The sequence below is a fragment of the Providencia sp. AGC89 genome (assembly GCF_053543535.1).
This window is the reverse complement of the sequence record NZ_JBIXLP010000007.1, coordinates 1-57,671: the sequence shown is the minus strand read 5'-3', so window position 1 is coordinate 57,671 and position 57,671 is coordinate 1. Positions and strand designations below refer to the sequence as shown.

The window sequence follows — 57,671 nt, the reverse complement described above, 5'->3', positions numbered from 1 at the left end:
GTATAGAAATTGAAATTGATACGGTGATGAAGTTGGCAGAAATTGACAACATTGTCGCTATCAAAGAGAGCAGCGGTAGTTTTAGCCGCGCACTTCATTTACTCCAAACGCCATTTAAAAACTTTGAAGTGATCTGCGGTTGTGATGACCAGCCTGTGGACTTTTTCTTCTGGGGCTCTAAAAGTTGGATTGCTGGAGCAGGTAATGTATTCCCATCTGAACAGGTGGCAATTTATGAGGCTGCTCAATTAGGGGATTGGGATAAAGCCAAGCAAATTATGAAGACCATATACCCAGCAATTTATTCTATGGAATCAGGTGATTATAACCAAAAAGCTAAAGCTGGCTGCTTAAATGGCTCATTTAATGCGGGGCCTGTTCGCTTGCCATTATCAAATTTAGCAACTGCAGCACGTAATGAATTTATCAAATTAGTCAAATCGTAGCTGGGGGATCACAGAATGAAAATCACTCAAGAACAGGTATTCGAACGCGCTAATCAAGGGAAATTATGGGCGGGCAATTTGATTGAAGGGTATGCAAATCATAATAATAAGTTAGAAAACCGTACGCCGATTGATAATAGCCTCATTGGGTATATCGCAGATGGGGATGCCCAAGATATTGAAGCTGCGGTAAGAGTGGCTCGCAACACGTTTGAAAAGGGAATTTGGCGTGACCTATCCCCTCAAGAACGTAAAGCTGTAATGCTTAAATGGGCTGATCTTATTAGCCTGCACAGCGAGGAGTTAGCTGCGTTGGATTGTGTTGATGCAGGTAAACCAATAACTGAATGTTTAAATACGGATTTACCCGCCACCATTGAAACTTTCTATTGGTATGCTGAAACTCTCGACAAGCTGTTTGGTAAAATTGCACCAACTAGTCAGCAAGAGCTAGGGCTGATTGTTAATGAGCCTATTGGCGTGGTTGGGGCAGTACTTCCGTGGAATTTCCCAGCACAAATGTTTGCATGGAAGGTTGCGCCAGCTCTTGCTGTGGGTAATTCTGTGGTGGTCAAACCGGCGGAGCTAACATCGTTAAGTGCTTATCGTTTGGTCGAGCTTGCCTATGAAGCGGGTGTTCCTAAAGGGGCACTAAGCCTTGTATGCGGCTTAGGGGAAAAAGTCGGTGAGGCACTTGGGCGGCACAATGATGTTGATGTTGTTTCCTTTACTGGTTCAACTGAGGTAGGGCGCCTGTTTCTAAAGTATTCGGCTGAAAGTAACTTAAAAGAAATTATTCTTGAGTGTGGTGGTAAAAGCCCGCAACTTGTGTTCGAAGATGCAGATATAGAGGCTGCAATTCCGCATATCTTGGCCGCTGCATTTTGGAATATGAGTGAAAACTGTAGCTGTGGTTCTCGTCTGATAGTACATGAAAGTATTAAACAGCCACTATTAGCAAAGCTAACGATGGCACTGAAAGAATGGAAATTGGGTGATCCACGACAGGCTGAGGTGTCAATAGGGCCTATGATTGAACAAGCGCATTTTGAGAAGGTTCAATCGTTTTTAGACATAACAATAAAAGAAGGAGGTCAACTCGTTACAGGTGGAAAAGTCCATCATGAGATAGGTTCAGGCTGGTATCTCGAGCCGACAATTTTTGATGAAGTTACTCCCCAAATGTCACTGTTTAAACATGAGGTGTTCGGGCCCATTTTAGCAGTCACTTCATTTAAAAATGATGATGAAGCAATTGCTTTAGCGAATGATACGCACTACGGCTTAGCGGCCTCGTTTTATAGTCAGAATATTCATCGAGTTATGCATGTTGCCCGTCGTATTAATGCAGGAACGGTTTCGGTAAACGGATTCAGTGAGGGTAGTATCGCTACGCCGTTTGGAGGTTTCCGGCAATCAGGCTTTGGCGGTAAAGATAATGGGTTAGAGGCTTTCGAACAATATACACAAAAGAAAGTTATCTGGTTTATTCACCAATAAATAACGTTGACCTGAGCTCTAAGGGCTCAGGTTTTTTTTCCCCTGCAAACACACAATAAACAATTACAATAACGAAGGAGTACAAAATGGAAGCCATCGTTAATACAATCGTTGGTTACATCTGGGGTAATGCATTAGTCATATTATCGCTAGGTGTGGGGCTTTACTTTACTTTAGCGACACGTGGAGTACAGTTTCGCTATATCATCAAAATGGTTTGTTTATTAAAGGAAAATAAAGCATCAAAGGATGGGATTTCTTCATTCCAAGCATTTTGCTTAGCTTTATCTGGTCGCGTTGGTGTTGGTAATATTGCTGGGGTCGCAACCGCCGTTGCCGCGGGTGGTCCCGGTGCTATTTTTTGGATGGTAGTCATGGGGCTATTAGGAGGGGCTAGTGCTTTTATTGAGTCAACATTAGCTCAGATTTATAAGCAACGTTCTGATGGCCAATATCGAGGCGGCTCCCCTTACTACATTGAAAAAGGTTTAAAGTTAAAACCGTTTGCAATCGTGGTGGCTGCTGTCATTTGTTTATCTTATGGGATATTAGTTCCTGGTATTCAAGCCAATACCATCGCAGATGCTTTCCAAACATCTTTCAATCTCCCTCCGATTGTGACAGGTGTAATCGTCACTGTGCTAATGGCGTGGTTAATCTTTGGTGGCGTCAAGCGTATTGCGAGTGCTGCGGATAAAATTGTGCCGATTATGGCTCTTGCTTATATCGTGATGATGGTGATTATTTTAGGTAGCCATTATGAGAAAGTCCCAGCAATGTTTAGCTTGATATTCCGTAGTGCAATGGGGATGGATGCTGTTTTTGGTGGAATTATCGGTACTGCGGTTTCATGGGGGGTACGCCGAGCTGTTTTTTCTAATGTTGCTGGTGCAGGTGAGGCAACATTCAGTTCTGCGGCGGCTGAAGTGAGCCATCCGGTTAAACAAGGTTTGATCCAAGCCTTTTCAATCTATATTGATACAGTTGTGGTATGCACGGCTTCAGGGTTGATGATCCTCGTGACCAATATGTACAATGTGTTCCCTGACGGTTCTGCAACAGCATTAGTTGAATATGTCCCAGGAGTGGCCGCAGGAACGGCGTGGACACAAATGGCGGTATCCACAGTATTTACTTCAGCCGGGTCAGGGTTTGTTTCAATTGCCGTATTCCTTTTCGCTTTCACAACACTGATGGCTTACTATTATATTGCAGAAACAACCATCGTTTACCTTGATAGGAAGCTGTCTTATCCAGTACTCAAATTGATCCTTAAGTTTGTATTTTTAATTATCGTCTTTATGGGAAGTGTGGAGTCAGTTAGCCTAATGTGGAGTTTAGGCGATATTGGCTTTGGTAGTATGAGTTATCTCAATTTAATCGCGATAGTCTTTCTTTCGAAACCTGCATTGCGTGCTTTACGGGATTATGAACGACAAGAAAAACTGGGAATTGACCCTGTTTTCGACCCAAAAGTAGCAGGGGTGGAAAATGCTGAACTTTGGGAAGACATTAGCCGCGAGTACCATGAAAGAGGTATCGGTATTGGCCCTAAAAATGGGCAAGAAAAGGAAGTCTTGTATAAAGAAGAAAGGGAAAACTAGAAGAAAAATGGCGGTGAGGGAGGGATTCGAACCCTCGATACGTTGCCGTATACACACTTTCCAGGCGTGCTCCTTCAGCCTCTCGGACACCTCACCGTTTTTCTAAATCTGTACTGCTATATCCGTTGTGGAGTAGGTAATAAAAACCTGCTCTGCAACGGGGCGCTACTATAGGGAAAATAGCGTCTTGCGTCAACTATCTATTTATTCTTTTTCCCACATTTATGGTTGTTTAGCTAAATAAAAATCAATTTGATTATTATCTAATCTTAATTGTTATATTTTAGGGTGACTGATATTTGTTATGTTAATTTTGAACTGCAAGAAGGGAGAGTGAAAACCGTTAGCTAGTTAACAAAATTCTTATAGAGTGAGCTGTATAAGGTTGATTAACTTGAAAAGAAAAGCCATTCGGCACACTCTGTTAGAAACCGAAGAGGAGTCGCCATGAATATTTTATTTTACCATCCATTTTTTGATTCAAAACAGTGGATTGAAGGCATGCGTGCTAGATTACCACAAGCTAATATTCGTCAATGGGAAAAAGGGGATAATCAAGCAGCTGATTATGCCATGGTTTGGTTACCCCCTTATGAGTGTTTAGCTGGGCGCAGTGATTTAAAAGGGATTTTTGCATTAGGTGCAGGTGTCGACGCTATTTTAAAACAGGAGCACGATAACCCTGGGACATTACCGGCTGGGGTGCCTGTTATGCGGTTAGAAGATACGGGGATGGCGATTCAAATGGAAGAATATGCCTGTGCGAAAGTCTTATCTTACTTCCGTCGTATGGATGAATACCGGCAGTTACAATCACAGCGCCAATGGAAACAATTGCCAGCGTATCAACATGACGAATTTGTTATTGGTGTGATGGGGGCTGGTGCTCTAGGGCAAGCGGTGGCTAAGCGCCTAGTTAGCTTTGGTTTCCACGTCAAAACATGGAGCCGCTCTGAAAAACACCTTGATAAAGTGAAGAGTTATTATGGCCATGACCAGCTTGCAAGCTTCCTTGCAGGAACTCGTGTGGTGATCAACCTATTACCAAGTACTCCTGAAACGGTTGGCATTCTCAACCAGCAATTATTTAGCCAGCTACAAAAAGGCGCATATGTGATTAACTTAGCACGTGGCGCACATTTAATTGAACAAGATTTACTCTCAGCGCTTGATTCAGGGCAAATTGCTGGTGCGGCGCTAGATGTGTTTGCTAGCGAGCCATTATCGCAAATGCACCCATTTTGGACACATCCACGGATTGCCATTACGCCACATGTCGCGGCGTTTACGCTACCTAATGAAGCGATGGATATGATTACCAGTAATATTCAGCGTATCGAAGCGGGTGAAGCCCCAGTTGGTGTTGTTGATATGCAGCGCGGTTATTAATTACTGTTCTGTTATTGCGAGTGGGGCGGTGTATACCAAGAGCCACTCGCTATTATCTTGTTTCTATTTATTCACCTGTCGAGGTTATTCCTCTTTTTCTTACCTAATATATTTCCTATTTTTTCGATATACTAAAAGATCATTGCGTTGGTCACGACGATGTGGCTATTGATTTGTAAAATAGGAAAATGTATATGAACGAATTTTCAATCGTTTGCCGTATTTTAGGCACACTATTTCAACGTAGCCCTGATGACAGCCTAGTTAAACCGCTGATTGACCTGATCGCACAAGATAAACTGAAAGCATCATGGCCATTAGAGCAAGATGAACTTTGGTCTCGTATGTCAACAGGGTTAGATGTCAAAGCCATTAGTGCGGATTATCATGCGTTATTTACGGGTGAAGTGCCGGCAGTATCAATGCTAGCGAATGATTACGACTCCGAAATCACTGAGGCAGAGGTCCGTGAGTTTTTAACGGTGAGAGGCATGTCTTTAACCGATGCACCAACAGACGCATTTGGGGCTTTATTACTGGCAGCATCGTGGTTGGAAGACCAAGCAGCGGAAGATGAAATAGCCGCACAAGAAGAGCTATTCGATAGTTATATCCTAAGTTGGTATGGTACTTTTTTAGGTAAAGTTGAAGCTCACGCCAAAACGGCATTTTATCGTACGCTGGCACAAATTACTCGTGACGCTGTTATTGCTTTACGTGATGAGTTGGATTCAGAAATAGAGTGATTGTGACAGGGTCACATCAGGAGAGGCCGGTTTTAGCCTAGTATTCTCATGCATTGATTAATATTTTTGATTGAACTAGAAAGGCAACAGATTTCTCTGTTGCCTTAAATGCGTTTCTCAATCGAAATAATTTATGGTGATAACTAATCAACTAATGGAATGACCAGTTTACCGGGTTTTATTTCTAAGCCTTTCGCTAATTTTTTAGCGGTTGCCTCAGCTGCACCGTTATCTGGGTTTAATACATAAACAGGCTGAGTTTCGAAAAATGTTTCAAGGGAGCTATTCAAATAAGGGATAACGGCTGACATTGCGGTGTCCATTTTTTCTGGCATCACCGTATATTGGCTAATATTTAATTCTTTTAGGTAAATAGAGCCTGTTTGTGCGTCAAAGTATGGGCGGGCGGTCAGCGTGAGGTTAATTTGCGCTTCCGCTTTACCAATCAGGGAGTCTAATTTAACGGTTGCATCCCCAGTTAGTGCTATCTTCCCCGGTTCACTGCGGCCAATTTCTGATTTTAAATTCGCCAGTTGAATATCCGCATCTGCAAAGCCGGTTACCCCAACCTTGTGGTCGTATTTTACTTTGTTCGCCAGATAGTTATTAATTTGTGATTCACTAATACTGAATTCAGATAATTGACTACAGCCAGTCAACAAAGTGAGAAAGCCAATCATTGTCGCCAATAAAAATTTTTTCATAATGACTCCTTTTACAATAATACTGCTAGTTTAGCGTATTACTGCCCACTCAACATGACTGTTTCTATTTTTTTACGATTAAATTGCTTGTGGAGTGCCCATAAAGTAATAAAGCCGATAATGCCTAATAAAAACCACGGTAGTTGCGGCATATTCCATTGATGGCCAATATCATACATCCAGCCGCCTCCGGTATAACCGACGGCTCCTCCTAATGCTAAGCCTAAGCGGCTAAACCCCATATAGCTGCCACGAGCACGAGGATCTGCGAGAGAAGCACTGAGAGTTTCTCTAGCGGGGTCAGCGGTAACGGTTCCAAGATAAAACAGGCAAATAAGTGCAAATAATGTATTGAGCGAAGTTGTCATTCCAATTGGGAACATGCTGATGCTCATCAAAAATAAACCGGCCATCAGGCGTTGTTCAAGGCGGAAATGTTTTTCACTCCAGCGCGCAATCGGGTAGAGCAATGTTAAAGATATCGCGGCTTCGATAGCGTACATCCATTTGACCGCGGTTGGTGTCCCTGCCAATTCATTAACAACGATAGGAAACATTAACATAACTTGCACAGATAACATGAAGTAACCCGCTAGAGTTACAACATAAGTGACAAAACGTTTATCTTTTAATACCCGAGCCATACCTTCTTTTATTGGGGTTCTAACGGTTGAAATGCGGTAAGCAGGTAATAACCAAGCGTTACAAATAGCCGCAATAACAAAGACAGCGGCTCCTACCCAGCAAACATAGTGGAAGTCGTATTGTAAAAGCCAGCTCCCAATTAAGGCACCAATTACTGCCCCAGCGCTGTCTTGCATTAACAGCAAAGAATAGAAGCGCCCACGTTCGTAAGGACGAGTTAATTTGATCACAAGCGCAGTTCTGGGTGGGTCAAACAGGGTGCCGCCAAGAGCTGAAAGTACACAGGATAGCCATAAAACCCACGGGTCATGGGCAACTGCCATGACGGCGAACCCGCTAGCACGCAACAGCATTCCAATTACAATCATGGGCTTGGCGCCAAAACGGTCAGCGATAGCTCCCCCAAAAATACCTAAACCTTGCTGTACAAATTGCCTAAGGCCTAAGGCAAAACCAACGATTACGGCTGCCCAACCTAGCTGGTCAACAAATCGAATTGAAATAAGGGGAAAAACGACAAAAAACCCGAGAACAACTAACATGTTGTCGAATAAAAGGAAATACTTACCAAGGCTTCTTGCCCGTGACACCTGCGCCATGACACACCATTAGAAAAATAGCCAAGAGGGATGGAACCTTAATGTTACTTGTCAATAATATCAGTATAATATGAGGCAATAGATGATATTTTTTTATCGTGGGTAAAGGTGGTTATTGATGATTTATTTTTATCGATAAATAGCCGCCATATTTTGCATCGCAGTGTTATTGGTTGCGTTAAACAAGTCTAGTCACATATTTATGTATGCTCCTAGTTCTTTAAATTACAATCTAGAACAGTTGTCAGGGTTTATTATTAATTAAGGGTTAACGATGTTTGGTTATCGTTCAAATGTACCTAAAGTACGTCTTATTACTGATAGAATGATTATTCGTTTGACTTATGAACGTGATAATTATCGACTTGCTGATTATTATAGTTTGAATAAAGATTTTTTGATGCCGTGGGAACCAACGCGGGATAATTCACATTATCAACCCGCAGGTTGGCAAAACCGGTTACAAGTGATGAATGAAATGCACCGTGAAGGAAGTGCTTATCATTTTCTTTTACTAGATAAAGAAGAAAATGAAGTGATGGGGGTTGCTAACTTTAGTAATGTCCTACGAGGTTCATTTCATGCATGTTATTTAGGGTATTCCTTAGGTGAGAAATGGCAAGGTCATGGCTTGATGTATGAGGCATTAACGCAAGTGACGCGTTATATGCAAAAGCATCAAAAAATGCACCGTATTATGGCTAATTATATGCCTCATAATATGCGTAGTGGTAACCTTCTGGCGAGGTTGGGCTTTGAACGTGAAGGTTATGCAAGGCAGTACTTACAAATCAATGGTGAATGGCGAGATCATGTCTTGACGGCATTAACCGATGATGCGTGGGGACGCCATAAAGTTTAAATACCTAAACTCCTAATTTACCTTTCAATCGTAGTCAGTAGCAGCGGGCGCTGTTAAACTGATACGATTGTATTCTTTTAGTTTATCAATCATGAATTTATTAAAATCGCTAGCAGCTGTAAGCTCAATGACCATGATGTCTCGTGTGCTTGGGTTTATTCGTGATGCTATCATTGCTCGGGTTTTTGGCGCTGGGGCTGCAGCTGACGCCTTTTTTGTCGCGTTTAAATTACCAAATTTATTGCGTCGGATTTTTGCAGAAGGCGCGTTTTCTCAAGCTTTCGTTCCTATATTAGCTGAATATAAAAATCAGCAAGGCGAAGAGGCAACTCGTACATTTGTTGCTTATATTGCAGGGATGCTAACACTGGCACTGGCAATTGTGACGGTGGCTGGTATGGTGGCAGCACCTTGGATTATTTATGTAACTGCTCCAGGGTTTACCGATGATGCGGGTAAATTTGCCCTAACAACGGATTTACTTCGTGTCACTTTTCCGTATATCTTTTTGATTTCACTCGCCTCATTAGCGGGAGCAATCCTGAATACTTGGAACCGTTTTTCTGTTCCAGCCTTTGCCCCAACCTTGCTCAATGTCAGCATGATCATTTTTGCTGCTTTTGCTGCCCCTTATTTTGATCCACCGATTATGTCACTTGCATGGGCAGTACTTGTGGGTGGGGTTTTACAGTTAGTCTATCAGCTACCTTATTTAAAAAAGGTTGGTATGTTAGTTCTGCCACGTCTTTCATTTCGAGATAGCGGCGTTTGGCGTGTAATGAAAATGATGGGGCCCGCTATTATTGGGGTATCTGTCGCGCAAATCTCATTAATTATTAATACTATTTTTGCTTCATTTTTGCAGTCAGGCTCGGTTTCTTGGATGTACTATGCAGACCGCCTGATGGAGTTACCGTCTGGTGTACTCGGGGTCGCCTTAGGGACTATTCTGCTGCCGTCGTTGGCGAAAAGTTTTACAAGCGGTAACCAGAATGAATATCGTCAGTTAATGGATTGGGGGTTGCGTCTTTGTCTACTATTGGCGCTACCTTGTGCTCTTGGGTTAGCAATATTATCTGAAGCGTTAACGGTTTCTCTTTTCCAATATGGCAATTTTACGGCTCATGATTCTTTGATGACACAATATGCTTTAGTGGCTTATTGTGTGGGTTTGACAGGGATGATTTTAGTAAAAATTTTAGCGCCGGGGTTTTATTCACGCCAAGATATTCGCACACCAGTTAAAATTGCTATCGTGACTTTAATATTAACTCAATTGATGAACTTGGCTTTTATTGGGCCACTCCAGCATGCTGGCTTAGCCTTGTCTATTGGCTTAGCAGCGTGCTTCAATGCCGGTGTTCTGTATTGGCAATTACGTAAACAAGATATTTTCCAACCTCTAGCTGGCTGGAAAGGTTTTCTATTTAAATTATTAGTTGCTTTAGTGGTAATGGGGCTTGTGTTATTTGGTGTATTGCACTTTATGCCATCATGGCAAGAAGGGAATATGCTAATGCGCATGCTACGTTTAATTATGGTGGTGGTTATTGGTGCGGCTAGTTATTTTATTGCCTTGTTCGCCCTCGGTTTTCGGCCACGTGATTTTATGAAACGCAGTATCGCTTAAGCTGTATATCGGACTAATGTTGAAAGGCCCAATCAATGTATTGGGCTTTTTTGTTGTTTTTTTCGCGAGCCTTATCATTTGTTTTTATGATGAGGTTGGTAATTCCATCAATGAAATCTAGAAAAGTGACAAAGAGTTTAGTCTCTAAGCATAAAAAAACAGCCCACATAGTGGGCTGTTTTTTGGGCTTGATAGCTACAATTACATTCTTTCAACGGTTTCTATACCAAGTGTATCTAAACCAGTTTTCAGTGTTTTTTGTGTTAATGCTGCAAGTTTCAGGCGGCTTTGACGTTGATTTTCATTTTCCGCTGACAGAATAGGGCAATGCTCGTAGAAACTTGAGAATAACCCAGCCAATTCGTATAAATAGGCACACATAACATGAGGAGTTCCTTCCCTTGCTACTGTCAGGATGGTTTCTTCAAACTGTAATAACCGTGTTGCTAGTGCAATTTCACGTGGATCTTGTAATGAAATCGGTAAAGTGAGGTCAGTGTGGCTTAAGTTAGCCTTTTTGAAGATAGAGGCCACACGCGTATAAGCATATTGCATGTAAGGAGCTGTATTTCCTTCGAAGGCTAGCATGTTATCCCAATCAAAAATGTAATCTGTCGTTCTATTTTTTGACAGGTCAGCATACTTAACCGCACCAATGCCCACAACATTTGCAACATTGACCAGCTCGTCCTCTGGCATTTCAGGGTTTTTCTCGCGGATCAGGTTTTGTGCGCGTTCAATAGCCTCATCAAGTAAGTCAGATAAACGTACCGTTCCGCCTGTGCGAGTCTTAAATGGTTTACCATCTTTACCCAACATCATACCAAACATATGATGTTCCAAAGACATGGATTCAGGGATGTAACCGGCTTTGCGCACGATAGTCCATGCTTGCATTAAATGTTGATGTTGGCGTGAGTCAATATAATACAGCGAACGGTCAGCATGTAGGGTTTCATAGCGGTATTTGGCACAAGCAATATCTGTGGTGGTGTATAAGAAGCCGCCGTCTTTCTTCTGAACTATTACCCCCATAGGCTCGCCTTCCTTGTTTTTAAACTCGTCAAGAAAGACAACCGTCGCACCTTCGCTTTCAACCGCAAGGCCTTTTGCTTTTAAGTCCGCGACAATATTGGGTAACATGCTGTTATATAAGCTTTCACCCATCACGTCATCTTCAGTTAATGTGACGTTTAAACGGCGGTAAGTTTGTTGATTTTGTTGCATGGTGATATCAACCAATTTACGCCACATTTGGCGGCAGTATTCATCACCTGACTGAAGTTTTACTACGTAGCCACGGGCACGCACGGCAAACTCTTCATCTTCGTCGTAATGCTTTTTCGCTTCACGGTAAAACGCTTCGAGGTCAGCAAGGGCCATATCACTTGCATCTTCGTTTTGTACTTTTTCAAGGTAGGCAATTAACATACCAAATTGCGTACCCCAATCACCTACGTGGTTGGCACGGATCACTTTATGACCAAGATATTCTTGAGTACGCGCGGCAGCGTCACCAATGATAGTTGAACGTAAATGACCAACGTGCATTTGTTTTGCAACATTTGGTGCGGAGTAGTCAATAACAATCGTTTCAGGTTTAACGGGTGCGATGCCTAACCGTTGTGAAGTTAAAGCGTCTTCGATATGTTTCTCTATCCAAGTCGGTTCAAGGAAAATATTAATAAACCCAGGACCTGCAATTTCGATTTTGCTTGCAACCCCGTCCAAATCAAGGTGATTAACAACCTGCTCAGCAAGTTGTCTCGGAGCCATCCCCATTTTTTTAGCAGCGCCCATTACCCCGTTGGCTTGATAATCGCCAAACTGAGCCTTCGCGGACTGACGTACCAGCGCGTCACTGCCTTCTGGAGCACCTGCTGCTAGCATTGCAGCACCAATTTTATCTGAAAGAATCGCCTGAATATTCACCGAAATACCTTAAATTACGAACATAGTTACCGCATTGTGCCATCACATGCGCAGAACTAAAAGGTGGAAGAGAAAAATCGGCAGGTTTTATACCACATTTTAGGGCTCTCATGCTACAGTCTGCGCCATTGTTTAGGGGATTAGTTTTATTGAAAGGGGCTTTTGGCGTCATGAAATTGAGTGAAGTTTCACAATTACAAGATTTATGGGACGATTTACCTGTATTTAGGGATAAATTACAGCAGATGGCTGAGGAATTAAATTTATCCTTGTCATCATATCTTATTGACCATATCTCAGTACGTTGCCATCAGATTAACACCGCAGAACGTTGGCACCAAGGTTTAATGCAGTGCGCGCAACTGGTGTCAGATAACCTTATCAATGGCCGCCCAATACGTTTATATGAGCTAGCAGAGCCGATTAGTATTGCACAGCAGGATGTTTATATTATTGAGCTTCCATTCCCTAAAGATAAAATCTACCCAAAAGAAAGCTGGGAACATATTGAGATGGTCATTGATGTTGAGCCTTCACAATTAGAAATGGCAGCACGTGCTCTACTGCCAGACCCGCTACCTTATGGCTACAGGATCAAAGTAAGTCAACCCAAAGGCCAGCAAGAAAGGTTGCCTAATCCAACATTAGCAGTGTCAAATGGTGAGATAACGGTTAAATACCATCCATTTTCGCTAAAAAAGATAATTGAAAGTGAAAAATAAGTGATACAAGTAACGTTATTGATCAATAGTCCCCGTTAACTTTTCGGGGTGTGATATCCATCCGATAACATTCACTGATTAATGGCATTATTAATTCAAGTGTTAACGTTTAACATTATAACCCTACTGTTATTGTAGGGTATTTAAAGCATTAGCTTTATTGCCACTTTTTGGAGGTCATCATGGCAAAACTGGAAATTTGCTGTTTCGGGATCGAATGTGCCCAAGTGGCGCAAGAATATGGTGCGGATCGTATCGAATTGTGCTCTGGCGCCGCAGATGGTGGGCTGACACCAAGTTATGGTTATCTGAAATTAGCAAGGGAAAAACTTTATATTCCAGTTCATCCTATTATTCGTCCTCGGGGTGGTGATTTTTGTTATAACGTTAGTGAGTTTGATGTTATTTGTGAAGATTTAGTCATGATTAAAGAAATGGGGTTTCCTGGGGCAGTCGTGGGAGTCCTTGATACAGAGGGACGTATTGACATTAACCGAATGCAGGTACTAATGGAAATAGCACAGGGAATGAATATCACATTCCACCGCGCATTTGATATGTGTATCAACCCAATGCTTGGACTAGAACAGTTAAAAGAGCTAGGTGTTGCACGGATATTAACTTCTGGCCAACAACAAGGTGCAGAATTGGGCTTACCTCTCCTGAAAGAACTGCATGAAAAAAGCCGCCAGATGGATGGGCCGAAAATCATGGCCGGGGCTGGCGTTCGTTTAGCTAATTTAAGTAAGTTTATCGAAATAGGTTTGACCGAAGTTCATAGCTCAGCGGGTAAAACCGTCCCTTCAACGATGAATTATCGTAAAGTCGGTGTCACAATGGCATCAAATAGTGAAAGTGATGAATTTACTCATTATTGTGTTGATGGGCCAACGGTAGAAGCGATGAAAGACTTTATTTCTATTACAGAAAAAGCCTCTGCGTAGCTGATAATTTAAGGCATTCAACAATACGGTATTTAGGTGTTGTGTATAAGATAAGGAAAATCAATGAATTGGTTTTCCTTATTGCTTTTGCGCTTTTTAGCAGTTAATTCATTAATAAATACCGCTTAATACCGTAAATAATATGATTTATTTGCTATTAATGGTGTGATTATCGGTTGTGTTGATGCATATCAATTAACCATGTTTTTTATATGGCTACTATTTAATTACTATAAAAATACGATGTAATTCAATTTATAATAATAAAAGGTAGCAATGTAATGATTAACAATATCAGAAAAAAAGCGCTGAGTAGGCGGCAATTTATTCAAGCCTCTGCATCAGTCGCGACCACAACGGCCATTGTCAGTTCCATCACTTTACCTTTCTCTGCTCAAGCAACACCACCAGTTACCATTCAACCTGATGAAATCAATGAAACGATTAAATACAGCGCATGTTTAGTGAACTGTGGGAGCAGGTGCCCGTTAAAAGTGCATGTGAAGGATGATGTAATTACCCGAATCTCCAATGAGACTATGTATGATGACTCGCAATTTGGTTTACATCAAATACGCCCATGCTTAAGAGGGCGCTCTGTTCGTTGGAAAACCTACAACCCAGATAGACTGAAGTACCCGCTATTACGTACAGGAAAGCGCGGAGAAGGGAAATTTAAACGTATCACTTGGGATGAAGCAACAACAATAGTGGCACAAAAACTACGTTCTACTATTGATACTTATGGTAATGAAGCTATTTATTACCAATATGGTTCAGGCTCGACAGGAGCAAATTTACAAGGGCGTAATGCTTGTAAGCGCCTATTAAGCCAACTGGGTGGGTTCCTTGACCAACATGGTACCTATTCAACCGCGCAAATAAACGGTGTTATTCCCTATGTTTATGGGAAATTAGACGACTCACTGTTGTCTGAAATTGCGAATAGCGATTTAGTGGTGATGTTCGGTCATAATATTGCAGAAACACGCATGTCAGGTGGTGGGCAATTTTATGAAACCCTCCATGCATTAGAAAAAAGCAAAGCTAAAGTGATTATTATTGACCCACGCCGGACAGATAGTGTGACAACACTTGGCGCTGAGTGGATACCTATTTACCCCGGGACAGATGGGGCTTTGGTTGCTGCAATCATCCATACTTTAATTAAAGAACAGCTAACTGATGAGGCATTCTTAGCCCAATACTGTGTTGGTTGGGATAGCCAAACATTGCCTGAGTCTGCGCCAAAAAATGGCTCTTATAAAGATTATATTTTAGGCAAAGGTGATGATGGCATAGAAAAGACACCTGAATGGGCGAGCCGAATTACTGGCGTTTCAGCTACCCGTATTGTTCAACTAGCTCGTGAATTAGGGAATGCTAAAGCAGCGTGGATCTCTCAAGGTTGGGGGCTGCAAAGAACAGCGTCAGGCGAGCAGGCTTCTCGCGCAGTGATGATGCTGCCCATTGTTACGGGCCATATTGGCCGTCCTGGTACCAACGCTGGAGGATGGGGCGGTAATGTTGCTTATTCAGTGCCAGGGTTTGCTATTCCTAACCCAGTCAAGACTAAAATCCCTTGTTTTATGTGGACGGATGCCATTGCCCGTGGAACGGAGATGACAGCAACAAATTCGACGCTTATCGGTAAAGAGCGCCTCGAAACAAATGTAAAATTCTTATGGCATTACGCAAGCAATGTTACTGGCAATCAACACTCTGATTTAAATAAAACTCACAACATTTTGACGGATGAGTCTTTGTGTGAATTTATCCTTGTTTGGGACACACATATGACGCCATCGACAAAATATGCAGATTTGATCTTACCTGATGTCACGAGCGTAGAGTCTAATGACCTGATCAATAATTCCTATGCAAGTGGTGCATATCATTATGCAATTCGCCTGCAAAACGCGATTACGCCATTATGGGAGTGCTGCGAATCTTATGATGTACTGGCTGATATTGCGCAAAAACTAGGTATTAAAGAGCAATTTACCGAAGGGCGTACCCATGAGCAGTGGATTGAGTACTGCTACAATCAAATGCGCGAGAAAAACCCGCATTTACCGAAATTTGAAGAAACAAATGATATGGGGATTGTCGATAGAAAACTGGCGAATAGTGCGGACTATATTGCATTAAAATCATTCCGTGACTCACCAGAAACGGCTCCTCTACCGACACCATCAGGGAAAATTGAGATCTATTCAGAACGGTTAGCGAAGATAGCGAAAGAGTGGGAATACCCGTCAGACCAACGCATTCCAGCAGTACCTGAATATTGCGTAAATACAGAAGGTGTTGAAAACAAACAAGCTAAACAAAAATATCCGCTACAAATGACCGGCTACCATGATAAGGGCCATGCGCATTCGTCTTATTTTAATATTGCAATATTGCGAGAAGCGGTACCCCATCAATATTGGATTAACCCAATCGATGCTTCTGCTAGAGGGATCAAGGATGGTGATAATACCGAAATATTTAATGACCGCGGGCGAATGTATATCAAAGCTAAAGTCACTGAGCGTGTTTTACCGGGGGTTATTGCTGTTCCACAAGGTGCTTGGCGTGAAGTGAATGATGAGGGTGTTGATATTGGTGGATGTATTAATACATTAACCACCCAACAGCCATCGGCCTTAGTGAAGGGTAACCCTCAACATACTAACTTAGTTGACGTAAAACGTGCATAAGGAGTGATTGATGAAACAGTATGGTTTTTATTTTGACTCAACGAAATGCACGGGATGTAAAACTTGTCAGGTCAGTTGTAAAGATGAAAAAGATCTCGATTTAGGGCCTAAATTTCGTCGAGTCTATGAGTTCGGTGGTGGAAGTTGGCAGCAGCAAGATGGTATTTGGCAACAAAATGTCTATAGCTATTACTTATCCATTTCGTGTAACCATTGTTCTAACCCGACTTGTGTTGAAGGGTGCCCAACGGGAGCCATGCATAAGCGAGAACAGGATGGCTTAGTAGTCGTCGACCAAAGTGTTTGTGTTGGCTGTCGCTACTGCGAATTACGTTGTCCTTATGGTGCGCCACAGTACGATGAAAAGAAACATCTGATGAGCAAATGCGATGGTTGCTACGAACGAGTTGAAAAGGGGATGAAACCTGTGTGTGTGGAGTCTTGCCCTCAGCGAGCATTAGATTTTGACGATATCAATATACTTCGTGAACGTCACGGTAATATAAGTGGTATTGCACCTATGCCAAATCCTAATCTAACCAACCCTAATATTGTGATTAAACCGCATAAAGACGCGAAGCCTTATGGTGATACGAGCGGTAAATTACAAAACCCGGCGGAGGTATAACATGCACGAACTTCCTCTTGTATTTTTTACCGTATTGGGTCAGTCAGCAGCGGGTCTATATTTACTTGCTTATTTAAGTAAAAAGATAGGGATGGTTGATGAGTACCAATTGCGTAACGCCAATATAGTAGCTTTTATTACGATGATAATTGCGTTAGCTTTGGGGGCACTGCATGTGGGGCAACCTTTGCGCTTCTTTAATATGCTATTAGGCGTTGGCCGCTCACCAATGAGTAATGAAGCTTTATTGAGTGGTATTTTTGTCGCTTTTGGGGCTGCAACTTTACTGTTTACTTTATTTATTAAAAATAAAGCATTAAGTGAATTATGTAACATCGGCACGGTGATTTTTGGTTTGGCATTTGTATGGTCAATTCCACAAGTTTATAACATTGCCACAGTTGCTAATTGGTTTACTGTCTTCACAACCTTACAAATGTGGATGACGTTGCTAGTCGGTGGAGGGGCATTAGCCATTCTATTGGGTGCTCAGCGGTTAGGGGCTTTGGCCTTCCTTATTGGGGCAGTTATTATTTTTGCTACAAGAGCCGCTTATGTGTCATTTTTGGGTGAAACAGGGCCTGAAATTAGTGCGGAACAAGCGGGTTTTTGGAGCTTCCAACTGGTTGTTCTCGCATTGATGCTGTTTGTTTTCCCAGCACTTTTATACCGGGGACGGAATTCGACGGCGCTACTGGGTATTTGTGCAATAGCCGTGATCTTAGCAGAGTTGTCGGGTCGAATTGCTTTTTATAATTTATGGCAAATAACAATGTAACTTTCTGATAAATAACCATTAAAATAAACGCCTATGGGAAACTTCCCCTAGGCGTTTTTAGTTTTAAGGTTTGCGAGCAACTAAGATAGCGCGTAACGGTGCAGGATAACCTTCAATGGTTTTAGTTTGGTCATTAGGGTCTAAAAACTCCGCTAATGAATCTGTTCTCATCCATTGTGTGCGGCGCTGTTCTTCCAAAGATGTCACCGCTTGGTCAACAATACGTACATCCACAAAACCACATTTCTCTAACCAAACTTTGAGCATTTTAGCTGAAGGAATAAAGTACACATTGCGCATTTGAGCATAGCGATCACCCGGGATTAGACATTGGAACTCATCACCTTCAATGACAAGGCTTTCAAGGACCAATTCACCTTCGTTAACTAACTGATTTTTCAGTTGCCATAAGTGATCAAGTGGTGAACGACGGTGATATAGTACACCCATTGAAAATACGGTATCAAACGCGTTAAGTGCAGGGAGTTGCTCTATCCCTAGAGGTAATAAATGGGCACGTTGGTCATCCCCTAATAGTTTTCTGACTGCTTCGAACTGGCATAAAAACAGCTCTGTTGGGTCAATGCCGACGACAAATTTAGCTTGTTGTCCTAACATGCGCCACATGTGATAACCGCTTCCACAACCGACATCTAACACATAGCGGTCTTTTAACGACGAAATATGAGGCAAAACGCGATCCCATTTCCAATCAGAACGCCATTCGGTATCAATATTGACGCCATACAGTGAAAATGGCCCCTTTCGCCAAGGCATTAATTGCTCAAGGATATTATTTAAACGTCGAGTCTCACCGGATGTCAGTTCGGGCTCACGTGTGGCAGTGACACTGTTGAGTAAATCTAAATGTGTTGGTGTCATGACAGGTAAGTTATCTAACATTTTTTCCCATGAGGAAAAACCGCCATGTAAACCTTGCTTTTTCCATTCAGTAATTTGCGCTGGAAGGGTTTCAAGCCAATGACTTAAAGGGCCAACAGCGATTTGTTGGTAAAAACGACCAAAATCAATCATACTCAAGCCTCTTTAAGTGCTAGAAGTGAACCGAAATTAAAGCACTGGAACCAAACCTCACAGTGAGTAAAACCTGCATTTTTTAGGCGTTCTTTATGAGCTTCAACAGAATCTGTCAGCATCACATTTTCTAGCATGCTGCGTTTTTGGCTAATTTCTAGCTCACTGTAGCCATTTGCACGTTTAAAATCGTGGTGCATATTGAACAATAATTCACCGATTTTTTGATCCTCAAAATTAAATTTTTCAGAAAGTACTAAGATACCACCTGGTTGTAACCCCTGATAAATTTTATTCAGTAATAACTGGCGGTCATTCGGATTGAGGAATTGTAAGGTAAAATTGAGCACAACCATTGAGGCATTTTCGATATTGATATCTCGAATATCGCCTTCAATAACCTCAACCGGTGTATCTGCACGGTAAGCATCAATATGACGACGGCATCGCTCGACCATTGCAGGTGAATTATCGACTGCGATGATTTGGCTATTTTCGACGGTAATGTTGCGTCTTATAGATAAAGTGGCAGCACCTAGCGAACACCCTAAGTCATAGACTCGGCTGTGTGGCTTAACAAAACGACCAGCAAGCATGCCAATCATGGTAATAATATTTGAATACCCCGGTACTGAACGCTGGATCATATCGGGAAAAACTTCGGCAACTTTTTCATCGAATTGCCAATCACCAAGGTTAGCAATAGGTGCAGAAAAAAGGCTGTCTTTTTGGGTTGGGTCCTGACTTGACATAAGTTCTGTATTAATCAAAAACAAAAGTAGTGGGGGATTGTATCAGAAAGGCTGCTTTCTGAAAATCTATCCATATACCATGGAATAATGCGGCGGCACGTGAGTAAGTGCCGTATAGACGATAAAAATTAAAGATTAAACGAAACGATTTGTATCCATGGCAAATAATAAGTGTTTGCCATAACCATCAATGCCATAGCAAGGTAGGTTGCTACCATACCTGAACGGCGATATGTATAGTCATGGTTTTTTAAGCCATAGGAATGAAGTAAGCGACCCGCAATTAAGATAAGACCACAAACGTGGATCATCCAAACTTGTGCGCCGTTCATCTCCATAAAAAGTAACAAAATAAGGGAGATAGGGATATATTCGATGGCATTGCCATGAACACGGATTGCAGTTTGTAATTCATAAAAACCGCCATCACCATAAGCTATACGATATTGATTACGCAGCTTCACAACATTTAAAGATAATCTAAGTAGCAGTAAGGCACCTAGTACAGCGTACAAAGAGCTGACCATTTTTTACTCCACCATAAAACGAATCAAACTATGAAAACACCTAAAAATATAAGTTATAGTAATGTGTATTAACGATATTTTGTAAATTGTAATTCTTAAAAAGCCATAGGACAAATAAAATCACAACTTTTTTGGGTAATCATTCAATCTTATTTGATTAAACCATCTTGTTTTAATCGTTGTAAAATATGTACTGCTGTTGTGGAACAGCGTGATAAATCATGGCTATCAAACCAAGCGAGTTCAGCAATTTCAGCTGCAGGCTGCGGTTTGCCGTTATATTCGGCAAAATAACAACGAATACGGACTTGAGTGCCATCTTGCTTGCCATCCGCTAACCCAATGAATTCACCGTAAAAACGAATAGAGCTAGTGTCCAGTTTTAGTGTGAGTTCTTCATCAATTTCACGGCATAATGCTTGTTCATCCGTTTCACCAAGCTCTCTTTTGCCGCCAGGGATATAAAACAGCTGTTTGTTATGGGAGCGAACCATGGCAATTTTGCTTTGTGATAAGGCGATTAACCCCAGCTTATCAATAATTTTATCAGTCACAATGTCGTCACTCTTTTATTTTTTGATAATAAAAATTTGAAGTTTACACTGAGTAAAATCATTAAGCAGGGTAGAAACCCTAGCTTAATGATTAAACATTATTTTTTTTCAATGATTTTGACAAGTTCATAGCGAATGCTTGGGGCATCTGCTGGTGGGTTTGGCACATCAAACTGTTTCACTTGTAGGGTATAAGTGAAACCGGGTTGGTATTCAAAGCCTTGAATTGAATTATAAAATAATTGCCAGTCATCATTAGGGTTTTCTTTTACTTTCATACATTTCATTGGAGCAACGCCGACACAGTCAGCGAGTGAAGAATCGACATAAAATGTTTTGGTATTATCAGTATCTGCGGGTTTCACAGTTTGGCATCCTACAAGTAGCATAATTATGGATGAGGCAAGTAACATTTTTTTCATATGCAATCCTTAAACAGCAGATGATGATTAATTGAGCATTGATACAGTTTTCGATTATAGCAAACTGAAAAAGGTAACGATTCCTAAATAGAAAATTTTGTCACTAAAAATGGTGTTGCTGAATGACGATAGGTAATGAAATCAACAAAAGGTTGTTTTTTTATTCAATATTCCCTTGAACAGATAAAATAAACCTTTGTAGTAATATGTACATGGTGCTCATAGTCACTTAAAATCGAACAGATCATCGTGTGCTGTCTGCATGCCTAGTGATTTAATTTTAATGTTATTTATTGGTGGCATTAAAATTGATGAAAATATGATTAAAAACAAAATGGTTTACGCGATAAGTTAGATCCGTAACTATTTGTCTGACAGAATTTCCTGTATAATGTCTGCCTTTTTGACATTCTGAATTTTCAGCTCAATGTTCAGCAAAATGCCAAATTCCCGCAGCAAGCAAATGCACAACAAGCTGAGTAAAAGGATATTGTATGCGTACTAATTATTGTGGGCAGTTAAACATTGCTCATGAAGGCCAAAAGGTCACCCTTTGTGGATGGGTAAACCGCCGTCGTGACTTAGGTGGTTTGATTTTTATCGATATGCGTGACCGTGAAGGTATCGTACAAGTTTTTTTCGATCCGGATCGCAAAGACATATTTGAAAAAGCGTCAGAGCTGCGTAATGAGTTCTGTATCCAAATCACAGGGACAGTACGCGCGCGCCCAGATAGCCAAAAAAATAAAGATATGGCAACTGGGGAAATTGAAATCTTTGCTGAAGAGCTTGATGTTTTTAACCGCTCTGAGCCGCTACCATTAGATAGCAATCAAACGAATACAGAAGAGCGTCGTTTAAAATACCGTTATTTGGATTTACGCCGCCCTGAAATGTCTGAGCGTTTGCGTACCCGTGCAAAAATTACCAGTTTTGTGCGTAATTTTATGGATAAAGAAGGGTTTTTAGATGTAGAAACCCCAATGTTAACCAAAGCGACCCCTGAAGGCGCTCGTGACTATTTAGTCCCAAGCCGTGTACATAAAGGTAAATTCTACGCGCTGCCACAATCACCTCAACTGTTCAAACAGTTACTGATGATGTCTGGCTTTGACCGTTATTATCAAATCGTAAAATGTTTCCGTGATGAAGACTTACGTGCAGATCGTCAACCTGAATTTACCCAAATCGACGTCGAAACCTCATTTATGACCGCTGAGCAAGTGCGTGAAATCATGGAACGCATGATCCGTAACTTATGGTTAGAGGTAAAAGGGGTTGATTTAGGCAACTTCCCAATCATGACTTTTGCGGAAGCAATGCGCCGTTATGGTTCTGATAAGCCAGACCTGCGAAACCCAATGGAGCTGGTGGATGTTGCTGACATCGTTAAAGATGTTGAGTTTGCGGTATTTTCAGGTCCAGCAAACGATCCTAAAGGCCGAGTGGCTGCATTAAAAGTCCCTGGTGGTGCCGCAATGACACGTAAACAGATTGACGAATATGGTCAATTTGTAGGTATCTACGGCGCGAAAGGTTTGGCGTGGATGAAAGTCAATGAGCGTGCAAAAGGCCTTGAAGGTATTCAAAGCCCAGTGGCTAAATTCCTGAGCGAAGAGGTTATTAACCAATTGCTTGAGCGCACAGGTGCCGCTGATGGTGATATCATTCTATTTGGTGCTGGCGCGAAAAATATTGTCACAGATTCAATGGGCGCGTTGCGTTTGAAAGTTGGTCGCGACTTTGAAATCACCAACTTAAATAGCTGGCAACCGCTGTGGGTGATTGACTTCCCAATGTTTGAAGAAGATGGTGAAGGTGGTTTAACTGCTATGCACCACCCATTCACGTCACCGAAAGACTTCACTCCAGAAGATCTCGCTAACAAGCCAGAAGAAGCAGTTGCCAATGCTTATGATATGGTAATTAATGGTTATGAAGTGGGTGGCGGTTCTGTTCGTATTCACCGTAATGAGATGCAACAAACTGTATTTAGTATTTTAGGTATTAATGAAGAAGATCAGCGAGAGAAGTTTGGTTTCTTATTAGATGCATTAAAATATGGTACGCCACCACATGCAGGTCTTGCATTTGGTCTTGACCGTTTAGTGATGTTGCTAACTGGGACTGATAACATCCGTGATGTTATTGCGTTTCCAAAAACAACGGCGGCAGCATGTTTAATGACAAATGCACCAAGCTATGCGAACCCAGAGGCTTTAACTGAGTTAGCCATTGCCGTCGTTGCAAAAGACCTAGAAGTAAAAAATGAAGAGTGATAACGCCGAATGAAAATCTATAAGCGCCCAGAATCGGTATTAGTCATTATCGTGGCTAAAAATAGTGGTCGGGTGCTTATGTTAAGGCGTAACGATGATCCAGACTTTTGGCAGTCAGTAACGGGAAGTCTGGAATCTAACGAAACGCCGTTTGAAACGGCGTGTCGTGAAATTAAAGAAGAAACAGGTTTTGACGTCGAACAAAATCCGCCACAAGACTTATTTCATAGTATCATTTTTGAAATTTTCGCGCATTTCAGGCATCGTTATGCACCAGATGTATCACATTGCAAAGAGCACTGGTTTAAACTAGTTCTCGATGAAGAACAAATGCCATTACTGACTGAACATACTGATTTTCGTTGGTTGACGCCGCAAGAAGCCGCCAAATTAACCAAATCATGGAGTAACAGTCAGGCTATTTTAGAATTTGCTATTTAATTTATTGTATTGACGTTTTTGGAGATATTTCATGGCAGGTCATAGTAAATGGGCCAATACCAAGCACCGTAAAGCAGCCCAGGATGCGAAACGCGGTAAGATTTTTACAAAAATTATCCGTGAATTAGTTACAGCAGCCCGTTTAGGTGGTGGTGATCCCGCAACTAACCCACGTTTACGTGCAGCTGTAGATAAAGCGTTATCAAATAACATGACTCGTGACACCTTAAACCGTGCAATTGCACGTGGTGTGGGTAATGATGATAACGATAATATGGAAACAATCATTTATGAAGGTTATGGCCCTGGTGGAACAGCGGTTATGGTTGAATGTTTAAGCGATAACCGTAATCGTACCGTTTCTGAAGTGCGTCATGCTTTCACTAAAACCGGTGGTAACTTAGGGACGGATGGCTCTGTAGCCTATCTGTTTACTAAACGTGGTGTGATCACTTATGCACCGGGTGTTGATGAAGACGCCTTGATGGAAGCGGCATTAGAAGCGGGTGCCGATGACGTAGAAACTTACGATGATGGTGCGATGGATGTGTATACGACGCCAGAAACTTTCGGTGAAGTAAAAGACGCACTTGATGCCGCGGGTTTTACTAGCGAAGCCGCTGAAGTTTCAATGATCCCATCAACAAAAGCGGAGTTGGATGCAGAAACAGCGCCAAAACTGTTACGACTCATTGATATGTTAGAAGATTCTGACGATGTTCAGGAAGTTTATCACAACGGTGATATTTCTGACGAAGTTGCAGCGACACTGTAAAAAGTGAGGTGTTTTATTACACTCGCTACAATTTAAGACATATCCGCGTAGAGAAAGCGGGCTGTTGCAGCCTGTTTTCTCTAACGCCTTCCATGATATCCCTTCTTTTATTCGCTATACTTTTCAATACTGATAACTTAATTTATTTTTACATATATGCTTGGCTAATATTATGATGTTCAAATAGCTATTTAATTGAAATTGATAGTATTATGCAGCTAACCAGAACAATAAATTATGATGTAATTAATATAAAGAGGCATAAATAGATTTTATATGGCGATTATATTAGGGATTGATCCCGGTTCAAGAGTCACCGGTTACGGTGTTATTCGCCAACAAGGCAGGCAACTGCTGTATTTGGGTAGTGGTTGTATTCGGACTCAAGTTGATGATTTACCAAGTCGTCTGCAACGAATTTACGCGGGTGTCTCGGAAATTATCACTCAATACCAACCTGATATATTATCAATTGAACAAGTTTTTATGGCAAAAAATGCGGATTCAGCTTTAAAACTTGGTCAGGCGAGGGGAGTTGCTATTGTTGCTGCAGCCAATGCAAATATCCCTGTGTTCGAATATGCGGCACGGCAAGTAAAGCAGACCGTTGTCGGTACAGGTGCTGCTGAAAAAAGCCAAGTACAGCATATGGTTAAGTCTATACTCAAGTTGTCAGCGAACCCTCAGTCTGATGCGGCTGATGCTTTGGCAATTGCGATCACCCATTGCCATTTTAATCAAAATTTACTGAAAGTTGGAGACCCACGACTGGTGTTAACGCGCGGGCGATTGAGGTAGTTTACTGCTCTTCAAGTAACTTTTTAATAATAAATAGCTTCTCAGCTGGATATGCATCCAGCATTTTTTATGGTATAAACAGCAGTATTAATAATAGCAGGCTAAATTGGTCGAATTTTAGACGATAACAGAGGGGCTCAATGTGATTGGTCGTTTACGTGGCATTGTATTAGAAAAACAACCACCAATAGTATTATTAGAGTTGCAAGGGGTTGGCTATGAAGTCCATATGCCAATGACGTGCTTCTATGAACTACCAGATATTGGCCAAGAAGCTATTGTTTTTACTCACTTTGTAGTTCGTGAAGATGCCCAATTATTGTACGGTTTTAATGATAAGCAAGAAAGAGCGCTATTTAAGGAATTAATTAAAGTCAATGGTGTTGGTCCAAAATTGGCTCTGGCGATTTTATCGGGTATGTCCGCCCAACAATTTGTTTCAGCAATAGAACAAGAAGCAATTGCATCACTAGTGAAACTTCCCGGTATTGGTAAAAAAACCGCAGAACGCTTAGTGGTTGAAATGAAAGACCGCTTTAAAGGCCTTAATGGGGATCTGTTTAATCAAACAAGTGATATCAATCTTCCTAATGTTAACAGTAAACAGCCAAGCACTGCGGATATTGAAGCTGAGGCAGCGGCAGCCTTGATTGCTTTAGGTTATAAACCGCAAGAGGCCAGCCGCATGGTCAGCAAAGTAGCTAAACCTGGTAGTGATTCAGAAACATTGATCCGTGATGCCTTACGTGCAGCACTCTGATTGAGAGACTATTAATATGATTGAAGCTGATCGCCTAATTACCGCTGAAGTGTTGCAGTCAGATGAAGAAGCTATTGACCGTGCGATCAGGCCTAAGCTGTTGAATGAATACATTGGTCAGCCACAAGTTAAAAACCAAATGGAAATTTTTATTCAAGCAGCCAAAATGCGGGGGGACGCACTCGATCATTTATTAATATTTGGGCCACCAGGGCTGGGTAAAACAACGCTTGCAGGGATTGTCGCAAATGAATTAGGAGTGAATTTACGTACCACATCAGGTCCGGTCTTAGAAAAAGCAGGCGATCTTGCTGCTATGTTGACTAATCTTGAACCCCATGATGTGTTATTTATTGATGAAATTCATCGGCTTTCGCCTGTTGTTGAGGAAATTCTCTATCCTGCCATGGAAGATTACCAATTAGATATCATGATTGGTGAAGGCCCAGCTGCACGTTCAATCAAAATTGATTTACCACCTTTCACTCTAATTGGGGCAACTACACGTGCTGGGTCATTAACTTCTCCGTTAAGGGATCGCTTCGGTATTGTGCAACGCTTAGAGTTTTATCAAGTGGACGACTTACAGCATATTGTTAAAAGAAGTGCACAATACATGGGGTTAGATATCACCGAAGGTGGTGCTCATCAGGTAGCCATGCGCTCAAGGGGGACTCCACGCATAACAAACCGTTTGTTACGTCGTGTACGGGATTTCGCACAGGTTAAAGGTGATGGGTCTATTGATGAACAGATTGCTAACCAAGCACTAGACATGCTAAATGTTGATGCCGCAGGGTTTGATTATTTGGACCGTAAATTATTAGTCGCAATTATTGATAAATTTATGGGGGGGCCGGTTGGCGTGGATAACCTTGCCGCAGCTATTGGTGAAGAACGCGAAACAATAGAAGATGTACTGGAACCTTATTTGATCCAACAAGGCTTTATCCAGCGTACACCTCGAGGTCGCATGGCAACAACACATGCCTACAATCACTTTGGTTTGTCTCCGAAAGAGGTTTAATTACTTTTTTCACGGTTGGGGAAAGCTAAATAACAGGTAGTTTGCAAGCTTGATATACGGTTGTAAATAACGACAAAGGCATAAACGGGCATGTTCACAGAGTATCAATATTCTGTTTAAACTTAAATTATTCGTTATATTATTAATAATTTATGCCTTATTCAATTCTACGACCTTGGCAAGTAGCAAGGTCTTAGTAGTCACTTTTTTATTACTATAATATTGTATCGTATTATATAACCTTGCTGTCTTATATCTGAAGTTAATATAGGCTAAACTTAATTATTATTTTAAATAATAATTGCCCTATAAAAATACGACTCTTTATTCTTTTTGATGAATGCTGAAAGTAAGCCCACTAGGGTAGAGGTAGCTTTTATTTAATCTTACTCAAATTAGTTAGCCACTCTATACAAAAAAATAAAAGAAAAGTAATAAATAAAGGAAAGATAATAAATAAGAGGGTAAACTCATAACAAAGTGCCCTAGTTAAAAAAGACTAGGGCATATGCATATTTTGATAATGAATTAATTCTTTGCTTTAACTAATAAGCTAAATATAAATAAGACCGCTGAAATTAACACCACGGACGGGCCTGCTGGCGTGTCGTAAAAAGCGGAAAAGGTGAGCCCCCCAGTAACTGAAAGCATACCAATGATAATTGCTATAAATGCCATTTGCTCAGGGGTGTGAGCAAATCGACGGGCTGTAGCTGCGGGTATAATTAATAAGGAGGTAATAATTAGCGCACCAACAAATTTCATTGCGATACCAATAGTTAATGCAGTAACTAACATAAGCAATAAACGTAAGCGTTGGATATTAATACCATCCACAAATGCTAATTCAGGGCTGACAGTAATAGATAAAAGTGCCCGCCAACGATAAAAAAGCAACCCACAAACAACAATAACACCAACCAGTATTATGGTAATATCTTCGTAACTTACAGAGAGTAGGTCGCCGAATAAATAGGCCATTAGGTCTACACGGACATTTGCCATTAAACTAACAACGACTAAACCTAATGACAGTGAGCTATGAGCCATAATACCAAGCAAGGTATCAACAGCAAGTTGAGGGCGTTTTTCTAACCATACCAGTATTAAAGCTAATAACAAAGTTACGGCAATAATCGCATAAAATGGGTTTATGTTTAAAAGCAACCCAAAGGCGACACCTAATAAAGAGGCATGGGCCAACGTATCGCCAAAATAAGACATTCGGCGCCATACAACAAAAGAACCAAGAGGGCCAGCCGCAATAGCAAGTAGCATGCCTGCAATCCAACCAGGTAATAACAATTCAATCATGTTTACAGTCCTTGTTATGCTGATGCCCTGAAATAATATTACCTTCTAAATCGTGTTGGTGATTATGTTGATGACGGTATACCCCTAATTGTTGTGCACCTCGGTAGCCGAACATGGCAACAAATTCAGGGTGATTTGAAACTACATCCGGAGCGCCTGAACAACAAATATGCCCATTGATACATAGCACTTTATCCGTTTTAGCCATAACCAAATGCAAATCATGGGAAACCATTAATACCGCGCAACCGAGCTCAGTTCTTAATTGGTTAATTAAGTCATATAGCGCAACTTGCCCTGTAATATCGATACCTTGCGCAGGTTCATCAAGAACCAGTAGGTCAGGTTTATTCAGTAATGCGCGAGCGAGCAAAACTCGTTGGGTTTCACCACCTGATAATTTTTGCATTGGTTGGTCAAGTAAATGTGCTGCTTTAACCCGTTCCAGTGCAGGCAGTAAATGTTCTTTGCGTGCACCGAGTTTTAATAACATAAAGCGCTTAACAGTAAGAGGAAGGGTTGTGTCCAAATGAAGTTTTTGTGGAACATAGCCAATGGCAAGGGAAGAGTCGCGTGTTACGGTACCCGATGTCGGGGCCAGTAACCCTAACACGACACGTACAATTGTCGATTTCCCCGCCCCATTAGGGCCTAAAAGCGTGACGATATCCCCTTTATTTAGCTCAAAGGAGACGTTTTCGAGAACTTGTCTTTCGCCAAATGAAACAGAAATCTTATTTAAAGTGAGTAATGGTTGCATATGAAAAACATCTTGCAGAATTCATGTTGTGTTATATTATAACATTTCAAAATTAAAATCACGGAAAAAGACTGCTATGATACATAAATCGAAACATATTGCCCGTAAATTTCTTTTCGGGGCGGTGGCAACATCCGTATTGAGTGCAACTATGGTGTCTGCATCCTATGCGGATGTTGTCACTTCAATTCGTCCATTAGCTTTTATCGCAGCGGGAATTGCTGACGGTGTAACCGGTACCCAAGTTCTCCTTCCCGATGGCGCATCCCCCCATGATTATGCGCTTAAACCTTCTGATTTGAAAAAAATTAAACAGGCTGACTTATTCGTTTGGGTTGGACCGGATATGGAAATGTTTTTACAAAAGCCAATCAATACGTTACCACAGAATAAAAGACTAGCATTGGCCGAGCAGGAAAATATCAAATCATTACTTTTAGCAGAGCCTCACGAAGATGAGCACACCCATGAACATGGTGATGAGGCTAACTATGACAAGGATCACGAACATCATCACCATGGTGAGTATAATATGCACATCTGGTTATCCCCAGACATTGCAAATTCTGCTGCACAGGACATTTATGAACATTTAGTAGAGCTTTATCCGGAACAAAAAAATAAGCTAGACGTAAACCTTCGTAAATTCAAAGAAAATATGGCGCAAAATGATGAAAAAATTGCTAAGATTTTGCAGCCAGCTAGAAACAAGGGTTATTTCGTTTTTCACGACGCTTATGGCTACTTTGAAAAACACTATCAATTAGCTCCATTGGGGCATTTTACGATAAATCCGGAAATACAGCCTGGTGCGCAGAAATTACATCAAATACGAACTCAATTGGTTGAGCATAAAGCGCAATGTGTTTTTGCTGAGCCACAATTCAGGCCTGCTGTGATTGAAAGTGTAGCACGTAATACGGGAGTAAAAATGGGAACTCTCGACCCACTTGGAATTGGGCTGGCTATAGGGCCAGATAGCTACATGCAGTTTTTGACACAATTGTCGGAACAATACGCCAGCTGCCTGAATTAAAAAATAGAAGGAATTGTTTAAGTGCAGCAAATGGCCAAAAGTCTGGCTCAGGTATATGGTAGCCTGTCTAGAACTCACAAAATTGTATTAAGTACGCTCACAGTAGCTACCATGGCCGTCGCAATTTGGCGGCCAGTCCATATACCAGCCACTTCTGAAAATGATGGTACGCCTGATACTATTATTCCACTCTCTTTACTTTCTCCTCGTGACGCCACTGACGATATAATTCAAGATAGTAGCGATCAACTTCCTGATGAAGGGTTAGCTGACACTGAGGTTGAAGCTGCTGAGACCGGTGGAGAGGTTGCGCCATTACCCCATGAGTATGTTGTGGCAAGTGGTGATAATTTAACAACCATTTTAACCCAATTTGGAATAGAAGCTGGTGATGTTGCGACGCTATCAAATCAACATAAATCACTAAGAAATCTTAAAATAGGTCAATCGTTAAATTGGTCTTTGACAGATCAAGGCGAGTTAGAGTCTTTAACATGGGAGGTTTCTCGCCGTGAAACTCGTGTGTTTACCCGTGTTGGAGCAACGAATAAATTTGAAGAAGCTAAACAAATTCGCACTGGCGAATGGACAAATAGCGTCTTAAAAGGGACAGTCGACGGTACATTTGCACAAAGCACGAGTAAAGCAGGTTTAACGCGTAGTGAAGGTCGTGACGTGATTAAAGCTTTACAATGGCAAGTTGATTTTCGTAAATTGAAAAAAGGCGACAAATTTAGTGTTCTAATGAGCCGCGAAATGCTTAATGGTCGTAGTGAGCAAAGCCAGTTAATAGGTGTTCGGTTGCAAACTAATGGGAAAAGCTATTATGCATTCCGTGCGGAAGATGGCCGTTATTATGACAGTGAAGGGAATGGTTTAGAACGTGGTTTTTTACGTTTCCCAACGGCAAAACAATTTAGAGTTTCTTCCCAATTTAACCCACGTCGTGTAAACCCGGTTACAGGGCGTGTAGCACCTCATAAAGGTGTCGACTTTGCTATGCCAGTAGGGACACCTGTCCTTGCAGTAGGGGATGGCGAAGTGATTGTATCGAAATACAGTGGTGCGGCGGGGAATTTTATCGCGATCCGCCATGGTCGCCAGTATACCACTCGCTATATGCACTTACGTCAATTATTAGTGAAGCCAGGCCAAAAAGTTAAACGTGGTGATCGTATTGCATTATCTGGTAATACAGGGCGTTCAACGGGGCCTCATTTGCATTTTGAAATGTGGGTTAACCAACAAGCAGTGAATCCACTAACAGCAAAATTACCAAGTTCTGGTGGTTTAACGGGGAAAGAAAGGAAAGAATATTTAGCGTTAGTTAAAGAAACAAAACCCCAACTTAAACTGCAATAATTAATGATCTTATTTTTCATAGCTGGCAGGTACTTGTATCTGCCAGTTTTCTTTGTAATGCTTTCGAAAATTATTATTATAGGCTATAAAAGATAGCCGTTATTCACTTGAGTGCAGCATGAATAAAGACCAAGACACTGATAGTAAAAAAGGGTATGTGCCAACCTTTCATCGTTCCTATCTACTACCTAAATATTGGGGAGTTTGGATGGGCGCAGCTGTATTAGCAGGCTTAGCTTACATCCCTGTTAAAGTTCGGGACCCATTACTAGCAAAGGCAGGGAAATGGGTAGGACGGGTAGCTAAAAGTGCGCGTCGTCGCGCTAAAATCAATTTACTTTATTGTTTCCCACAATTAACGGAATCACAAAGAGAACAATTGGTTGACCGCATGTTTGAAACTGCGCCGCAGTCTTTTGTTATGTTAGCTGAATTATGTCTTCGCGGAGCAAATAAAACACTCGCAAGAACACATTGGCATAATGAAGAAATCATTGAACGCTTAAAACAACAACAAAGTAATGTGATTTTTATGGTGCCTCATGGTTGGGCAGTTGATGTCCCAGCTATGTTATTAGCGGCAAGAGGTCAGACTATGGCCGCTATGTTTCATCACCAGAAAAACCCTGTAGCGGATTATTTATGGAATAAAGCCCGCTATCATTTTGGTGGGCGTTTACACTCAAGGGAGGCGGGTATCAAACCGTTTATCGCCTCTGTCAGGCAAGGATACTGGGGGTTTTATCTTCCAGACCAAGACCATGGTGAAGAGCACAGTGAGTTTGTCGATTTTTTTGGTACTTATAAAGCGACGTTACCTGCAATTGGTCGGTTGATGAAAGTGTGCAAAGCAAAAGTTGTTCCGCTATTTCCTGTATATGACCATAAAACACATCAATTACATATTTATATTCGTGAACCGATGGATGATATTGATGGTAAGGATGATGAATATATAGCACGAAGAATGAATGAGGAATTGGAATACCTTGTTTCACCGAACCCTGAGCAATATACGTGGATATTGAAATTACTAAAAACCCGCAAAGAAGGGGAAATTGAGCCTTATCAGCGTAAAGATTTATACCGCTAACTATCGGATACTATACGTTAACAATGAAATGAGCCCCCGCCTAAATAGGCGAGGGCAAAAGGTTATTCGACTTCTAAAATACGGCAAGTATTGGTACTACCGATAGTCCCCATCAAGTCACCTTGAGTAACTAGGACAATATCACCACTCATTAAATAGCCGTTGTCGCGTAGGCGAGTTACCGCTTCATTGGCGGCAGCAATTCCATCAGTATGGGTGCTACAGAAAACCGGAGTAACGCCACGGTATAGTGAACACTGGTTGAGTGTTTTCTCATGGCGTGACATTGCAAAAATAGGCAAGCCAGAACTAATACGTGACATCATACGAGCGGTACGGCCTGATTCTGTCATCGCAATAATGGCTTTAACCCCTTTAAGGTGGTTAGCTGCGTACATTGTTGACATCGCAATAGCTTCTTCTGGGCTATTAAATTCTGCATCTAAACGGTGTTTAGAGACATTCAAGCCAGGCATTTTTTCTGCGCCAAAACACACTTGCGCCATCGCAGCAACAGTTTCTGCTGGGTATTGACCTGCTGCCGTTTCAGCTGAAAGCATAACCGCATCTGTACCATCAAGCACCGCGTTTGCTACGTCCATAACTTCTGCACGAGTTGGCATTGGGTTGGTGATCATCGATTCCATCATTTGTGTCGCGGTGATCACGACGCGGTTTAATTGACGTGAGCGGCGGATCAATTTTTTCTGAACCGCGACCAGTTCAGGATCGCCAATTTCAACACCGAGGTCACCACGAGCAACCATAACGACATCAGATGCAAGGATCACTTCATCCATGACTTCATCATTAGCAACGGCTTCGGCACGTTCAACTTTCGCTACGATTTGGCATTCACAGCCTGCATCTCGTGCTAAACGACGTGCATAATCTAAGTCTTCACCTGAACGAGGGAAAGAAATAGCTAAATAGTCTACGTTAATTTTTGCTGCGGTTTTAATATCTTCTTTGTCTTTATCAGTTAATGCTTCAGCAGAAAGGCCACCGCCTAATTTATTAATGCCTTTATTATTTGAGAGCTGACCACCAACCGTAACTTCAGTGAATACTTGCAGGCCTTGGACTTCACGTACTTTTAATTGAACACGTCCATCATCAAGGAGCAGGATATCGCCAGGTACTACATCAGCAGGCAAACCTTTATAGTCAATACCTACTTTTTGCTGATCGCCTTCCCCTTTACCTAGGTTAGCGTCAAGAATAAATTTGTCCCCAACATTTAAGAAAACTTTGCCATCTTTAAAGGTAGAAACGCGAATTTTTGGACCTTGTAAATCACCGAGGATCGCAACATGACGACCTAAACGAGCGGCAATTTCACGTACTTTATTAGCACGTATTTGATGGTCTTCTGGAGTTCCGTGGGAGAAGTTAAGGCGAACAACGTTGGCACCAGCGTTAATAATTTTTTCAAGGTTATTATCACGATCAGTAGCTGGACCAAGAGTTGTAACAATTTTAGTTCTTCTAAGCCGTCTAGACATGTATTACTCCGTTGACCTGTATGGTGTTGATAAAAGAGTGAAACCATTTCACTCCATTTCGAAACCTGTTTACTGCAAATAGGGATGCTGACACGAGCACAGCTATTATATACTGCGAATATTTTTATGCTATCAGGTCTGCAAAACTATTAAAGTCTGATAAGCAAAGAAAATCATTCACACTGTCAATTTATTGTATTCAGGCATTATCAAACCGCGAATCACGTAATGCTTCTTTGACGCGCTTCAAGTTATCTCTAAATTTTTCACCTCTTCTTAACGTAAAGCCAGTGGTTAACACATCAATAACAGCGAGCTGTGCCATTCTGGAAACCATTGGCATGTACATATCTGTATCTTCTGGGACATCGATAATAATGGCAAGGGAGGCGGCTTGTGCTAAAGGGGTATTTTCTGAGGTGATAGCAATTACGGTGGCATCATTTTCACGGGCTAAATAAGCCATATCAACGAGTGCTTTGGTTCTTCCTGTATGGGAAATTAACACGATGACATCTCCTTCAATACTATTGATGCAGCTCATGCGTTGCATAACAATATCATCAAAGTACATGACAGGAATATTAAAGCGAAAAAATTTATTCATCGCATCATGAGCGACAGCCGCAGAAGCACCAAAACCAAAAAAGCTTATTTTTCGTGCTTGCGTTAATAAATCGACTGCTCGATTGATGGCACTGATATCTAAGGTATGTTTTACGTTATCAAGGCCTGCCATAGCTGATTCAAAAATTTTGTGTGTATAAGTGTTTACGGTATCCGTTTCTTCCACATGGCGGTTTATATAGGGGGTGCCATTCGCTAAATTTTGTGCGAGCCGTAATTTAAAATCAGGGAACCCTTTAGTGTCCATTTTTCGGCAAAAGCGATTCACTGTTGGTTCGCTAACGTCTGCTAATTGTGCTAAGGCTGCGATACTAAGATGAATAGCGTTTTGCGGCATGCCTAGAATGACTTCAGCCACTTTTTTTTCTGATTTACTTAAAAAATCGAGACTCATTTTCATTTGTTCTAAAATATTCATATAGCAAAAGCGCCTATTTCATCGAAAGGAGAAATTTTTGAGCCATCACGTTATCCTAGTGTTGATTTTAAGTTTCTTATTCATGAGGCTGTTATGGTGTGTGAAAATATACTATGTATGATGTGTAAACTATCTGAATGCAGAGGCTAAATGGTAGCTTTTTTGTGAAACTTTGACCCGTATCTAATTTTCAGATTAGTAAACATCCTACAGATTTGGTTATTTTGTTTCACGGGCTGGCTCCATTCAGTTTTGATGCGCACTTTTCGTACAATAAAGAATATTCCCGTTATAACATGAGATTAGGACAAAATTATGTTGTTTTTTTCAGCATAAAAACTGTGATCGGCATCATGAACATTTACTGGACACTTGCAACAGGGTACATTAGCGGAATTAGGGCTAATTTTAACAAAATTACAATAAGGCCTATCCTAGTTAGGTCTTAGATTCCGCAAATTGAGGAGAACCAATATGGCGGTACATAATGCTGCTCAAGCTTGTGACTTAATTATCTTTGGCACCAAGGGTGACCTTGCACGTCGCAAACTGCTGCCGTCGCTTTATCAATTAGAAAAGGCAGGCTACATTCACCCAGACACGCGTATCATAGGTGTTGGCCGTGCAGAGTGGAGCCAAGATGATTATGTTAACTTCGTCGAAGAAGCGTTACATAAGTTCTTAAAAGAGGAACTCGATTCAGCATTGTGGGAAAAGCTCAGCGCACGCTTAGATTTCTGTAACTTGGACGTTAATGAAACAGAAAGTTTTGTTCGTCTCGCTGAAATGTTAAAACAAGATTCCCAACCAGCTATCCATTATTTCGCTATGCCGCCAAGCACATTTGGGGCTATGTGCCAAGGACTGGGTCATGCAAAATTAAATAAAAAACCTAATCGTGTCGTAATGGAGAAACCATTAGGAACGAATTTAGCATCCTCACAAGAAATTAATAATGAAGTAGCGAAGTATTTCGATGAAAGCCAAGTTTATCGTATTGACCACTACCTTGGTAAAGAAACGGTTTTAAACTTATTAGCTCTGCGTTTTGCTAACTCGTTATTTATTAATAACTGGGATAATCGCACTATTGACCATGTGCAAATTACCGTAGCAGAAGAGGTTGGTATTGAAGGTCGCTGGGGTTACTTTGACCAAGCAGGGCAAATGCGTGATATGGTACAGAACCACTTGTTGCAAATTTTAACGATGATAGCAATGTCACCCCCAGCAGATTTAACGACCGACCGTATTCGTGATGAAAAAGTGAAAGTATTACGTTCACTGCGCCGAATCGACCACAGCAATGTGCGTGAAAAAGCAGTTCGTGGGCAATACACTGCAGGTTTTGTGCAAGGCAAAAAAGTCCCTGGTTATTTAGAAGAAGATGGGGCGAATAAACAAAGCATGACTGAGTCATTTGTTGCCCTGCGCGTAGATATTGATGATTGGCGTTGGGCTGGCGTTCCTTTCTACTTACGTACCGGTAAACGTTTACCTGCAAAATGTTCTGAGGTGGTTGTTTACTTTAAAAAACCGGCATTGAATATTTTCTCTGAAAGCTACCAAGACCTGCCGCAAAATAAATTAACCATTCGTCTACAGCCAGATGAAGGGATTGATATTGAAATTATGAACAAGGCACCGGGTCTTGATCATAAACATCGGTTACAAACTACAAAACTGGATTTAAGCTTTTCAGAAACTTTCAATCAAACACACTTAGCCGATGCCTACGAACGCTTACTACTCGAAGCGATGAGAGGGATCCAAGCATTGTTTGTACGACGTGATGAAGTAGAAGAAGCGTGGAAGTTTGTTGATTCCATTATTGATGCATGGGCAATGGATAATGACGCACCAAAACCATACCAAGCAGGTACATGGGGGCCGATTGCTTCTGTTGCCATGATTGCTCGCGATGGGCGTTCTTGGAATGAATTTGAGTAACAGCTGATGTTATTTAGTTAACTCATCCCGCAAAAGCCAAACAATTGTTTGGCTTTTTTTGTCGTGAGGGGGAGATAAACACTTAGAGAATTAACTCACTGCGGCCCGTGGCAACCATATGAATAATGCCTTGTTCGATACGTAAACAGGCCATTTTGGCTGCGTCAGGTACTGAAAGCCCCGCAAGAAGTTGGGCGGTTAACTCTGCACCAAATAAGTCACCAGTCCCTTTGGGGGTCACGGGGTAACGTTTGTGACGGATCACCGCAACCTCATGTTGTGTCACGCAAACTACCTCGATATTGTCTTCATCAGGCTGAAATGCGCTGGTGATAATCACCCATTGAGTATTACCTTTTAATAGCGTGCGTGCTGCGTTAACAGCGTCATCTAAATTATTGACCTGTTTACCACTCAATGTCATTAATTCGAATTTATTTGGAATGATACCCGTTGCTAAAGGGATGACCTTATCACGGTAAACTTCGGCGATTTCTGGCGGAATATAAAAGCCGCTATCTTCATCCCCCATAACTGGGTCAACAATAACTGGCAATGTTGGGCGTTGCTCCCGAATGCGTATTAGCCAGTTAGCTAAGTCTTGTGCTTTCTCAGGGGAACCTAAGTAACCTGTAAGGATAGCTCTTACTGAGTCTAAACTACCTCGCTCTATAAAGCCGTTTAAGTAGCCACGAAACCATTCACCAGGCAATTCACCACCATAGCAAGTAGAATAATGTGGGGTATTGCTGAGTACCACAGTGGGAACGGCAGCAACACGCAGGCCTTGCTTGGTGAGTGCAGGTACCGCAATACTATTACCGACGCTACCATAAATAACTTGAGATTGGATTGATACAACATCATAGGGTAGTGGAGTCGCATCGGCGGCATTTTGAAAACTATTGGAGGTAAGGCTGAAGGTGTTCATGACTCTCTCTTAGGTATATTTCAATCATATAGCTACTATAAGAAGCTTGTTCAACTGGCTTGTCAATGTTAAAGATCAAATAGCATATTAGTGCTGCCTGTAAAGTGAAAAAAAGGGTAAAAATCTATTTTTTTATTAAAAAATATTTGTGTAAAACGTATTATCTTCGACTGTTTATTCGTTTTTAGAATGCCAAAGTTACGTTTATCGTGTTTATCGATGCATAATTATGCGATTTTTTATTAAAACTAAAAGGTGTTTATATTCATTGACTTAATAAAAATGACATGCTAAAAATAAGCAGTAATTAACTATCAACATGAGGGTTCGGAGTAAATTGGGTAGATGTCTACCTGATGAAAAGAATGAGATATCATGCTTAGCTCAACTAGCGGCAAGATCAGTAAGTCCCAAAAAAGAACGACACATCGGCTTTTCCTTTCAGCTATCCTTTCCAGTGAACACTACTGGTGTGGTGCATTATAGCGTCTCTCTCGATTATTCATTCTGCTGAATAAACTCAGCAACACGTTGTTATTTATTTGAATTTTCAACAACTGCGTATGGGTATTTTGACCCTTTGGCCTGTATAAAAAATAGTCTATTACGCGGCTGCATATAGAGAGATATTATAATGATTTATTGGATATTTTTAGTATTAGCTATCATAACAGAGGTTATTGGTACCTTATCAATGAAACACGCCAGTGTCAGTGGCGATTTCACCGGTATGGTGGTGATGTATGTCATGATAGCAACATCATATATTTTATTGGCCGTTGCAGTAAAAAAAGTGGCTTTAGGTGTGGCATACGCACTGTGGGAAGGTATCGGGATCTTATTTATTACGACATTTAGCGTAATGTGGTTTGGAGAAACGTTATCACCCATGAAAATCGGTGGGTTAGTATTACTGATCACCGGTATTGGCTTGATTAAATCAGGGACCAAAAAAGCCACTGTTCGCCAATCTGCACAAAAGGTAAAACAAGTAACGCAAAATGCGGTCAATGCAGCCAAAACTAATGCTCTAGTTGGACGCGAAGCTAAGTCGGAGGCATAAGATGGCCAGTCATTTTGAATGGTGGCATGCAGCCTTTTTGATCCTAGCGGTAGTACTCGAAATTATCGCCAATATTTTATTAAAGATGTCGAATGGTTTTAAACGATATTGGTTAGGTATTTTATCGTTGGTGGCGGTATTAGGGGCTTTTAGTTCCTTAGCCCAAGCAGTAAAAGGCATTGAATTATCAATTGCTTATGCTCTATGGGGCGCGTTTGGTATTATTGCCACAGTAGCTGCAGGCTGGATACTCTTCAACCAGCGGCTAAATTATAAAGGTTGGGGTGGGATAGTGCTGCTATTGCTAGGAATGGTGCTGATTAAAATGTCTTAACCTATTTGGTATATTGAAAAGTAATATAAGCCCAAGTCGGACTGAGGAGTTCGGCTTGGGCTTATTGTTATCTATCAATACGTTAAAAGTATATTCTTTTAATTTTTGCCTTTTGTCGTAGTTGCATCTCGCACTGATTTGACATTACTAACCGTCACTTTCTCTGCATTATTCCCCCAACTACTACGGATGAACGTTAATAAATTAGCCATTTGTAGGTCATCTAAACGCCACGCAAAATCAGGCATAGTTAACCCGGTTGGCGCATCTTGAGTCACAGGAACTTGGCTGCCATTTAATACTATCCTTATCAAAGAGTCGGGTTTATCGCTTAAGACTACCGGGCTGCCTGCAAGGGATGGGAAGGTTTTAGTATAACCCTGACCATCAATACGATGGCATGCAGAACAGTTGTCCATATACTCTTGAGCACCAGGTTGGCTCATATCTCCGGCAACTAACGAAGTGGTTGTGTTGTTAGTTGTTGAAGACGCTGAGTGTTTACTCGTTGATGTTAATGATTTTAAATACACGGCTATTGACGTTAGGTCTTCATCTGACAAATATTGTGTACTATTTTTAATCACATCAGACATTGAGCCAAATGCGGCATTTTTATCATTATGGCCAGTTTTTAAAAATTGAATGATATCTTGCTTAGACCAATTACCTAATCCACTTATCGCATTTTCAGTTAAGTCAGGTGCATACCAGTTATCGATTAGTGCCCCTGTTAAATAAGTCTGATCAGATTGGTCTAGTGCTTTTTCTGCGAATCCAATCCCCCTAGAGGTATGGCAGGCCCCACAATGCGCTAACCCTTGAACTAAATAAGCACCTCGGTTCCATTGTTCGCTTTTTGAATTGTCTGCTTGATAAATATTATTGTCTAAGTAGATTTCATTCCAGACAGCCAGCGGCCAGCGCATACTGATTAGCCAAGGGATATCACTTTCTAAGTTGGCTTGCTTTACGGGTTTAACTTGCGTCATGAAATAATCATAAATCATGCGCATATCTTGGTCAGTCACTTTTGCATATGAAGTATAAGGCATCGCGGGGTAGAGGTTACGGCCGTCTTTGGCAACCCCCTCACGTACTGCCTTAACGAAGTCATCATAACTATAATTACCGATACCAAACGTTTTATCTGGTGTGATATTTGAAGAATAAACGGCCCCAATTGGGGTGATCATCTTCAATCCTCCCGCGAAAGGAGCTCCGTCTTTAGCGGTATGACAAGAAATACAATCTCCAGCTGCGACCAACTGTTGACCATTAGTGAAATTATTGTCTGCTTTGGCTGCAATGCTACAAAGGCCAATAATCAATAATAGAGAGTTTATTTTTAGCTTACCCATCATATTCCCCTTTATTTAGGCTTGAACCAAAGGACCTGGGTTTGGTAAATAAAGTTCACGTATAGCGTTTGCAGCAAACAGTGCTGTCGCACCCACTATCCCGGTTGGGTTATAAGCAAGGTTTTGTGGAAAACAACAAGCCCCTAATACAAATACATTGGGAACATCCCAAGTTTGCATGTACTTATTTACGACACTATTTTGTGGGGAGTCACCCATCACTGCACCACCGGTGGTATGGGTTGATTGGTATGGGCGTACATCATAATGTGCATCCATTGACATAAACCCCATTTCATAATGTTTAGGGTTCATTCTTTTTGTTATTTCTTCAGCTTTAGAACCGACAAAGTTAGTCATTTTCAATTCGTTGGGTTGCCAATCGAATGTCATTCTTAACAGTGGTAGGCCATGCTTATCTTGGTAAGTTGGATCAAGGTCTAGGTAACATTGTTTATAAGGCATGACAGACCCTGAGGCCCCAATATGCATTGAGTGTAAATAATTTTCTTTAATAGCTTTTTTCCAACCTGTTCCCCATGTTGGCGAATCTTTTGGTATCGTCATTTGCTGAATAGGGCGTCCACCTGAAGTTGTCGTCGATATTGTTGAACCGCCGATAAAGCCTAGTTGGCTATGGTCAAAATTTTCAGCGTTATAGTTATCAATAAAACTACCTGTGCAGCCCGCGGCGGCGAATGGATTCATGAATTGGTTTTGATCGTAAAATAAAGTGACTCCACCGTTCATTTGATAAGCAAAGTTACGACCGACAACCCCTTCTCCTGTAGTAGGGTTATAAGGCTTTCCTATATTCGATAACAAAAGTAGCCGGACATTATGTAATTGGAATGCACTTAAGATAACAAGGTCTGCTGGCTGTACAACACGCTGCCCATGGCTATCTATATAAGTGACTCCCGTTGCTTTTTTCCCCGTCGAATCCATATTGACTTGAACAACATGTGAGTTTGTTCGTAATTCAATGTTCTTATGTTGCCTTAATGCTGGGAGCACACAGGCTTGAGGGGATGCTTTAGAATAGTTAAAACAGCCAAAACGTTCACAATAACCACAATAATTACAAACCCCAAGTTGAACGCCATAAGGGTTGACGTAAGGCTCTGTACAGTTAGCACTTGGTGTTGGGAAAGGGTGGTAACCAAGGGATTTTGCTGCTTCATTAAATAATATGGATGAATATTGCATTTTTAATGGTTTAGTTGGATAAGGGTTTTTCCGTTCAGACTCGAAAGGGTTTCCTCCATCCAAAATTTTGCCATTAATATTACCGGCTTGGGCTGAAGTTCCACAAATTTTTTCAAATTTGTCAAAATAGGGCTCCATTTCTTCATAACTAAAAGGATAATCCTGTACAGTCATGTCCGATGGAATAAAGTCAGCCCCATACTTTTCAATAACAGTACTGCGCATTTTGATATCTGCATGTAACGGTCGCCAAAGCATGCCATTCCAGTGAACACCCGCACCACCAACCCCATTTCCGGGCAAGAAAGAGCCTAAACGCCGATAAGGCAGCGCAGTGTCTGATTGTTTATGCCTTACCGTTATGGTTTCTCCAGATATATTTTGGAATAATTTCAGTCGAATACCATAAGTCAATTCATCTGCAATTCGAGGATAAGCAAAATCAGGATAAGTATCCCGTTTTTCACCTCGTTCAAGAGCGACTATTTTTAGACCTGTATTGGCGAGCTCCATGGCCATTAATGACCCAGTCCAACCAAAACCCACAATGACAATATCAACAGGATCTTTTTTAATTTCCATGGCTATATTCCTCTTTTCTTACCTGAAATACTCACGGGCCCTAATGGGTACGGTTGACCAGGATTATCCATAACTTGTTGATAATCAGCTCTAGCACCAGGGAACCCAATTAATTTCCACGAAGCCATCGTTTGATTTCCGCCATGAATCGGGTCAGAAAAATAGCCCTCTTTTGTATTTTCAAGCATTTGAGTGAAGAACAGTTCGCTTGGAACGGAGGAAAGTTCAAGCGCGCCATTTTCAAGCTGAGTGAGTATTTCATCTTGCTCTGCCGTTTCTAGTTCAGCGAACATTTTATTGTGGTGTCGTTGACACCATACATTGACATCCTGAATCCCATTGCGCCATAAATCACGAGGGGTTAACGGAGATTGATAACCTAATTCTGGAACACTAGTTGCAAAGGGGCCATGCATATACCAAAGATGCCCATATCCATAAGGTTGTTCCATTTGTTTATCAATAAAAATAGGGATGCCTTCATCGACGGCACCTGGGCCATATTGGTCGGCAGGAATAAGCCTATTGGTGGCAGCAAGAACGAATTGCCACTCAATTTCATTAAAAAAAAGCGGGGAATATAGCGTTGATAAATTATTGGGTGAGTGAGATGTAGCAGCTAAACTGTCCATGGTTATTAGATTGCTGCCTAGCGCGGTAAGCGGAATGATAGCTAATGTTTTTTGTAAAAAAATTCGCCTAGGAGGTACGTTTTCTTTTTTGCTCATATTACTATCCCAGTTATGATCTATTAATTTAAATAAACACATAAGTTTCTTTTGGTGCGCGATAGAAGATAGAACTATCTAAAATTTATAGTCGTTTATTTTAATGAGGGATATTTGCCTAAAAAAGGTTTCTAAATGTGTTTTATGTAACAAAACGCAGATTTTAGTGGCAATAAATTGTTAATAAGGGAAGCTGGATTGAGAAAATTGGGATGCTGCTTGAGCTATTTTATTCGCGGGCGATTGCAGACAGGAGGCAGTTTTAAATTTAAAGGGTATATTTTTAGTTTAGAGCCCCAGTTTCGTTACTAGGACTCCTAAGCTAACCCTACAATCACTTATTTTTAAATATAAAATCAATCAATTGCAGCAATTATCTTTATTTCAACTTTATATTCAGGCTTCATCAATAATGCCTGTACAGTACAACGTACAGGTGCACTTCCCGCAACGACCCATGCATCCCATGCTTGGTTCATCCCAGCAAAATCAGCTTTATCAGCCAAGAAAATTGTTGCATCGAGGATTTTGCTTTTATCCGAACCTATACGCTCTAACATGACATCAATTGCAGCAAGTGTATTGGCGGTTTGCGCCACGATATCGGCATCGAGGTTTTCTGGCACGCTGGTGTAGTAAACAACATTATTATGAATAACAGCTTCAGACCAACGATTATCTGGGTCAATACGTTTAATGGACATAATCATTCCTTATTATACATGTAACTCAAGAATAGCAGCTTGATAGCCGGATGAAAATCAGTTGTTCAACCAAGTATTAATTAGCTCAGCAGGGTAAGCCAACTCATGGTAAAGTGTGCTACTCATTTTTTTGATAAATAGGTTTTTGTTGTGCACGATGATTTTTCTGCGGATGGCTTTTTAGCCAGAACAATTCCTGGTTTTCAACCTCGTGAAGCTCAGGTTACTATGTCCAAAGCCGTAGCTGAGTCGATTGAACAGCAACAGGTGCTGGTGGCTGAAGCGGGAACGGGAACAGGAAAAACCTATGCTTATTTAGTGCCAGCATTGCGTAGTGGGAAAAAAGTTATTGTTTCAACAGGGTCAAAAGCACTACAGGATCAATTATATCATCGGGATTTACCCTCAATAATCGAAGCGATGAACTATACTGGGCGCACAGCTTTATTGAAAGGGCGCTCCAATTACTTGTGTTTAGAAAGGTTAGATCAGCAATCATTAGGTGGCGGAAGCCTCGAACCAGAAATTTTATCTGCCGTTGTTAGGTTACGTAGTTGGTCAATAGAGTCTGAGTTAGGCGACACCAGTACTTGCCATGATATTGCTGAGGATAGCCCGGTTTGGCCACTAGTCACTAGTACCAATGATAATTGTCTGGGAAGTGATTGCCCTCGTTATAAAGAGTGTTTTGTTCTCAAAGCTCGCCGTAAAGCTTTAGAAGCGGATATTGTCGTCGTCAATCATCATTTATTCATGGCGGATAGAGTCGTCAAAGATACGGGGTTTGGGGAACTAATCCCCCAAGCAGAGGTGATGATTTTTGATGAAGCACACCAAATTCCAGATATTGCCAGCCAATATTTTGGCCAACAGTTAAGTAGTCGTCAATTACTTGACCTTGCCCGGGACATGGTCATGACGTATCGAACGGAGTTGAAAGACCAAGTACAACTGCAAAAAAGTGCGGATAGGCTAACGCAAAGCACGTTAGATTTTAGGTTGAATTTGGGGGAAAACAGCTTCCGTGGGAACTTACGTGACTTACTTAAGCTACCTGCTGTGCAAAGGGCGCTGACATTACTCGATGATTCATTAGAATTATGCTATGAGGTAATTAAAACCTCTTTAGGGCGCTCTCAAAGCTTAGATTCTATTTTCGAGCGAGTGACTATGTATCGCAACCGGCTAAACCGGCTTAAAGATGTTTCTATTGCTGGCTACAGTTATTGGTTTGAAAGCTATGGACGTCATTTTTTACTCGCTTTGACCCCATTAACGGTCGCAGAAAAATTTAGTGAGATGATTAATAGCACACCTGCGAGTTGGGTTTTCACATCAGCAACGTTATCTGTCAATGAAAAGCTAAGTCATTTTACAGACCGCTTAGGTTTGGTTAAAGCCAAAACATTATTACTGGCGAGCCCATTTGATTATCAACGTCAAACGTTGTTGTGTGTGCCGCGTTTTTTACCGGAACCGAATCAACGCGGAGTTGCGCAAAAACTGGCAACGATGTTACGGCCTTTAATCGAGAAAAACCAAGGGCGGTGCTTCTTTTTGTGTACATCTCATGTGATGATGCGTGAATTAGCCGAAGAATTTAAAGCCTCATTAACGTTACCCGTATTAATGCAAGGGGAGAGCAGTAAGAACAAACTGTTATCTCAGTTTATTGCGGCAGGAAACGCTGTGTTAGTCGCAACAAGTAGTTTCTGGGAAGGGGTAGATGTACGTGGCGATGAACTTACTTGTGTGATTATTGATAAACTGCCATTTACGGCACCAGATGACCCCTTATTGAGGGCGCGAATTGAAGACTGTGAATTACGCGGTGGCGACCCTTTTGCCGATGTACAGCTACCTGATGCTGTTATTACCTTAAAACAAGGTGTTGGTCGGTTAATTCGTGATACAAGTGATTATGGTGTGATAGTGATTTGTGATAATCGCCTAGTGACTCGTCCTTATGGTGAGGTATTTTTACGCAGCCTTCCTCCATCTCCACGGACGAGAAGCGTAACCAAGGCTATCGAATTTCTTGAAGAAAAAAGGCGACAGTCTCCCTAAAAAGAGTCAATTCCTTGGCGTTTTTCTGCTGTTACGGAAGTTGTTTGTGTTAATATGCATAACATCTTTTAATCAAAAATTATTAATTTGCCGGAGTTTAGGCATGTCGACCCGTATTCTTGCTGTTGATACAGCAACCGAAGCATGTTCAGTTGCACTTTGGTGTGATGGTGAAATCATTTCACGCTTTGCTATTTCCCCTCGTGAACATACACAAAAAGTTTTACCCATGGTTGAAGAGGTTTTGGCCGAAGCAGGTATGGGGCTAAACCAGTTAGATGCATTAGCATGTGGTCGTGGCCCGGGTAGTTTCACGGGAGTGCGCATTGGTGTAGGGATAGCACAAGGGTTAGCATTAGGTGCTGATTTGCCAATGATTGGTGTTTCTTCATTAATGACACTCGCTCAAGGTGCATTACGTCTCACGGGGCAAACGCAAGTCCTAGTTGCCATTGATGCACGTATGTCTGAAATCTATTGTGCTCAATATCAATATGTTGTAGATAGGCAATGGTTAGGTGAAGGCACAGAAGCTGTTCTACAACCTGATGACTTTAAAGCCCAATTCACCTCATTGACTGGGCAATGGTGCTATGCCGGTACAGGTTGGGCAGCTTATCCAACATTATTAGCCAGTGATAAGGCATTGAGTGATAGTCAGGTGACGTTACCTGATGCGCAAGACATGCTGCCAATTGCTGCACAGTTATGGCAACAAGGTAAAGCGATTGCAGTTGAAAATGTAGAACCAACTTATTTGCGTAATGAAGTGACTTGGAAAAAATTGCCCGGTAGAGAATAAGTTCAGCAGAAGTCATCAAAAATTGAATTGGCTGTATCTTATCACTAAATATATAGCCAATTTATTATCTAATTTAGGTAATACATAATATCTTGATAAATTAAAATACAAATCGAATTGTTTAAAAAGATAGGTTATTATTAAAAGGTAATGTATGCCTGTTTAACATATTGTGTTGTCTCAAATTAAGACTATTTTAAACAACACAATATAAAATTATACTATTGCTAATCGGAGGTGGTCTATGAATATTGAATTAAACTGCCGCACTGCACTTAAAGGTCTTTTTGTCGCAAGCGTATTAGCACTAACAGGGTGCGTCTCGATACCCGCATCAATTCAAGGGTCGGTACAAAACCCTACGGATAACTTAACATCCGTACAAAATGCACCTGAAATGTATATTGGTCAAGAGGCACGCTTTGGTGGAAAAGTCCTTGCTGTGGCAAATGAGCCGACAAGGACTCGCTTAGAAATTGCGGTGATGGCATTGAGTAAATACGATGCTGCACCTGAACTCAATGCTCCATCTATTGGTCGTATATATGCTTATTTGAATGGTTTCCGTGAGCCGAGTGATTTCACTAATCGTTACGTTACGGTAGTCGGTAAAATCACTGGTGAACAACCAGGTAAAGTCGGGCAAGTTCCTTACAAATATGTCACTTTAGATGTGACAGGTTTTCAACGTTGGAATATTGCACAAAGTGTTATGATACCACCGAGTGGGCCGTGGAATTATGGCTACTACGGGGACCCTTACTATTATAACCATCCTTGGGGGTGGGGATATGGCTATCCAGGCGGCCCGGCTCAGGTTCACACTTACTTAACTGAGTAATATTTTATCTCTGTTTTTGAACTTAAGACTCACTAAGTAAAAAGGAAAAGGCTGTTACCTTTAAAGTAATGGCCTTTTTTTGTGCTTGAAGATAAATAATGGCGTTCTTCGGCAGTCTTTTATACCACTAAAACTATCTTTTTTTGATATGGCAAGTTATTAAGCATCGATAAGCTCTCCAAACTTAGTGTAGTTCGGTGTATAATTACGTTATCTTGTATAGATTTACATCTATTTAATTAATCTTAAGACAAACAAGGCGGCATAGACCGCCTTGTTTTTTCTTAGAAGAATAAAATTTATTTAGTGATAGAGGTCTCAACCTTGACATTGTCTGTTTTTCAAACTGGTACGCTGAGTTAATAATTTGTTAAAACATGTGTTGAGTATAATAAATTCACTAAATTCAGGAGTAACATTTTGGAAAAAATCTGGCTAAAAAATTACCCTACTGATGTGCCGGAAGAAATCAATCCTGATCGCTTTGCCTCTTTGGCTGAGTTACTTGAAAACGCGGTTTCTCAATATGCTGATCAGCCTGCATTTATCAATATGGGCGCAGTCATGACTTATCGGAAGCTGGAGGAAAGAAGCCGTGCTTTCGCTGCTTATTTGCAAAATGGGCTTGGTCTAAAAAAAGGGGATCGTGTTGCATTAATGATGCCGAACCTCTTGCAGTACCCTATTGCTTTGTTTGGGATATTGCGGGCAGGTATGGTAGTGGTGAATGTTAATCCACTGTATACACCGCGAGAACTAGAACATCAACTAAACGATAGCGGTGCCGCAGCGATTGTGATTGTGTCGAATTTTGCTCATACGCTAGAAAAAATTGTTTATAACACCAAAGTTAAGCATGTCATTTTGACGCGAATGGGCGATCAACTCTCACGACCAAAAGCGACCATTGTGGATTTTGTTGTTAAGTATGTGAAACGCTTAGTTCCTAAATACAATTTACCCGATGCCATATCATTTCGTCGTGCAATGCATTATGGCTATCGTATGCAATATATTAAACCAAACATTGCAGGTAGTGATTTGGCTTTCTTGCAATACACGGGGGGAACAACAGGGGTTGCCAAAGGCGCGATGTTAACCCATCGCAATATGTTAGCGAATTTAGAACAAGCGAGAGCAGCTTACGGCCCTGTGTTGAAGTTTGGGGAAGAGTTTGTTGTGACTGCATTACCTCTTTACCATGTATTTGCGCTGATGGTGAACTGTTTGTTATTCATCAATGTTGGGGGAGTCAATTTACTTATAACTAACCCGCGTGATGTACCAGACACGGTGAAGCAATTAGGGCGTTATCCTGTTACATCCATTACTGGGGTGAATACATTATTTAATGCATGGCTTCATAATGATGAATTTAAGAAGTTAGATTTTTCACGTTTACGTCTTTCGGTTGGTGGGGGGATGCCAGTACAAAAAGCAGTGGCTGAAAAATGGCAGCAGCTCACCGGGAAACATTTGCTTGAAGGGTATGGTTTGACAGAATGTTCACCATTAGTGACGGGGAACCCCTATACCTTAACGTCTTATAGTGGAAGTATTGGTTTACCTGTTCCATCAACTGATGTTAAATTCCTTGATGATGATGGTCATGAAGTTGCCATTGGTGAACCCGGTGAAATGTGGGTAAAAGGCCCTCAGGTTATGAAAGGGTATTGGAATCGCCCTGACTCAACCGCGGAGGCCATCGTTGATGGCTGGTTAGCGACAGGGGATATCGCTGAAATAGATACTGAAGGCTATATTCGCATTGTTGATCGCAAAAAGGACATGATTATTGTTTCTGGTTTTAATGTTTATCCAAATGAAATTGAAGATGTCATTTCGGCACACCCTGATGTGATTGAATGCGCTGCAATTGGTGTTCCTAGCGAAAGTACAGGGGAAGCCGTTAAAGTGTTTGTTGTGACGAAAAATACGAATTTAACTGCTGATGAACTTAAAACCTTTTGCCGTCGTTCGTTAACCGCGTATAAAGTGCCTAAGTTATTTGAATTTCGTGATGAATTACCAAAATCTAACGTAGGTAAAATTTTACGTAAAGATCTGCGTGATGAAGAAAAATTGCAAAGAGATAAAACACCAGTATGATGATGGTTTAGTCTCATAAAGATAATAAGTAACGCCGGTTTATACCGGCGTTACTGTGATGAAAATATAAAAAGAGAAACTTGTTTTGAATTATCGTTTAGTAACTACAGATAGTGAACTAGCCCAAATATGTCAAGAAGCGAGCCATGCGCCATGGCTTGCGTTGGATACCGAGTTTGTTCGTACCAGAACGTATTATCCTCAATTAGGTTTGCTACAGCTGTATGATGGAAAGCAAGTTTCGTTGATTGACCCGTTATCAATAACGGATTTTAGCCCGTTCAAAGCACTTTTGACTAACCCAAATCAAATTAAGTTCTTACATGCGGGCAGTGAAGATCTCGAAGTCTTTATGCATGATTTCGGCTGCGTTCCTGAACCCATGATTGACACGCAAATTATAGCGGCTTTTTTAGGGTATCCTATTTCGTGTGGTTTTGCGTCGTTGGTATCAGAACATCTGGGAATTGAGTTGGATAAAAGTGAGTCTCGTACTGATTGGTTAGCGCGCCCATTGAGTGAAAAACAGTGTGATTACGCAACAGCGGATGTGCTGTATTTACTACCATTAGCTGAAATCCTGATGGCTAAAGTGATGGAGGCTGGGTATTTAGAAGATGTTAAAGATGAGTGCCAACGTGTTGTCGCTCGTCGTCAAAAAACACTCAAACCGGAAAAAGCATACCTAAATATTCATAATGCTTGGCAATTACGTGATGAACAACTCGCGTGTTTACAGTTACTCGCGGCATGGCGATTAAATCAGGCAAAAGCTCGTGATATGGCAATTAACTTTGTTGTAAAAGAAGAGCACTTGTGGAAAGTGGCTCGTTTTTTACCGGGTTCTCTCGGCGAACTTGATAGCTTAGGTTTGACGGGGCAAGAAATCCGTTGTCACGGTAAGCGTTTGTTAGCTATTGTGGATCAAGCTAAAAAACTTGATGCAAGCCAATATCCTGCACCTGTGGCAAATATTACTGAACAAAGTGAATATAAAAATCTCTTTAAAGAAATTAAAGCTATCGTCAAAGATATCGCTGAAAATGAAAAATTTAATGCAGAATTATTAGCCTCAAGAAGGCAGATTAACCAGTTACTTTCTTTACATTGGGGGCTAAAAACTTCGGCAACGCCCCCTGAGCTTCTCGATGGTTGGCGTGGAAAGTTGCTTGCAAAACCTATTTCAAAGTTACTAACAAACGTATAATCGTTTAAGGTACAGGGGGTTTTCCCTTGTACCTACTAAAAACATCCTTTTCAGTTATATTATCATTTCATTTAATTACTCTAACAAATAAATTCTAGTTAATCGTCTGCTATATTTAAATTAAAATTGGTTTTTAATTAAATTTACTCTTAAAAATAAACAAACAAAAAAGAGTAAAGGGGGATAATATAATTAATTACTATAAGGTTATTTTTTAATAAACTGGAAATAAAACCACTATTTCACGTTTTTTGTATGCAGTTATTGTCTCATTATTGCTACATGGTGGGCTAACTTATTACAGTCTACGGAGCAGTTCAGTATCTGCAAAAATATTGGTACCGATTAATTCAGATGTCATAACGGTTGCTTTATCTCAATTACTGGTTGAAAAACAAATCGCTAAAACTGAAGACCCCCTTGTTGGTTCGAGTGGATTAATGAGTTCGCCAGTTGAATTGGAAAGCGCACTAATTGAGGTCGCAAAAAAACAGTGAAACGTATAGCAAAGACAGGTCATCAAAAACAAAAATTAATTTGAATAAGCCCAAGAAAAGCTCATAGAGTGAGAATAAATTGAACAGCCTATCTTATTATTTCTCATTAGAGAAATAATAAGATAGAAAGACTGGCATCACAGCGATGTAATGCTTGGGTTGAAAAGCAAGCCGCCATAGTAAATAGCGGCTTCTTTGCAAATTATTTTTCAGCTGTTGAACTTTTTATTTCGTCACCTTCAGGTAACGTAACATTGAGCTCTAGAACAGAGATATCATCGCCTTTTTGTTCAAACTGCACTGATAACATATCAGGGTCAACCTGAACATATTTACAAATAACTTGCAGAATATCGCGTTTCATATCGGCCAGATATGGGGGTTCACTATCACCACGGCGACGTTCTGCAACGATGATTTGCAATCGCTCTTTTGCGATATTCGCTGTCGGTTTTTTTCTCGACAGAAAGAAATCCAATAAAGCCATTATTTATCCCCCAAATAGGCGTTTTAAGAAACCTTTTTTCTCTTCTTCAATGAAACGGATAGGGCGTTCTTCGCCTAAAATACGTGCAACACAATCATCATACGCTTGGCCCGCTTCGGACTCAGTATCTAAAATAACGGGTTCACCTTGGTTAGATGAGCGCAGTACCGATTGATCTTCAGGAATAACACCAATTAAAGGAATGCAAAGGATTTCAAGTACATCTTCCATACTTAGCATATCACCGCGGGTAACACGGCCTGGGTTATAACGAGTCAGTAGTAAATGTTCTTTAATTGGCTCTTCACCTCTTTCAGCACGACGTGATTTAGAGGCTAAAATACCTAAAATACGGTCAGAGTCACGGACGGAAGAAACTTCTGGGTTTGTAGTAATAATAGCTTCATCAGCAAAGTAGAGCGCCATTAATGCGCCACTTTCAATACCAGCTGGTGAGTCACAAACGATAAAGTCAAAGCCCAAGTTATCACTTAATTCATCAAGGACTTTAGCGACCCCCTCACGAGTTAATGCATCTTTGTCGCGAGTTTGTGAAGCGGGTAAAATAAATAGGTTTTCGGTGCGTTTATCTTTAATCAGTGCCTGATTTAGGGTAGCGTCACCTTGGATGACGTTCACGAAGTCATACACTACTCGACGTTCACACCCCATAATAAGGTCAAGGTTACGTAGGCCGATATCAAAATCGATCACTACCGTTTTGTTTCCTTTTTGTGCCAGGCCAGTAGCTATGGCCGCGCTTGAAGTGGTTTTACCAACGCCACCTTTACCAGAAGTCACTACAATTATGCGTGCCATGAATAATTCCTTGTAAATAAGGTCTAAATTAAATATTCGATGTTAAGTTTATTATCAACTAAACGAAGTTTAGTTGCTTTGGCAAGATAATCAGCAGGGATTTGATCGCTCAACCAATATTCACCTGCAATTGAAACTAATTCAGCTTGCAAGTGAGTACAGTAAATCTGGCTTTCAACATCACCAGAGGCACCTGCTAATGCGCGACCTCTCATCATGCCATATATATGAATATTACCATCTGCTAACAGTTCTGCACCTGCGCTCACATTACTTGTGACGATTAGATCACTATTTGGTGCGTAAATGCGTTGCCCAGAACGAACAGGGGTATTTATAATTCGAGTTTTACGATACAGCGGCTCAGTTTGAACCGTCGTAACCTGAGTTTCAGCTTGCACTTCAACAGGTTTTTGGCTTTTACCTTCATTCAATACCGGTAAACCAACATCATTTGCTTTTTGTCGTAACTGTGGGTCAGTACATCCGCTGACACCGACAATTCGTAAACCAGCTGAAATAACGGACTTGTGAATACTCGATAAGTCTACATTTGGTGATAGTTCAGCAATATTAATTACGACAGGGGCATTTTTAAAGAAGTCAGGAGCTTGACTTACTTTATCTTGCAGCGCTTTTTTGATGAGTTTAGGCTCTTCACTGTATAAGTGAATTACTGAAAGAGTAAAACTGCTGCCTTTAAGTTCTATTGGCGATTGTGGCATCTATCTAGACTCAGCAAATTAAAATTTCCGAAACAATCCTCGGGTGAAGATATTCTGTAAAACAATAGCATGTTATAGTTACTGTATTCTTCAAGCAAGCTAATGAACTAAGAAAAAGAGTTAAATATAATGATTTGTGCAATTTATAGAAGCCCTAAGCGTGAGCAAACTTATCTTTATATTGAAAAGAAAGATGATTTTTCACGGGTTCCTGAGGACTTATTAGCCCAATTTGGAACACCACAATTTGCTATGCTTATTGCGTTGGATAAACGCGACAGGCTTGCCAATGCTGACTTAGCACGTGTTAAGGCCGATCTTATCGATGTTGGTTATTACCTACAATTCCCACCTCCGGTGGAAAATTTGCTTTCAGAACACAAAGAACTGAATAACTGAAGCAAATTAAGAAAATCCTGAAAAGTAATTCTGTCTGGAGGATACGAATGAAACCAACATTATTATATACATTAGTCGCTGGTTTGCTTTTAGCAAGTTGTTCTGCGACACAACCTGAATCCGTGGTAACTCAACCGATTACTGCAAAACAAAACGAGGCAATAATTCAAGAAGTTGCCGCGCTAGATAAAGCATTTCCAATTGAACAACGTGAACCAGAGCAATTTCCTGCCTATGTGGAATTACTAAAAGAACATGCTGTTGCACAAGGGATTAAACCCGCAACGATTGAGCGAGCCTTTGCTAATATACATTTTATAGAGCGAGTGGTAAAAGCAGATAAAGGTCAGCCAGAAAAAAGAGCGACCGTTACATTAGCCAGCTATTTAAAAAATGTCTTGCCACAATCACGGGTTAACGCAGGGTATAATAAATACTTAGAAAATAAAAACTTGTTGGATTCCACTAGCCAAAAATATGGGGTGCCACCCCAATTTATTGTATCGTTATGGGGATTAGAAAGTGGATTTGGGCGCTCTCAAGGGAAAGAGGATGTCATTTCTGCTCTTGCGACACTGTCGTTCGAAGGGCGTAGAGAGGCGCTTTTTAGTAAACAATTATTAGCCGCACTTGAAATAATGGATAAAGGCTTCATTCCAGAAGACCAGCAATTGAAAGGTTCATGGGCCGGGGCGATGGGGCAGAGCCAATTTATGCCAACCTCATACTTATCCTATGCCGCAGATGGCGATGGCGATGGGAAAATGGATATATGGGCTAATAAGGCCGATGTTTTTGCCTCTATTGCCAATTACCTATCAACTGAGGGCTGGCAATCACAATTACCTTGGGGTTATCAAGTCACTTTACCTGCTGATTTCAATCGAACTCTGGAAGGCGTAAAAACTGAACAAGGGAAAACAGTGAGCGAATGGCAACAATTAGGTGTTAAATTGCCTACAAGTGCGCAATTATCTCCAGACGTGAAAACATGGGTAGTTATCCCTGATGATCCAGAAGGGAGAACATTTTTAGTGACTGAAAACTTTCGCACCATTATGCATTGGAACCGCTCATATTATTTTGCACTGAGTGTTTGTATGATGGCAGATGGCATCGCTAACAAAATAAAATAATGATAGTAGATAGGAGTCCCCTTATGTATCAACATCGTGATTGGCAAGGTGCGTTACTTGATTTCCCAGCAAACAAAGTAGTTTGTGTGGGTAGTAACTATGCAAAGCATATTAAAGAGATGGGGTCAGCGGTTCCTGAAGAGCCTGTGGTTTTTATTAAGCCAGAAACAGCTTTATGCGATATTACACAATCAATTGTTATTCCAAAAGATTTTGGTGAGGTTCACCATGAAATTGAAATGGCAATTTTAATTGGTATGCCGTTAAAAAATGCCGATGAAGACCGAGTTTCGCGTTCTATTGTCGGTTATGCAGTTGCTCTGGATTTAACATTACGTGATCTACAAGCTAAATTTAAGCAAGCAGGGCAGCCATGGGAAAAAAGCAAAGCTTTTGACGGTTCTTGCCCAATTTCTGGTTTTATTCCTGTTAGTAACCCGAATGACCTACAAAATATTGAGCTTTCTTTGGAAATTAATGGTGAAGTTCGCCAAAGCGGCTCGACGCGTGATATGATCACCCCAATTTTACCACTGATTAGCTACATGTCCCGTTTCTTTACTCTACGTGCAGGGGATGTCATTTTGACTGGGACTCCTGAAGGTGTAGGCCCATTGGCTTCTGGTGATATGCTGAAGTTATCGATAAATGATCATTCGTTGACTACTCGAATTATTTAATTATAGGATTAATTAGTATTATGTCGCAGTTTTGGCAAGTTAAAACATTGGATGAAATGACGGATGAGGAATGGGAGTCTCTCTGTGATGGGTGTGGGCAATGTTGCTTACACAAATTAATGGATGAAGACACTGATGAAATCTATTTTACTAATGTAGCTTGCAATCAGCTAAATTTAAAAACATGTCAATGTAAGCATTATGAAGACAGGTTTAGTTATGAAGCGGACTGTATTAAACTTAATCGTTATAATTTAGAAACGTTTGAGTGGTTACCCAATACGTGTGCTTATCGTTTGTTACTTGAAGGTAAGTCGCTCCCTGCTTGGCATCCATTGAAAACAGGTTCAAAAGCTGCGATGCATAGTGAGGGTATTTCGGTTCGCCATATTGCTGTAAAAGAAATTGATGTGGTGGATTGGGAAGAACACATTATGAACCGGCCTATGGGTAGGGGGTAATATTCCCCCTCATTGGTAAGGTAATTTTAATGGGTATCTCTTTACTAACCGCAGCTTTATCTATTCTCATCAATGCATCTTTATTGCCTGCTCTTGGGGTTTTTATCGAAAAATTCTGTCAGTATGCAGAGATGATGCTTTATACATTTTAGACATTATTGAGTTAAATAGAATCAATAATATCGAAAGAACTATTTTGAAATAATGTCAGTTTTAAGCATAAATATTATTTCATATGTTGACTTTAACGATAAAAAATTATTTATTAATATCACTCGATTGTTTTAGCTTATTAAAAACACTCCATTTATTAAGCTGTAATTTCCAATTAAACTGTGCCTTAGAACACATTTATTATTGTAGTTACGCAAAAAAAAGCCTATTTATAATAACAGCCGCACAACTAGCGGCTCCTTGCTTTGCTTTTATAAAGATAGTTCGCTACCCTATTTTAACAGAAGTGATTTGAGGGTCTGGAATGAAAACGTTTGGTGTTGTGCTCACAATTATTGGGTTAATTACAGCGATTATTTCTTATAATATGGATGTTAGTATCCCTATTGTTTATGGAGAGTCGATTAAAGACACAGGCTTAGCATTTGATAGGCAAAATTATATTATTGGTAGTTTGTTGGTTGCTTTTTTTGGTGTATTAATTGTTATTTTTGATAGTAGAAAGCGTAAATAATAAGGCCGCTTGGGGTGATAAGTCCTCTCTTTTTCTTACTAGATATAGACTAAAATCACTAAAATTAACTAACTATAATCCTATGTATTCCTTCCATATAGCAGAAAGAGTCTGTCCACTCCCCTTTAATTGAGACACGTTAAATTAGAGTTTTCTAACTGTTGACGATAGGCCTCCGGTGGGAGGTGATTTAAACTTTCATGGGTTCGATTTTGGTTATAATCTTGCAGCCAAAACCACGCTAATTCTCGCACTTGGCTTAATGATTCAAATAAATACGCATTTAAAAACTCTCGACGGAACGAACCATTAAAACGTTCGATAAACCCATTTTGCTGCGGTTTTCCCGGTTGAATATGGCACAGTAAAATTTGGTTATCTTCACAATAATTCAATAAGTTAACTGAAATGAGTTCAGGGCCATTATCGACTCGGATCTGTTTCGGTAACCCTCTTTCGGCTTTTAAACGTTCAAGCACCCTGATGACGCGTTCAGCCGGTAATGACGTATCAACCTCAATCGCCAAGCATTCACGCGTTCCTTCATCAATAATGTTGAGAGTTCTGAAGCG

At 40.9% G+C, this 57,671-nt stretch carries 56 protein-coding genes and 1 tRNA gene (1 of these 57 running past the window's edge); 35 read left to right on the top strand and 22 right to left on the bottom strand.

All coding sequences use genetic code 11. The features are described from left to right. From dapA to ACIPUA_RS02810, 3 genes are all read left to right on the top strand, one after another. Window positions 1-446: the 3' portion of a 4-hydroxy-tetrahydrodipicolinate synthase gene (dapA, locus tag ACIPUA_RS02820; protein WP_042843923.1), read on the top strand. It extends 421 nt beyond the left edge of the window; the window shows 446 of its 867 coding nt (coding positions 422-867); the start codon falls outside the window, past its left edge; the stop codon is at window positions 444-446. Window positions 447-461: 15 nt separating this feature from the next. After that, the gene (locus tag ACIPUA_RS02815) at window positions 462-1,946 is read left to right on the top strand and encodes an aldehyde dehydrogenase (RefSeq protein WP_042843922.1); all 1,485 of its coding nucleotides are present in this window, start codon (window positions 462-464) and stop codon (window positions 1,944-1,946) included. An 86-nt stretch (window positions 1,947-2,032) separates the two neighbouring features. After that, window positions 2,033-3,550: an alanine/glycine:cation symporter family protein gene (locus ACIPUA_RS02810; protein WP_042843921.1), complete on the top strand. Its 1,518-nt coding sequence runs from the start codon at window positions 2,033-2,035 to the stop codon at window positions 3,548-3,550. Window positions 3,551-3,558: 8 nt separating this feature from the next. On the opposite strand, the gene ACIPUA_RS02805 is transcribed toward ACIPUA_RS02810, so the two are convergent. Beyond that, window positions 3,559-3,646, bottom strand: a tRNA-Ser gene (locus ACIPUA_RS02805). A 351-nt stretch (window positions 3,647-3,997) separates the two neighbouring features. Between ACIPUA_RS02805 and ghrA the strand changes: the two genes are divergently transcribed. Together ghrA and ACIPUA_RS02795 are read left to right on the top strand one after the other, a co-directional pair. Beyond that, window positions 3,998-4,939 (top strand): glyoxylate/hydroxypyruvate reductase GhrA, encoded by a 942-nt coding sequence (ghrA, locus tag ACIPUA_RS02800; RefSeq protein WP_042843920.1) that lies wholly within the window; start codon window positions 3,998-4,000, stop codon window positions 4,937-4,939. 194 nt (window positions 4,940-5,133) lie between these two features. After that, window positions 5,134-5,685: a TorD/DmsD family molecular chaperone gene (locus ACIPUA_RS02795; RefSeq protein WP_042843919.1), complete on the top strand. Its 552-nt coding sequence runs from the start codon at window positions 5,134-5,136 to the stop codon at window positions 5,683-5,685. A 143-nt stretch (window positions 5,686-5,828) separates the two neighbouring features. Here ACIPUA_RS02795 and ACIPUA_RS02790 read toward each other — a convergent pair whose 3' ends face one another. Both ACIPUA_RS02790 and mdtH read right to left on the bottom strand, forming a co-directional pair. Next, window positions 5,829-6,389, bottom strand: a complete 561-nt coding sequence (locus tag ACIPUA_RS02790; RefSeq protein ID WP_042843917.1) for a lipoprotein — start codon at window positions 6,387-6,389, stop codon at window positions 5,829-5,831. Between the two features lie 38 nt (window positions 6,390-6,427). Continuing rightward, on the bottom strand, window positions 6,428-7,633 hold the full coding sequence (gene mdtH / locus ACIPUA_RS02785; protein ID WP_042843916.1) for a multidrug efflux MFS transporter MdtH: 1,206 nt from the start codon (window positions 7,631-7,633) through the stop codon (window positions 6,428-6,430). A 274-nt stretch (window positions 7,634-7,907) separates the two neighbouring features. Here mdtH and rimJ point away from each other — a divergent pair, with 274 nt between their 5' ends. Further along, window positions 7,908-8,495 (top strand): ribosomal protein S5-alanine N-acetyltransferase, encoded by a 588-nt coding sequence (gene rimJ, locus ACIPUA_RS02780; RefSeq protein ID WP_042843915.1) that lies wholly within the window; start codon window positions 7,908-7,910, stop codon window positions 8,493-8,495. A 91-nt stretch (window positions 8,496-8,586) separates the two neighbouring features. After that, the gene (gene murJ, locus ACIPUA_RS02775) at window positions 8,587-10,125 is read left to right on the top strand and encodes a murein biosynthesis integral membrane protein MurJ (RefSeq protein WP_042843914.1); all 1,539 of its coding nucleotides are present in this window, start codon (window positions 8,587-8,589) and stop codon (window positions 10,123-10,125) included. Window positions 10,126-10,326: 201 nt separating this feature from the next. Here murJ and argS read toward each other — a convergent pair whose 3' ends face one another. Next, on the bottom strand, window positions 10,327-12,057 hold the full coding sequence (gene argS / locus ACIPUA_RS02770; protein WP_042843913.1) for an arginine--tRNA ligase: 1,731 nt from the start codon (window positions 12,055-12,057) through the stop codon (window positions 10,327-10,329). 170 nt (window positions 12,058-12,227) lie between these two features. On the opposite strand from argS, the gene ACIPUA_RS02765 reads away from it, so the two are divergent. The 5 genes from ACIPUA_RS02765 (at window position 12,228) to ACIPUA_RS02745 (ending at window position 17,834) form a co-directional block, all read left to right on the top strand. Next, window positions 12,228-12,779 carry a VOC family protein gene (locus tag ACIPUA_RS02765; protein WP_042844350.1) on the top strand — a complete coding sequence of 184 codons (552 nt, stop codon included), beginning with the start codon at window positions 12,228-12,230 and terminating at the stop codon, window positions 12,777-12,779. Between the two features lie 182 nt (window positions 12,780-12,961). Next, complete coding sequence (gene cutC, locus ACIPUA_RS02760) at window positions 12,962-13,723, top strand: copper homeostasis protein CutC (protein ID WP_042843912.1); 762 nt, start codon at window positions 12,962-12,964, stop codon at window positions 13,721-13,723. A 281-nt stretch (window positions 13,724-14,004) separates the two neighbouring features. Next, entirely contained in the window at window positions 14,005-16,428 is a 2,424-nt protein-coding gene (locus ACIPUA_RS02755; protein WP_449059249.1) for a DMSO/selenate family reductase complex A subunit, read from the top strand. A 10-nt stretch (window positions 16,429-16,438) separates the two neighbouring features. Beyond that, window positions 16,439-17,056: a DMSO/selenate family reductase complex B subunit gene (locus ACIPUA_RS02750; protein ID WP_042843910.1), complete on the top strand. Its 618-nt coding sequence runs from the start codon at window positions 16,439-16,441 to the stop codon at window positions 17,054-17,056. A gap of 1 nt (window position 17,057) precedes the next feature. Then, complete coding sequence (locus tag ACIPUA_RS02745; protein ID WP_129465872.1) at window positions 17,058-17,834, top strand: dimethyl sulfoxide reductase anchor subunit family protein; 777 nt, start codon at window positions 17,058-17,060, stop codon at window positions 17,832-17,834. A 63-nt stretch (window positions 17,835-17,897) separates the two neighbouring features. Here the strand turns inward: ACIPUA_RS02745 and cmoB are convergent, their stop codons facing one another. The 5 genes from cmoB to ACIPUA_RS02720 form a co-directional block, all read right to left on the bottom strand. Then, window positions 17,898-18,869, bottom strand: a complete 972-nt coding sequence (cmoB, locus tag ACIPUA_RS02740) for a tRNA 5-methoxyuridine(34)/uridine 5-oxyacetic acid(34) synthase CmoB (protein WP_042843908.1) — start codon at window positions 18,867-18,869, stop codon at window positions 17,898-17,900. A gap of 2 nt (window positions 18,870-18,871) precedes the next feature. After that, on the bottom strand, window positions 18,872-19,621 hold the full coding sequence (cmoA, locus tag ACIPUA_RS02735; RefSeq protein WP_042843907.1) for a carboxy-S-adenosyl-L-methionine synthase CmoA: 750 nt from the start codon (window positions 19,619-19,621) through the stop codon (window positions 18,872-18,874). 128 nt (window positions 19,622-19,749) lie between these two features. Beyond that, window positions 19,750-20,148, bottom strand: a complete 399-nt coding sequence (locus ACIPUA_RS02730; protein ID WP_042843906.1) for an MAPEG family protein — start codon at window positions 20,146-20,148, stop codon at window positions 19,750-19,752. A 149-nt stretch (window positions 20,149-20,297) separates the two neighbouring features. Further along, window positions 20,298-20,702, bottom strand: a complete 405-nt coding sequence (locus ACIPUA_RS02725) for an NUDIX hydrolase (RefSeq protein WP_042843905.1) — start codon at window positions 20,700-20,702, stop codon at window positions 20,298-20,300. Window positions 20,703-20,800: 98 nt separating this feature from the next. After that, window positions 20,801-21,124, bottom strand: a complete 324-nt coding sequence (locus ACIPUA_RS02720) for a DUF4377 domain-containing protein (RefSeq protein WP_042843903.1) — start codon at window positions 21,122-21,124, stop codon at window positions 20,801-20,803. Window positions 21,125-21,618: 494 nt separating this feature from the next. Between ACIPUA_RS02720 and aspS the strand changes: the two genes are divergently transcribed. The 6 genes from aspS to ruvB all read left to right on the top strand — a co-directional run bounded on the left by aspS (window position 21,619) and on the right by ruvB (window position 27,204). Beyond that, window positions 21,619-23,403 (top strand): aspartate--tRNA ligase, encoded by a 1,785-nt coding sequence (aspS, locus tag ACIPUA_RS02715; RefSeq protein ID WP_042843902.1) that lies wholly within the window; start codon window positions 21,619-21,621, stop codon window positions 23,401-23,403. Window positions 23,404-23,412: 9 nt separating this feature from the next. Then, on the top strand, window positions 23,413-23,844 hold the full coding sequence (gene nudB / locus ACIPUA_RS02710; protein WP_042843901.1) for a dihydroneopterin triphosphate diphosphatase: 432 nt from the start codon (window positions 23,413-23,415) through the stop codon (window positions 23,842-23,844). Between the two features lie 31 nt (window positions 23,845-23,875). Next, window positions 23,876-24,619, top strand: a complete 744-nt coding sequence (locus ACIPUA_RS02705; protein WP_042843899.1) for a YebC/PmpR family DNA-binding transcriptional regulator — start codon at window positions 23,876-23,878, stop codon at window positions 24,617-24,619. Window positions 24,620-24,895: 276 nt separating this feature from the next. Beyond that, window positions 24,896-25,417 carry a crossover junction endodeoxyribonuclease RuvC gene (gene ruvC / locus ACIPUA_RS02700; RefSeq protein WP_042843898.1) on the top strand — a complete coding sequence of 174 codons (522 nt, stop codon included), beginning with the start codon at window positions 24,896-24,898 and terminating at the stop codon, window positions 25,415-25,417. Between the two features lie 142 nt (window positions 25,418-25,559). Then, window positions 25,560-26,177: a Holliday junction branch migration protein RuvA gene (ruvA, locus tag ACIPUA_RS02695; protein ID WP_042843897.1), complete on the top strand. Its 618-nt coding sequence runs from the start codon at window positions 25,560-25,562 to the stop codon at window positions 26,175-26,177. A 16-nt stretch (window positions 26,178-26,193) separates the two neighbouring features. Continuing rightward, the gene (gene ruvB / locus ACIPUA_RS02690) at window positions 26,194-27,204 is read left to right on the top strand and encodes a Holliday junction branch migration DNA helicase RuvB (protein ID WP_042843896.1); all 1,011 of its coding nucleotides are present in this window, start codon (window positions 26,194-26,196) and stop codon (window positions 27,202-27,204) included. Between the two features lie 528 nt (window positions 27,205-27,732). Here ruvB and znuB read toward each other — a convergent pair. Together znuB and znuC are read right to left on the bottom strand one after the other, a co-directional pair. After that, on the bottom strand, window positions 27,733-28,518 hold the full coding sequence (gene znuB, locus ACIPUA_RS02685) for a zinc ABC transporter permease subunit ZnuB (RefSeq protein ID WP_042843895.1): 786 nt from the start codon (window positions 28,516-28,518) through the stop codon (window positions 27,733-27,735). Further along, window positions 28,511-29,278, bottom strand: coding sequence for a zinc ABC transporter ATP-binding protein ZnuC (gene znuC, locus ACIPUA_RS02680; protein ID WP_449059248.1), 768 nt, complete (start codon window positions 29,276-29,278; stop codon window positions 28,511-28,513). Before znuC ends, znuB begins: the two co-directional genes overlap by 8 nt. Before the next feature lie 76 nt (window positions 29,279-29,354). On the opposite strand from znuC, the gene znuA reads away from it, so the two are divergent. The 3 genes from znuA to lpxM all read left to right on the top strand — a co-directional run bounded on the left by znuA (window position 29,355) and on the right by lpxM (window position 32,769). Next, window positions 29,355-30,314, top strand: coding sequence for a zinc ABC transporter substrate-binding protein ZnuA (gene znuA, locus ACIPUA_RS02675; RefSeq protein WP_042843892.1), 960 nt, complete (start codon window positions 29,355-29,357; stop codon window positions 30,312-30,314). Window positions 30,315-30,335: 21 nt separating this feature from the next. Beyond that, a complete protein-coding gene (gene mepM, locus ACIPUA_RS02670; protein ID WP_042843891.1) occupies window positions 30,336-31,676 on the top strand; it encodes a murein DD-endopeptidase MepM in 1,341 nt (446 codons plus the stop codon). Window positions 31,677-31,794: 118 nt separating this feature from the next. After that, complete coding sequence (lpxM, locus tag ACIPUA_RS02665; RefSeq protein WP_042843890.1) at window positions 31,795-32,769, top strand: lauroyl-Kdo(2)-lipid IV(A) myristoyltransferase; 975 nt, start codon at window positions 31,795-31,797, stop codon at window positions 32,767-32,769. Between the two features lie 62 nt (window positions 32,770-32,831). Here the strand turns inward: lpxM and pyk are convergent, their stop codons facing one another. Both pyk and ACIPUA_RS02655 read right to left on the bottom strand, forming a co-directional pair. Further along, window positions 32,832-34,274, bottom strand: coding sequence for a pyruvate kinase (gene pyk / locus ACIPUA_RS02660; protein WP_042843889.1), 1,443 nt, complete (start codon window positions 34,272-34,274; stop codon window positions 32,832-32,834). A gap of 199 nt (window positions 34,275-34,473) precedes the next feature. Further along, complete coding sequence (locus ACIPUA_RS02655; protein ID WP_042843888.1) at window positions 34,474-35,319, bottom strand: MurR/RpiR family transcriptional regulator; 846 nt, start codon at window positions 35,317-35,319, stop codon at window positions 34,474-34,476. A gap of 474 nt (window positions 35,320-35,793) precedes the next feature. On the opposite strand from ACIPUA_RS02655, the gene zwf reads away from it, so the two are divergent. After that, the gene (gene zwf, locus ACIPUA_RS02650; RefSeq protein ID WP_042843887.1) at window positions 35,794-37,269 is read left to right on the top strand and encodes a glucose-6-phosphate dehydrogenase; all 1,476 of its coding nucleotides are present in this window, start codon (window positions 35,794-35,796) and stop codon (window positions 37,267-37,269) included. A gap of 82 nt (window positions 37,270-37,351) precedes the next feature. Here zwf and pdxK read toward each other — a convergent pair whose 3' ends face one another. Beyond that, entirely contained in the window at window positions 37,352-38,200 is an 849-nt protein-coding gene (gene pdxK / locus ACIPUA_RS02645; protein WP_048607124.1) for a pyridoxine/pyridoxal/pyridoxamine kinase, read from the bottom strand. Between the two features lie 634 nt (window positions 38,201-38,834). Here pdxK and mdtJ point away from each other — a divergent pair. Both mdtJ and mdtI read left to right on the top strand, forming a co-directional pair. Next, entirely contained in the window at window positions 38,835-39,263 is a 429-nt protein-coding gene (gene mdtJ, locus ACIPUA_RS02640; protein ID WP_042843885.1) for a multidrug/spermidine efflux SMR transporter subunit MdtJ, read from the top strand. 1 nt (window position 39,264) lies between these two features. Further along, a complete protein-coding gene (mdtI, locus tag ACIPUA_RS02635) occupies window positions 39,265-39,597 on the top strand; it encodes a multidrug/spermidine efflux SMR transporter subunit MdtI (protein WP_042843883.1) in 333 nt (110 codons plus the stop codon). Between the two features lie 98 nt (window positions 39,598-39,695). Here mdtI and ACIPUA_RS02630 read toward each other — a convergent pair whose 3' ends face one another. The 4 genes from ACIPUA_RS02630 to ACIPUA_RS02615 all read right to left on the bottom strand — a co-directional run bounded on the left by ACIPUA_RS02630 (window position 39,696) and on the right by ACIPUA_RS02615 (window position 44,181). Beyond that, window positions 39,696-40,961: a c-type cytochrome gene (locus tag ACIPUA_RS02630; protein WP_449059247.1), complete on the bottom strand. Its 1,266-nt coding sequence runs from the start codon at window positions 40,959-40,961 to the stop codon at window positions 39,696-39,698. 12 nt (window positions 40,962-40,973) lie between these two features. Beyond that, complete coding sequence (locus ACIPUA_RS02625; RefSeq protein WP_449059246.1) at window positions 40,974-42,749, bottom strand: GMC family oxidoreductase; 1,776 nt, start codon at window positions 42,747-42,749, stop codon at window positions 40,974-40,976. Between the two features lie 2 nt (window positions 42,750-42,751). Next, window positions 42,752-43,477, bottom strand: coding sequence for a gluconate 2-dehydrogenase subunit 3 family protein (locus tag ACIPUA_RS02620; protein WP_042844349.1), 726 nt, complete (start codon window positions 43,475-43,477; stop codon window positions 42,752-42,754). Between the two features lie 356 nt (window positions 43,478-43,833). Continuing rightward, a complete protein-coding gene (locus ACIPUA_RS02615) occupies window positions 43,834-44,181 on the bottom strand; it encodes a RidA family protein (RefSeq protein WP_042843880.1) in 348 nt (115 codons plus the stop codon). 150 nt (window positions 44,182-44,331) lie between these two features. Here ACIPUA_RS02615 and ACIPUA_RS02610 point away from each other — a divergent pair, with 150 nt between their 5' ends. The 6 genes from ACIPUA_RS02610 (at window position 44,332) to ACIPUA_RS02585 (ending at window position 51,704) form a co-directional block, all read left to right on the top strand. Next, complete coding sequence (locus tag ACIPUA_RS02610; protein WP_048607135.1) at window positions 44,332-46,248, top strand: ATP-dependent DNA helicase; 1,917 nt, start codon at window positions 44,332-44,334, stop codon at window positions 46,246-46,248. 103 nt (window positions 46,249-46,351) lie between these two features. Further along, window positions 46,352-47,050, top strand: a complete 699-nt coding sequence (gene tsaB / locus ACIPUA_RS02605; RefSeq protein ID WP_449059245.1) for a tRNA (adenosine(37)-N6)-threonylcarbamoyltransferase complex dimerization subunit type 1 TsaB — start codon at window positions 46,352-46,354, stop codon at window positions 47,048-47,050. Between the two features lie 244 nt (window positions 47,051-47,294). Continuing rightward, window positions 47,295-47,891 (top strand): Slp family lipoprotein, encoded by a 597-nt coding sequence (locus tag ACIPUA_RS02600; protein ID WP_042843877.1) that lies wholly within the window; start codon window positions 47,295-47,297, stop codon window positions 47,889-47,891. A 420-nt stretch (window positions 47,892-48,311) separates the two neighbouring features. Then, window positions 48,312-50,000, top strand: a complete 1,689-nt coding sequence (fadD, locus tag ACIPUA_RS02595; protein WP_042843876.1) for a long-chain-fatty-acid--CoA ligase FadD — start codon at window positions 48,312-48,314, stop codon at window positions 49,998-50,000. Between the two features lie 85 nt (window positions 50,001-50,085). Further along, a complete protein-coding gene (gene rnd, locus ACIPUA_RS02590) occupies window positions 50,086-51,207 on the top strand; it encodes a ribonuclease D (protein WP_042843875.1) in 1,122 nt (373 codons plus the stop codon). A 335-nt stretch (window positions 51,208-51,542) separates the two neighbouring features. Beyond that, a complete protein-coding gene (locus ACIPUA_RS02585) occupies window positions 51,543-51,704 on the top strand; it encodes a hypothetical protein (protein WP_155405732.1) in 162 nt (53 codons plus the stop codon). 202 nt (window positions 51,705-51,906) lie between these two features. Here the strand turns inward: ACIPUA_RS02585 and minE are convergent, their stop codons facing one another. The 3 genes from minE to minC are packed head-to-tail and all read right to left on the bottom strand — an operon-like array spanning window position 51,907 to window position 53,735. Then, a complete protein-coding gene (minE, locus tag ACIPUA_RS02580) occupies window positions 51,907-52,191 on the bottom strand; it encodes a cell division topological specificity factor MinE (RefSeq protein WP_042843873.1) in 285 nt (94 codons plus the stop codon). A gap of 3 nt (window positions 52,192-52,194) precedes the next feature. Beyond that, window positions 52,195-53,010 carry a septum site-determining protein MinD gene (gene minD, locus ACIPUA_RS02575; RefSeq protein WP_042843872.1) on the bottom strand — a complete coding sequence of 272 codons (816 nt, stop codon included), beginning with the start codon at window positions 53,008-53,010 and terminating at the stop codon, window positions 52,195-52,197. A 23-nt stretch (window positions 53,011-53,033) separates the two neighbouring features. Continuing rightward, window positions 53,034-53,735 (bottom strand): septum site-determining protein MinC, encoded by a 702-nt coding sequence (gene minC / locus ACIPUA_RS02570; protein WP_042843871.1) that lies wholly within the window; start codon window positions 53,733-53,735, stop codon window positions 53,034-53,036. Window positions 53,736-53,864: 129 nt separating this feature from the next. On the opposite strand from minC, the gene ACIPUA_RS02565 reads away from it, so the two are divergent. From ACIPUA_RS02565 to ACIPUA_RS02545, 5 genes are all read left to right on the top strand, one after another. Then, window positions 53,865-54,134: a YcgL domain-containing protein gene (locus tag ACIPUA_RS02565; protein WP_042843869.1), complete on the top strand. Its 270-nt coding sequence runs from the start codon at window positions 53,865-53,867 to the stop codon at window positions 54,132-54,134. Window positions 54,135-54,181: 47 nt separating this feature from the next. Next, window positions 54,182-55,270 (top strand): lytic murein transglycosylase, encoded by a 1,089-nt coding sequence (locus ACIPUA_RS02560; RefSeq protein ID WP_042843868.1) that lies wholly within the window; start codon window positions 54,182-54,184, stop codon window positions 55,268-55,270. A 23-nt stretch (window positions 55,271-55,293) separates the two neighbouring features. Then, complete coding sequence (locus ACIPUA_RS02555) at window positions 55,294-55,950, top strand: fumarylacetoacetate hydrolase family protein (RefSeq protein ID WP_042843866.1); 657 nt, start codon at window positions 55,294-55,296, stop codon at window positions 55,948-55,950. 20 nt (window positions 55,951-55,970) lie between these two features. After that, on the top strand, window positions 55,971-56,411 hold the full coding sequence (locus ACIPUA_RS02550) for a YcgN family cysteine cluster protein (RefSeq protein ID WP_042843865.1): 441 nt from the start codon (window positions 55,971-55,973) through the stop codon (window positions 56,409-56,411). Window positions 56,412-56,889: 478 nt separating this feature from the next. Then, complete coding sequence (locus ACIPUA_RS02545; protein ID WP_042843864.1) at window positions 56,890-57,099, top strand: hypothetical protein; 210 nt, start codon at window positions 56,890-56,892, stop codon at window positions 57,097-57,099. 125 nt (window positions 57,100-57,224) lie between these two features. Here the strand turns inward: ACIPUA_RS02545 and ACIPUA_RS02540 are convergent. Further along, the coding region (locus ACIPUA_RS02540; protein ID WP_449059244.1) for a transposase at window positions 57,225-57,671 on the bottom strand (447 nt) is incomplete at its 5' end.

What these genes read in the sequence shown, in the direction of transcription:
- znuA (WP_042843892.1), top strand. Translation starts at nt 29,355, where the DNA reads ATGATACATAAATCGAAACATATTGCCCGTAAATTTCTTTTCGGGGCG.
- ACIPUA_RS02620 (WP_042844349.1), bottom strand. Translation starts at nt 43,477, where the DNA reads ATGAGCAAAAAAGAAAACGTACCTCCTAGGCGAATTTTTTTACAAAAA.
- ACIPUA_RS02705 (WP_042843899.1), top strand. Translation starts at nt 23,876, where the DNA reads ATGGCAGGTCATAGTAAATGGGCCAATACCAAGCACCGTAAAGCAGCC.
- znuB (WP_042843895.1), bottom strand. Translation starts at nt 28,518, where the DNA reads ATGATTGAATTGTTATTACCTGGTTGGATTGCAGGCATGCTACTTGCT.
- murJ (WP_042843914.1), top strand. Translation starts at nt 8,587, where the DNA reads ATGAATTTATTAAAATCGCTAGCAGCTGTAAGCTCAATGACCATGATG.
- ACIPUA_RS02765 (WP_042844350.1), top strand. Translation starts at nt 12,228, where the DNA reads ATGAAATTGAGTGAAGTTTCACAATTACAAGATTTATGGGACGATTTA.
- ACIPUA_RS02790 (WP_042843917.1), bottom strand. Translation starts at nt 6,389, where the DNA reads ATGAAAAAATTTTTATTGGCGACAATGATTGGCTTTCTCACTTTGTTG.
- mdtH (WP_042843916.1), bottom strand. Translation starts at nt 7,633, where the DNA reads ATGGCGCAGGTGTCACGGGCAAGAAGCCTTGGTAAGTATTTCCTTTTA.
- nudB (WP_042843901.1), top strand. Translation starts at nt 23,413, where the DNA reads ATGAAAATCTATAAGCGCCCAGAATCGGTATTAGTCATTATCGTGGCT.
- ACIPUA_RS02555 (WP_042843866.1), top strand. Translation starts at nt 55,294, where the DNA reads ATGTATCAACATCGTGATTGGCAAGGTGCGTTACTTGATTTCCCAGCA.
- pdxK (WP_048607124.1), bottom strand. Translation starts at nt 38,200, where the DNA reads ATGAACACCTTCAGCCTTACCTCCAATAGTTTTCAAAATGCCGCCGAT.
- ACIPUA_RS02755 (WP_449059249.1), top strand. Translation starts at nt 14,005, where the DNA reads ATGATTAACAATATCAGAAAAAAAGCGCTGAGTAGGCGGCAATTTATT.
- znuC (WP_449059248.1), bottom strand. Translation starts at nt 29,278, where the DNA reads ATGCAACCATTACTCACTTTAAATAAGATTTCTGTTTCATTTGGCGAA.
- ruvC (WP_042843898.1), top strand. Translation starts at nt 24,896, where the DNA reads ATGGCGATTATATTAGGGATTGATCCCGGTTCAAGAGTCACCGGTTAC.
- mdtJ (WP_042843885.1), top strand. Translation starts at nt 38,835, where the DNA reads ATGATTTATTGGATATTTTTAGTATTAGCTATCATAACAGAGGTTATT.
- ACIPUA_RS02565 (WP_042843869.1), top strand. Translation starts at nt 53,865, where the DNA reads ATGATTTGTGCAATTTATAGAAGCCCTAAGCGTGAGCAAACTTATCTT.
- zwf (WP_042843887.1), top strand. Translation starts at nt 35,794, where the DNA reads ATGGCGGTACATAATGCTGCTCAAGCTTGTGACTTAATTATCTTTGGC.
- ACIPUA_RS02795 (WP_042843919.1), top strand. Translation starts at nt 5,134, where the DNA reads ATGAACGAATTTTCAATCGTTTGCCGTATTTTAGGCACACTATTTCAA.
- ACIPUA_RS02625 (WP_449059246.1), bottom strand. Translation starts at nt 42,749, where the DNA reads ATGGAAATTAAAAAAGATCCTGTTGATATTGTCATTGTGGGTTTTGGT.
- ACIPUA_RS02720 (WP_042843903.1), bottom strand. Translation starts at nt 21,124, where the DNA reads ATGAAAAAAATGTTACTTGCCTCATCCATAATTATGCTACTTGTAGGA.
- ACIPUA_RS02750 (WP_042843910.1), top strand. Translation starts at nt 16,439, where the DNA reads ATGAAACAGTATGGTTTTTATTTTGACTCAACGAAATGCACGGGATGT.
- ruvB (WP_042843896.1), top strand. Translation starts at nt 26,194, where the DNA reads ATGATTGAAGCTGATCGCCTAATTACCGCTGAAGTGTTGCAGTCAGAT.
- tsaB (WP_449059245.1), top strand. Translation starts at nt 46,352, where the DNA reads ATGTCGACCCGTATTCTTGCTGTTGATACAGCAACCGAAGCATGTTCA.
- minE (WP_042843873.1), bottom strand. Translation starts at nt 52,191, where the DNA reads ATGGCTTTATTGGATTTCTTTCTGTCGAGAAAAAAACCGACAGCGAAT.
- ACIPUA_RS02730 (WP_042843906.1), bottom strand. Translation starts at nt 20,148, where the DNA reads ATGGTCAGCTCTTTGTACGCTGTACTAGGTGCCTTACTGCTACTTAGA.
- minD (WP_042843872.1), bottom strand. Translation starts at nt 53,010, where the DNA reads ATGGCACGCATAATTGTAGTGACTTCTGGTAAAGGTGGCGTTGGTAAA.
- minC (WP_042843871.1), bottom strand. Translation starts at nt 53,735, where the DNA reads ATGCCACAATCGCCAATAGAACTTAAAGGCAGCAGTTTTACTCTTTCA.
- cmoB (WP_042843908.1), bottom strand. Translation starts at nt 18,869, where the DNA reads ATGATTGATTTTGGTCGTTTTTACCAACAAATCGCTGTTGGCCCTTTA.
- ACIPUA_RS02815 (WP_042843922.1), top strand. Translation starts at nt 462, where the DNA reads ATGAAAATCACTCAAGAACAGGTATTCGAACGCGCTAATCAAGGGAAA.
- ACIPUA_RS02615 (WP_042843880.1), bottom strand. Translation starts at nt 44,181, where the DNA reads ATGTCCATTAAACGTATTGACCCAGATAATCGTTGGTCTGAAGCTGTT.
- ACIPUA_RS02545 (WP_042843864.1), top strand. Translation starts at nt 56,890, where the DNA reads ATGAAAACGTTTGGTGTTGTGCTCACAATTATTGGGTTAATTACAGCG.
- ACIPUA_RS02550 (WP_042843865.1), top strand. Translation starts at nt 55,971, where the DNA reads ATGTCGCAGTTTTGGCAAGTTAAAACATTGGATGAAATGACGGATGAG.
- ghrA (WP_042843920.1), top strand. Translation starts at nt 3,998, where the DNA reads ATGAATATTTTATTTTACCATCCATTTTTTGATTCAAAACAGTGGATT.
- pyk (WP_042843889.1), bottom strand. Translation starts at nt 34,274, where the DNA reads ATGTCTAGACGGCTTAGAAGAACTAAAATTGTTACAACTCTTGGTCCA.
- rimJ (WP_042843915.1), top strand. Translation starts at nt 7,908, where the DNA reads ATGTTTGGTTATCGTTCAAATGTACCTAAAGTACGTCTTATTACTGAT.
- ACIPUA_RS02745 (WP_129465872.1), top strand. Translation starts at nt 17,058, where the DNA reads ATGCACGAACTTCCTCTTGTATTTTTTACCGTATTGGGTCAGTCAGCA.
- ACIPUA_RS02560 (WP_042843868.1), top strand. Translation starts at nt 54,182, where the DNA reads ATGAAACCAACATTATTATATACATTAGTCGCTGGTTTGCTTTTAGCA.
- cutC (WP_042843912.1), top strand. Translation starts at nt 12,962, where the DNA reads ATGGCAAAACTGGAAATTTGCTGTTTCGGGATCGAATGTGCCCAAGTG.
- cmoA (WP_042843907.1), bottom strand. Translation starts at nt 19,621, where the DNA reads ATGTCAAGTCAGGACCCAACCCAAAAAGACAGCCTTTTTTCTGCACCT.
- mdtI (WP_042843883.1), top strand. Translation starts at nt 39,265, where the DNA reads ATGGCCAGTCATTTTGAATGGTGGCATGCAGCCTTTTTGATCCTAGCG.
- ACIPUA_RS02600 (WP_042843877.1), top strand. Translation starts at nt 47,295, where the DNA reads ATGAATATTGAATTAAACTGCCGCACTGCACTTAAAGGTCTTTTTGTC.
- ACIPUA_RS02630 (WP_449059247.1), bottom strand. Translation starts at nt 40,961, where the DNA reads ATGATGGGTAAGCTAAAAATAAACTCTCTATTATTGATTATTGGCCTT.
- lpxM (WP_042843890.1), top strand. Translation starts at nt 31,795, where the DNA reads ATGAATAAAGACCAAGACACTGATAGTAAAAAAGGGTATGTGCCAACC.
- ACIPUA_RS02810 (WP_042843921.1), top strand. Translation starts at nt 2,033, where the DNA reads ATGGAAGCCATCGTTAATACAATCGTTGGTTACATCTGGGGTAATGCA.
- aspS (WP_042843902.1), top strand. Translation starts at nt 21,619, where the DNA reads ATGCGTACTAATTATTGTGGGCAGTTAAACATTGCTCATGAAGGCCAA.
- ACIPUA_RS02655 (WP_042843888.1), bottom strand. Translation starts at nt 35,319, where the DNA reads ATGAATATTTTAGAACAAATGAAAATGAGTCTCGATTTTTTAAGTAAA.